At 43.8% G+C, this 57,671-nt stretch carries 53 protein-coding genes and 1 other annotated feature (1 of these 54 only partly in view); of the genes, 16 read left to right on the top strand and 37 right to left on the bottom strand.

Going from position 1 to position 57,671, the window contains the following annotated elements; translation table 11 throughout:
• From A6K76_RS02010 to A6K76_RS01975, 8 genes are all read right to left on the bottom strand, one after another.
• Nucleotides 1-771, bottom strand: the 5' portion of a protein-coding gene (locus A6K76_RS02010; RefSeq protein ID WP_066461574.1) for a transcriptional regulator CcpC. The gene continues 117 nt to the left of window position 1, outside the view; the window shows 771 of its 888 coding nt (coding positions 1-771); the start codon lies at nt 769-771; the stop codon falls past the left edge of the window.
• A 98-nt stretch (nt 772-869) separates the two neighbouring features.
• Entirely contained in the window at nt 870-1,322 is a 453-nt protein-coding gene (gene cbpB / locus A6K76_RS02005) for a cyclic-di-AMP-binding protein CbpB (RefSeq protein ID WP_066461571.1), read from the bottom strand.
• 435 nt (nt 1,323-1,757) lie between these two features.
• Nucleotides 1,758-3,851 (bottom strand): RNA degradosome polyphosphate kinase, encoded by a 2,094-nt coding sequence (locus tag A6K76_RS01995; protein WP_083995193.1) that lies wholly within the window; start codon nt 3,849-3,851, stop codon nt 1,758-1,760.
• A gap of 77 nt (nt 3,852-3,928) precedes the next feature.
• Nucleotides 3,929-5,473, bottom strand: a complete 1,545-nt coding sequence (locus A6K76_RS01990; RefSeq protein WP_066461565.1) for a Ppx/GppA phosphatase family protein — start codon at nt 5,471-5,473, stop codon at nt 3,929-3,931.
• Between the two features lie 209 nt (nt 5,474-5,682).
• Nucleotides 5,683-6,585: a chemotaxis protein gene (locus A6K76_RS01985; protein WP_066461563.1), complete on the bottom strand. Its 903-nt coding sequence runs from the start codon at nt 6,583-6,585 to the stop codon at nt 5,683-5,685.
• A gap of 234 nt (nt 6,586-6,819) precedes the next feature.
• Complete coding sequence (locus tag A6K76_RS01980) at nt 6,820-7,680, bottom strand: NAD(P)-dependent oxidoreductase (RefSeq protein WP_066461560.1); 861 nt, start codon at nt 7,678-7,680, stop codon at nt 6,820-6,822.
• Between the two features lie 145 nt (nt 7,681-7,825).
• A complete protein-coding gene (locus A6K76_RS16395) occupies nt 7,826-8,008 on the bottom strand; it encodes an aspartyl-phosphate phosphatase Spo0E family protein (protein WP_083995187.1) in 183 nt (60 codons plus the stop codon).
• Nucleotides 8,009-8,036: 28 nt separating this feature from the next.
• Nucleotides 8,037-8,228, bottom strand: coding sequence for a hypothetical protein (locus tag A6K76_RS01975; protein WP_066461558.1), 192 nt, complete (start codon nt 8,226-8,228; stop codon nt 8,037-8,039).
• A gap of 198 nt (nt 8,229-8,426) precedes the next feature.
• Here A6K76_RS01975 and A6K76_RS01970 point away from each other — a divergent pair, with 198 nt between their 5' ends.
• A complete protein-coding gene (locus tag A6K76_RS01970) occupies nt 8,427-9,164 on the top strand; it encodes a hypothetical protein (protein WP_066461557.1) in 738 nt (245 codons plus the stop codon).
• Between the two features lie 194 nt (nt 9,165-9,358).
• On the opposite strand, the gene A6K76_RS01965 is transcribed toward A6K76_RS01970, so the two are convergent.
• Complete coding sequence (locus A6K76_RS01965; protein WP_066461556.1) at nt 9,359-9,805, bottom strand: MarR family winged helix-turn-helix transcriptional regulator; 447 nt, start codon at nt 9,803-9,805, stop codon at nt 9,359-9,361.
• 285 nt (nt 9,806-10,090) lie between these two features.
• Here A6K76_RS01965 and A6K76_RS01960 point away from each other — a divergent pair, with 285 nt between their 5' ends.
• On the top strand, nt 10,091-11,830 hold the full coding sequence (locus A6K76_RS01960; RefSeq protein ID WP_066461555.1) for a B12-binding domain-containing radical SAM protein: 1,740 nt from the start codon (nt 10,091-10,093) through the stop codon (nt 11,828-11,830).
• Nucleotides 11,831-12,187: 357 nt separating this feature from the next.
• Here A6K76_RS01960 and A6K76_RS01955 read toward each other — a convergent pair whose 3' ends face one another.
• The 8 genes from A6K76_RS01955 to A6K76_RS01920 all read right to left on the bottom strand — a co-directional run bounded on the left by A6K76_RS01955 (nt 12,188) and on the right by A6K76_RS01920 (nt 25,391).
• Nucleotides 12,188-13,540, bottom strand: a complete 1,353-nt coding sequence (locus A6K76_RS01955) for a TrkH family potassium uptake protein (RefSeq protein WP_066461550.1) — start codon at nt 13,538-13,540, stop codon at nt 12,188-12,190.
• Between the two features lie 110 nt (nt 13,541-13,650).
• Nucleotides 13,651-14,430: a TerC family protein gene (locus A6K76_RS01950; RefSeq protein WP_066461548.1), complete on the bottom strand. Its 780-nt coding sequence runs from the start codon at nt 14,428-14,430 to the stop codon at nt 13,651-13,653.
• A gap of 734 nt (nt 14,431-15,164) precedes the next feature.
• Nucleotides 15,165-18,209 (bottom strand): efflux RND transporter permease subunit, encoded by a 3,045-nt coding sequence (locus tag A6K76_RS01945; protein ID WP_066461547.1) that lies wholly within the window; start codon nt 18,207-18,209, stop codon nt 15,165-15,167.
• A 458-nt stretch (nt 18,210-18,667) separates the two neighbouring features.
• Entirely contained in the window at nt 18,668-20,239 is a 1,572-nt protein-coding gene (locus A6K76_RS01940) for a peptide chain release factor 3 (RefSeq protein WP_066461546.1), read from the bottom strand.
• Nucleotides 20,240-20,362: 123 nt separating this feature from the next.
• Nucleotides 20,363-21,187: a methyl-accepting chemotaxis protein gene (locus A6K76_RS17165; protein ID WP_066461545.1), complete on the bottom strand. Its 825-nt coding sequence runs from the start codon at nt 21,185-21,187 to the stop codon at nt 20,363-20,365.
• Nucleotides 21,188-21,829: 642 nt separating this feature from the next.
• On the bottom strand, nt 21,830-22,654 hold the full coding sequence (locus A6K76_RS01930; protein ID WP_066461544.1) for a methyl-accepting chemotaxis protein: 825 nt from the start codon (nt 22,652-22,654) through the stop codon (nt 21,830-21,832).
• A gap of 196 nt (nt 22,655-22,850) precedes the next feature.
• A complete protein-coding gene (locus A6K76_RS01925; RefSeq protein ID WP_066461540.1) occupies nt 22,851-24,326 on the bottom strand; it encodes a UDP-N-acetylmuramoyl-L-alanyl-D-glutamate--2,6-diaminopimelate ligase in 1,476 nt (491 codons plus the stop codon).
• 18 nt (nt 24,327-24,344) lie between these two features.
• Nucleotides 24,345-25,391: a M42 family metallopeptidase gene (locus A6K76_RS01920; protein WP_066461539.1), complete on the bottom strand. Its 1,047-nt coding sequence runs from the start codon at nt 25,389-25,391 to the stop codon at nt 24,345-24,347.
• A gap of 101 nt (nt 25,392-25,492) precedes the next feature.
• Here A6K76_RS01920 and A6K76_RS01915 point away from each other — a divergent pair, with 101 nt between their 5' ends.
• Nucleotides 25,493-27,034, top strand: a complete 1,542-nt coding sequence (locus tag A6K76_RS01915; RefSeq protein WP_066461538.1) for a two-component system sensor histidine kinase NtrB — start codon at nt 25,493-25,495, stop codon at nt 27,032-27,034.
• Nucleotides 27,035-27,076: 42 nt separating this feature from the next.
• On the opposite strand, the gene A6K76_RS01910 is transcribed toward A6K76_RS01915, so the two are convergent.
• On the bottom strand, nt 27,077-28,456 hold the full coding sequence (locus tag A6K76_RS01910) for an aldehyde dehydrogenase (RefSeq protein WP_139108631.1): 1,380 nt from the start codon (nt 28,454-28,456) through the stop codon (nt 27,077-27,079).
• A gap of 174 nt (nt 28,457-28,630) precedes the next feature.
• On the opposite strand from A6K76_RS01910, the gene A6K76_RS01905 reads away from it, so the two are divergent.
• From A6K76_RS01905 to A6K76_RS01895, 3 genes are all read left to right on the top strand, one after another.
• A complete protein-coding gene (locus tag A6K76_RS01905) occupies nt 28,631-29,251 on the top strand; it encodes a GntR family transcriptional regulator (RefSeq protein ID WP_083995185.1) in 621 nt (206 codons plus the stop codon).
• Between the two features lie 44 nt (nt 29,252-29,295).
• On the top strand, nt 29,296-29,742 hold the full coding sequence (locus A6K76_RS01900) for a hypothetical protein (RefSeq protein WP_066461534.1): 447 nt from the start codon (nt 29,296-29,298) through the stop codon (nt 29,740-29,742).
• Nucleotides 29,743-29,876: 134 nt separating this feature from the next.
• Nucleotides 29,877-30,485 carry a peptidoglycan recognition protein family protein gene (locus A6K76_RS01895; protein ID WP_066461533.1) on the top strand — a complete coding sequence of 203 codons (609 nt, stop codon included), beginning with the start codon at nt 29,877-29,879 and terminating at the stop codon, nt 30,483-30,485.
• Between the two features lie 69 nt (nt 30,486-30,554).
• On the opposite strand, the gene A6K76_RS01890 is transcribed toward A6K76_RS01895, so the two are convergent.
• The 6 genes from A6K76_RS01890 to A6K76_RS01865 form a co-directional block, all read right to left on the bottom strand.
• Nucleotides 30,555-31,079, bottom strand: a complete 525-nt coding sequence (locus A6K76_RS01890; protein ID WP_066461532.1) for a YceI family protein — start codon at nt 31,077-31,079, stop codon at nt 30,555-30,557.
• Between the two features lie 82 nt (nt 31,080-31,161).
• Nucleotides 31,162-31,788, bottom strand: a complete 627-nt coding sequence (locus tag A6K76_RS01885; RefSeq protein ID WP_066461531.1) for a nitroreductase family protein — start codon at nt 31,786-31,788, stop codon at nt 31,162-31,164.
• 14 nt (nt 31,789-31,802) lie between these two features.
• Nucleotides 31,803-32,552, bottom strand: coding sequence for a class B sortase (gene srtB / locus A6K76_RS01880; protein ID WP_169817973.1), 750 nt, complete (start codon nt 32,550-32,552; stop codon nt 31,803-31,805).
• Between the two features lie 68 nt (nt 32,553-32,620).
• The gene (locus A6K76_RS01875) at nt 32,621-33,370 is read right to left on the bottom strand and encodes an NEAT domain-containing protein (RefSeq protein WP_066461626.1); all 750 of its coding nucleotides are present in this window, start codon (nt 33,368-33,370) and stop codon (nt 32,621-32,623) included.
• Between the two features lie 135 nt (nt 33,371-33,505).
• On the bottom strand, nt 33,506-34,081 hold the full coding sequence (locus A6K76_RS01870; RefSeq protein ID WP_066461528.1) for a thermonuclease family protein: 576 nt from the start codon (nt 34,079-34,081) through the stop codon (nt 33,506-33,508).
• Nucleotides 34,082-34,084: 3 nt separating this feature from the next.
• Entirely contained in the window at nt 34,085-34,639 is a 555-nt protein-coding gene (locus A6K76_RS01865) for a phosphatidylglycerophosphatase A family protein (protein WP_066461526.1), read from the bottom strand.
• 128 nt (nt 34,640-34,767) lie between these two features.
• On the opposite strand from A6K76_RS01865, the gene A6K76_RS01860 reads away from it, so the two are divergent.
• From A6K76_RS01860 to A6K76_RS01850, 3 genes are all read left to right on the top strand, one after another.
• Nucleotides 34,768-35,487, top strand: a complete 720-nt coding sequence (locus A6K76_RS01860; RefSeq protein ID WP_066461523.1) for an alpha/beta hydrolase — start codon at nt 34,768-34,770, stop codon at nt 35,485-35,487.
• An 87-nt stretch (nt 35,488-35,574) separates the two neighbouring features.
• A complete protein-coding gene (locus A6K76_RS01855) occupies nt 35,575-36,090 on the top strand; it encodes a YjcG family protein (protein WP_066461521.1) in 516 nt (171 codons plus the stop codon).
• A complete protein-coding gene (locus A6K76_RS01850) occupies nt 36,091-36,522 on the top strand; it encodes a GNAT family N-acetyltransferase (protein ID WP_066461519.1) in 432 nt (143 codons plus the stop codon).
• A gap of 45 nt (nt 36,523-36,567) precedes the next feature.
• On the opposite strand, the gene dut is transcribed toward A6K76_RS01850, so the two are convergent.
• From dut to A6K76_RS01820, 6 genes are all read right to left on the bottom strand, one after another.
• Nucleotides 36,568-36,999, bottom strand: a complete 432-nt coding sequence (gene dut, locus A6K76_RS01845; protein WP_066461517.1) for a dUTP diphosphatase — start codon at nt 36,997-36,999, stop codon at nt 36,568-36,570.
• A gap of 105 nt (nt 37,000-37,104) precedes the next feature.
• Complete coding sequence (mgtE, locus tag A6K76_RS01840) at nt 37,105-38,475, bottom strand: magnesium transporter (protein ID WP_066461515.1); 1,371 nt, start codon at nt 38,473-38,475, stop codon at nt 37,105-37,107.
• 222 nt (nt 38,476-38,697) lie between these two features.
• Nucleotides 38,698-39,594 (bottom strand): RluA family pseudouridine synthase, encoded by an 897-nt coding sequence (locus A6K76_RS01835; RefSeq protein WP_066461513.1) that lies wholly within the window; start codon nt 39,592-39,594, stop codon nt 38,698-38,700.
• The gene (locus tag A6K76_RS01830) at nt 39,587-40,387 is read right to left on the bottom strand and encodes an NAD kinase (protein WP_066461623.1); all 801 of its coding nucleotides are present in this window, start codon (nt 40,385-40,387) and stop codon (nt 39,587-39,589) included. Before A6K76_RS01830 ends, A6K76_RS01835 begins: the two co-directional genes overlap by 8 nt.
• Nucleotides 40,387-41,058: a GTP diphosphokinase gene (gene yjbM / locus A6K76_RS01825; RefSeq protein WP_066461512.1), complete on the bottom strand. Its 672-nt coding sequence runs from the start codon at nt 41,056-41,058 to the stop codon at nt 40,387-40,389. The genes A6K76_RS01830 and yjbM overlap by 1 nt, the downstream gene beginning before the upstream one ends.
• 60 nt (nt 41,059-41,118) lie before the next feature.
• Nucleotides 41,119-41,502 carry a UPF0738 family protein gene (locus tag A6K76_RS01820; RefSeq protein WP_066461621.1) on the bottom strand — a complete coding sequence of 128 codons (384 nt, stop codon included), beginning with the start codon at nt 41,500-41,502 and terminating at the stop codon, nt 41,119-41,121.
• 229 nt (nt 41,503-41,731) lie between these two features.
• Between A6K76_RS01820 and A6K76_RS01815 the strand changes: the two genes are divergently transcribed.
• From A6K76_RS01815 to A6K76_RS01795, 5 genes are all read left to right on the top strand, one after another.
• On the top strand, nt 41,732-42,316 hold the full coding sequence (locus A6K76_RS01815) for a CYTH domain-containing protein (protein WP_066461511.1): 585 nt from the start codon (nt 41,732-41,734) through the stop codon (nt 42,314-42,316).
• A gap of 4 nt (nt 42,317-42,320) precedes the next feature.
• The gene (locus A6K76_RS17160) at nt 42,321-43,085 is read left to right on the top strand and encodes a lytic transglycosylase domain-containing protein (protein ID WP_066461510.1); all 765 of its coding nucleotides are present in this window, start codon (nt 42,321-42,323) and stop codon (nt 43,083-43,085) included.
• 378 nt (nt 43,086-43,463) lie between these two features.
• On the top strand, nt 43,464-43,862 hold the full coding sequence (locus A6K76_RS01805; protein WP_066461507.1) for a globin domain-containing protein: 399 nt from the start codon (nt 43,464-43,466) through the stop codon (nt 43,860-43,862).
• Complete coding sequence (locus A6K76_RS01800; protein WP_066461505.1) at nt 43,862-44,677, top strand: DsbA family protein; 816 nt, start codon at nt 43,862-43,864, stop codon at nt 44,675-44,677. Before A6K76_RS01805 ends, A6K76_RS01800 begins: the two co-directional genes overlap by 1 nt.
• Before the next feature lie 76 nt (nt 44,678-44,753).
• On the top strand, nt 44,754-45,149 hold the full coding sequence (locus tag A6K76_RS01795; protein ID WP_066461503.1) for an acyl-CoA thioesterase: 396 nt from the start codon (nt 44,754-44,756) through the stop codon (nt 45,147-45,149).
• A 465-nt stretch (nt 45,150-45,614) separates the two neighbouring features.
• Here the strand turns inward: A6K76_RS01795 and pepF are convergent, their stop codons facing one another.
• The 4 genes from pepF to spxA form a co-directional block, all read right to left on the bottom strand.
• Nucleotides 45,615-47,423, bottom strand: a complete 1,809-nt coding sequence (gene pepF / locus A6K76_RS01790) for an oligoendopeptidase F (RefSeq protein ID WP_066461499.1) — start codon at nt 47,421-47,423, stop codon at nt 45,615-45,617.
• Nucleotides 47,424-47,479: 56 nt separating this feature from the next.
• Complete coding sequence (locus A6K76_RS01785; protein ID WP_066461498.1) at nt 47,480-48,559, bottom strand: competence protein CoiA; 1,080 nt, start codon at nt 48,557-48,559, stop codon at nt 47,480-47,482.
• A gap of 118 nt (nt 48,560-48,677) precedes the next feature.
• Nucleotides 48,678-49,316 carry an adaptor protein MecA gene (gene mecA / locus A6K76_RS01780; RefSeq protein WP_066461497.1) on the bottom strand — a complete coding sequence of 213 codons (639 nt, stop codon included), beginning with the start codon at nt 49,314-49,316 and terminating at the stop codon, nt 48,678-48,680.
• Between the two features lie 515 nt (nt 49,317-49,831).
• Nucleotides 49,832-50,227: a transcriptional regulator SpxA gene (spxA, locus tag A6K76_RS01775; RefSeq protein ID WP_211271724.1), complete on the bottom strand. Its 396-nt coding sequence runs from the start codon at nt 50,225-50,227 to the stop codon at nt 49,832-49,834.
• A 554-nt stretch (nt 50,228-50,781) separates the two neighbouring features.
• Nucleotides 50,782-50,996, top strand: a binding site (T-box leader).
• Nucleotides 50,997-51,233: 237 nt separating this feature from the next.
• On the opposite strand from spxA, the gene trpS reads away from it, so the two are divergent.
• The gene (gene trpS / locus A6K76_RS01770) at nt 51,234-52,223 is read left to right on the top strand and encodes a tryptophan--tRNA ligase (RefSeq protein WP_066461492.1); all 990 of its coding nucleotides are present in this window, start codon (nt 51,234-51,236) and stop codon (nt 52,221-52,223) included.
• Nucleotides 52,224-52,465: 242 nt separating this feature from the next.
• Here the strand turns inward: trpS and fabF are convergent, their stop codons facing one another.
• Complete coding sequence (gene fabF, locus A6K76_RS01765) at nt 52,466-53,698, bottom strand: beta-ketoacyl-ACP synthase II (protein ID WP_425393857.1); 1,233 nt, start codon at nt 53,696-53,698, stop codon at nt 52,466-52,468.
• An 18-nt stretch (nt 53,699-53,716) separates the two neighbouring features.
• Nucleotides 53,717-54,661 (bottom strand): beta-ketoacyl-ACP synthase III, encoded by a 945-nt coding sequence (locus tag A6K76_RS01760; RefSeq protein ID WP_066461487.1) that lies wholly within the window; start codon nt 54,659-54,661, stop codon nt 53,717-53,719.
• Between the two features lie 279 nt (nt 54,662-54,940).
• Here A6K76_RS01760 and A6K76_RS01755 point away from each other — a divergent pair, with 279 nt between their 5' ends.
• Nucleotides 54,941-55,126 (top strand): YjzD family protein, encoded by a 186-nt coding sequence (locus tag A6K76_RS01755; protein ID WP_066461483.1) that lies wholly within the window; start codon nt 54,941-54,943, stop codon nt 55,124-55,126.
• A 359-nt stretch (nt 55,127-55,485) separates the two neighbouring features.
• On the opposite strand, the gene A6K76_RS01750 is transcribed toward A6K76_RS01755, so the two are convergent.
• The gene (locus A6K76_RS01750) at nt 55,486-57,612 is read right to left on the bottom strand and encodes an ATP-dependent Clp protease ATP-binding subunit (protein ID WP_066461481.1); all 2,127 of its coding nucleotides are present in this window, start codon (nt 57,610-57,612) and stop codon (nt 55,486-55,488) included.
• Nucleotides 57,613-57,671: the final 59 nt, after the last annotated feature.

The following is a 57,671-nucleotide window of genomic DNA, read 5'->3' as shown; positions in this document are numbered from 1 at the left end:
CTCGCATTCGCTATCCCCTTTTGTAAGCGGAATTTTGTTTACTTTTTCCGTGTCACTTAACGTGATTGAGGGAAGAATGGCGTATCCGATACCATTTAGTGCCATTTGCTTACACGTTTCGATTTGATCAACAATTATTTGACGTTTCGGATTACCGTTAAATTGACGTTGCCACCATTGCTGAATTTCCTGATAATAGTTCGAATCGCTTTTAAACTGAATAAATGGGCGATCTGATTCAAGCACTTCCTCAATCGACGTAATTTCTGTATCCACTAAGTACATCATATCGCGAAATAGATGACGCTTATGCCCTTTCCAGTCCGATTGACCACGCACGATACCGATATGTGCATCACCTTCGTATAGCGCCTTAACGATTTCAGAGCTCCAGCCAGTCATAAGTGAAATTTTCGCTTCCGGATATTCCGTCACGAAATCCTTTAGTACTTTTGGCAGCCAATTTTGTCCGACAATCGATGCGCATGCAATTTTTAACGTGCCATGTACACGTGATGTTAACGCCTGCACCATTTCAAGCGTTTCTTCCTTGCGCATAATTGATTCGACCGCATATTGAATGACAATTTCGCCAGCAGGAGTTGCCGTTAATCCTTTTTGTGAACGTAAAAATAGCTGCGTCCCCCAGTCCTTCTCAATCGTTTGAAGACGCTGTGATAAAGCTGGCTGTGTTAAAAACAATCGCTCTGCTGCACGACGCATATTCCGTTCCTCTGATAACACTTTAATAATTTCCACTTCTGTTGCCATATGTCTCTTCCTTTCCATACATCGTGGTCGATTTCTCTATTTTACAATGGAAAACGAAAAAAAGATGCCCATTTCGGACATCTCCTCGTTTATTAGCATTACGCGTTTTGTTCTTGACGCGTATAAATATATTTTTTCAGTTGTTTTAAAATGACACGGCGCGTTAAAATCCCTTCGAATGTGCCTTCGCTATCGACGACACATAAAAAAGCATGATTGATGACTAAATCAAGCGCTCGCTGCAATGTATCACTCGTTCGTAATACACCATATTCCTTTGACATGACATCATCAACTTTAATGGATGCTAAACGCTCATATTCAATACGCTCCATGCCTAAAATTGCTTCTGTAATCATTTTTGTGCTTAACAACCCATGCAAACGGTATTTCGCATCTAACACTGGAATCGAAGAGTACCCCGTTTTCGTTAGTACAAGTAATGCATGCTCAGCACTATTGCCTGTCTGTACATGTGCTACTTTCTCAGATGATATGACGAAATCCATGACAGGTTGATCGAGAAACTGTCTTTTGTTAAGTGAAATCATATTGTCCCTACTCCTTTATGTTGCATCAAATGAATGCTGGTCGCTACTGTTATTCGTTTTCTCATGCCCCTAGTCGAATCGAGCTATACCGTTACTCATCTCATGCTAAATGGTATATAAAACGCATATTTAGTTGTTTACAATCGATTCTTTACTCGTACAACCTCATCATATCATAAATAAAAGCACTTTGAAAAAGACGGGCGCATGATTTTCCATTTTAAAGCCAAAAGTAGCACACCGAATGTATGCGCTTTCATTTTTGTGAAGTTGCTTAATAAATACATGATTTTTACGCTCCAAACACAAATTTTCAGCATCATTGCTACATTTTCACTACTGTCAACTAGCATGAAGCAAATGAGACACGCTAAAAAACGCATACAGCGCATCGCTTATATAAAAATAGCAATGCGCTGTAGCATAAAGTACTTATTAATCTAAATCGTCTTCACTAATCGCTACTGCGTTTAAAAATAGCTCCTGGCTGCTAATTAACTCTTTGCCGTTGCTGCGCTCTGGCTTATACGTGTACGTGCCGTCTGCGTGCTGAATGCGAGCTTTTGCCGTGTCACGTAGCTGTGCATTCACACTATCCATTACGCGCTCTTTAATATCTTGCTGATAAATTGGGAATAAAATTTCGACACGCTTGATCATGTTGCGCGTCATCATATCGGCACTTGATAAATAAATTTTTTCCTCGCCGTTATGGTGGAACCAATAAATGCGTGAGTGCTCTAAGAAGCGACCGACGATACTCGTTACTGTAATGTTATCGCTAATGCCTGGAATGCCTGGTCGTAAGCAGCAAATACCGCGAATAACTAAATCTACCTTAACCCCTGCAATCGATGCTTCAAATAGCTTCACCATAATTTCTTTATCCGTCAGTGAATTCATCTTCGCTTTAATGTGCCCGTTGCCATACTTTTTATGGCACTCGATTTCCTCGTCGATTAGACGAATGAATTCATTGCGAATGTCAAACGGTGCGACAACTAAATGATGGAACTTCGGTTTTTCTGTATAGCCGCTTAAATAGTTAAAGAAGTTCGTCGCATCGATCCCGATTTCTTTATTTGACGTAATGATGCCCATATCCGTATAAATTTTCGCTGTCGCATCGTTGTAATTGCCTGTTCCTAAATGTACGAAACGTTCAATTTCGCCTTGATGATGGCGCACGACAAGCGTAATTTTTGAGTGTGTTTTTAAATTGTTCATACCGTAAATGACAAGGCAGCCTGCTTGCTCTAGCTCGCGCGCCCAGTGCACGTTATTTTCCTCGTCAAAGCGTGCCTTTAACTCGACAAGTACCGTTACTTGCTTGCCATTTTCAGCCGCCATTTTTAACGCTTGAATAATCGGGGAATTGCCGCTTACTCGGTACAATGTTTGTTTAATCGCAAGCACGCTCGGATCCGTCGCCGCCTTCTCTACAAAGTCGATAATCGGTGCGAATGATTCGTACGGGTGGTGGAAAAATAAATCTTGTTGCAGCGCTTTTTCGAATAAATCTTCGTCTGACGATAAATCAGCAGGTGGTGGTGAAATGAAGCTTTCATATTCTAAATGCTCTAAGCCAACTGAAATATTTTTCACAAAGCCGAATAAAAACGTTAAATCAAGCGGCGCGTCAATTTTATATACGTCGTCGCGGTTAATTTCAAATTCATCTAGTAAATATTCAAGCACGTCATCGCTCATTTCACCTTTACGTACTTCTAAGCGGCTACCTGCGCCCCATTTACGTTTCTTTAACTCTTTTTCGATTTCAACGAGTAAATCTTGTGCGCCTTCTTCGTGAATCGTTAAATCAGCGTTACGTGTTAGGCGGAATGCTTGTGCTGATTTGACTGTGTAACCGAAGAACAATTTATCAATGTTCGCTGTAATAACGTCCTCTAGTAAAATATATTCCTTTTTTGAGCCGTCATTCGGTAGCTTAATGAAACGACCGAGTACAGATGGTGTTTGCACAATTGCGACACGCTCAATTTGCTCCACTGCATTTTTTTGCTCAAGCAGCACTAAAATGTTCAGCGTGCGACCAAGCAATGTCGGGAATGGTCGATAAGCGTCGACTGCAATCGGTGTTAATACTGGGAAAATTGTTTCTTCGAAGTAATGATTCACAAATGCTAGCTGCTCGTTCGTTAAATCTTTCATGCCACGCATAAATACGTCTGCTTTCGTTAATTCCTCGTTCATTAAGTATTCGTAAATATCCGCTTGGCGCTTCACTAAATCTTGTGTGCGTACAGCGATTTTCGCCAATTGCTCTTTTGCCGTTAAGCCTGATTTATTTTCTGGTTTATGGAAGCCCATACGTAATTGATCTTGAAGACCAGCTACGCGCACCATGAAAAACTCATCTAAGTTTGAGCTAAAAATCGCTAAAAACTTTAGACGTTCTAATAATGGATTACGCTCGTCTTCCGCTTCCTCTAGTACGCGCTCGTTAAACGCTAACCAGCTAAGCTCACGATTGTTGTAATACACCGGCTTTGAAATTTCCTCAAGCATTTCTTCATACGGTAAGCTCGCAAGTGGTGATACGTTGTGAGCTTGCGCTTGCACTTCTGTTAATTGTTGTTCTTGCGTCATTGTTGTCCCAACCCTTCTTCAATAAATTCAAGCTGCACTGGCATGCGTAACACACGTTCAATATGCTTTTTTTGGCGCTCTGCTGCATAGCTTTCTGCCGCTGCCTTTTGTGCTGTCGTAAAAATAATGTGCACATGCTCCTCATGCTTTTTCAGTTCAATATTTTTCACAATGCGTCGTTTCGATACGTTCAATGCAAAAATAAACTTTAAAATCGAGCCAAGCATGCGAATTTCTTTAATTTCCTCTTTTGTAAACCAATTGTTGTAGCGAACGAGCAACTGGTCCAGATGTCCTCTATTTTTGTACGATGCGATCAGCGCCATACGTACGCGCTCTACATGCGTAATGCCTGGAATCGCCTTGTTCGCAATTAAGTAAAACGTATGATGGCTCGCTGCATCTTGCTCGATAAACTCGCCGACGTTATACAATGGTGCTGCGCCACGAATAAATTCGAGTTCACGTTCCATGCGCAGTACACCGAACTCCTTGCACGTTTGCTTATATAATTCCGTCACTAAGTAGTCGATATATTGCTGCTCTGCTTCGCTGCGCCCGAAGCTAATCGCTAACTTTTTTGAGCTATCACCAAAAATATTGTATTTATTGTAGGCGTCTGGCGTTTCCTGCAAAATTTTATTAATGATGATTCCTTCTCGCAGCCCCTTTTTCGTAAACTGGTACGATGACGTATGTACGACATCCATCAACGTACGGAACACATCAAGTGCTGGCAAAATAATATCGGCACGGTCAATCGAAAGTCCTTCTAATCGGCTCAGTTCGTCAAACGATAAATCCCATAAAAATTGTGCGAGCTCATCCATCTCATCTTTTTTCATCTCGTATTGATGAACGTTTGATAACGGATATTTAATGCGCTGTTGATGAATTTGAGCGACGTTGCGCGCACTTCCACCGATACCGATGATCGGTAAATGGCGATCCACAATCCACGGCAACGATTCGAATTGTTCCTTTACGTAAGCAATGAGTGCTGCACGCTCATGTTCGGTCATTTTATCGCCTGCAATGAAGCGCTGTTTTAATGACACCGTGCCAAACGGGAAGCTATGTGTCTTTTGTAGCACTTTATTTTCGAACCACGTAATTTCAGTACTGCCGCCACCCATATCAATCGTAATCGCCGACGAAGTAGCCATCGAGTATGCTACGGCGACGAAGCCGAAATATGCCTCCTGCTCCTCCGATAAAATTTGTAGTTCAATGCCTGTTTCACGCAGCATCGTCTCGACAATTTCCTCACGATTTTGCGCCTGGCGTACTGCTGCTGTTGCCGCTGCATGCACTTGCTCAACGCCAAAATCTGCTAAAATTTGCTTGTAGTTTAGCAGCAGCTCCTTTAAAACCGCTACACCTTCTTCACTCATCATGCCAGCTTCGTCAACGTATGAACGTAAGCGTGCTACCTTTTTCATATTGGCAAGCTCATGTAACGTTCCTTGCTCGTCGTAATTATAAATAACAAGTCGTACCGTATTCGAACCAATGTCGATAATCGCTGTTCGTTTTTCCATTTTCCCAATCCACCTCATTTGATCCTTATTTATTATACGTGTTCTGTCACGACAAATTACAATTGACACGTAAATTTCACAAAACTTTACATTTTATCATTTATCATAACGAATTTCTTGTTCATAACCTACTTTAATGCAAGCTCTATACAAAAAGATGTAGAAAAAAAGCTGAATGACATTATATGCACATTCAGCTTTACCTATTATTATAAAATTAATTGATCGATTCGTAAAATAAGTTCTGCAATTTCTGGCTTACTAATTTGATCTTCAGCGCCTACTTCATCACCTTTATGACGTAAATCGTCTGTAATTAAGCTTGAGAAGATGATGACTGGAATAGCACTTAAGCGCGCGTTTGATTTCACTTGCTTCGTTAAATGGTGACCGTCCATTTGTGGCATTTCGATGTCCGTTACAATTAATTGTACTTCTTTCGTTACATCTTTACCTTCTGCAACTAATGACTCTAAATAATCAAGTGCATCGCGTCCATTTTCATAAAAGTCCACGTTCACATAACCAGCCTCATTTAACGTTTCAAATAAAAGCTTGCGCAGTAACGGTGAATCCTCTGCTACGACGATGCGCTTTTCTGAACGTTCACGCTCGCCTAGCTTGCGTACTTCCTCAATTTGAATGCCTGATTCTGGATTAATTTCGACCATAATGCGCTCGAAGTCTAACAATAAAATCATGCTGTTTTCTTGTTTAATAACACCGATTACTTGTGACGTACCGCCGTGATACATATCAGATGGCTTCTCGATTTGATTCCATGAAATACGGTGAATTTGCGTTACGTTATCGACGTGGAATACGACGCGCTGTTTATTAAATTCCGCTACAATATACTTTTGCTGTGGATTACGCTCTGTTGCTGGAATCCCTAACACTTGCAGCATATCAACCACAGGAAGTACTTCGCCGCGTAATTGAATAATTCCCTCAACATGTGGATGTGCGTGTGGAATAAATGTAACCGGCATTGGTTGAATAATTTCTTTTACTTTAATTACGTTAATGCCAAACTTATTATTCCCTACCTCAAACTCAACAATTTCTAACTCATTCGTGCCACTTTCTAGCAAAATACCTTTGTGATCCACGAGGCTCACTCCTTCCGAATTTAACCTTCATTCATACAAACATTGTATCATAAAGCATTCGCTCAAACTATGACTGTTTACGCTATCTTTTTAGCATTTATATAATCATTTTCGACTAGTCGATGCTTTGTTACACACATATGCTAATTAGGCTGTTCACGTCTTACGATTACGCTCGTACGTTGCTTCAAATTACACAAAAAATGTTTTGATTGAGCGAAGTAGTATACAACGCTATTTATAGTAATAATATAGCGCTTGTGTTCCGGAATCTCCATAGCCTTGCTCCACTAGCTCGTTATACATTTTATTTGCAAGCTGCAAACCTGGCAGCTGTAAATTCATATGTGTGCATTCCTTTAACGCGATGCCCATATCTTTAACGAAATGCTTAATATAAAATCCGGGTGCGTCATCCGCTGCAAGCATGCGCGGTGCTAAATTACTCAACGCCCATGAACCGGCTGCTCCTGCTGTAATCGATTGTAGCACCGTCTCTGGTGACAGTCCGGCATGCTTTGCGTACGCCATTGATTCGCACACACCAATCATCGAGCTTGCGACAACAATTTGGTTACACATTTTCGCATGCTGCCCTGCGCCGGCTGCTCCTTGATAAACGATATTTTTACCAAACGTTTGCAGCAGCGGCATAATCGCTTCTACTTTATTTTCGTCACCGCCGAGCATAATCGATAGCGTTCCTTGCTGCGCACCTAAATCTCCTCCAGAAACCGGCGCATCAAAGCTCTGAATGCCACGCGTCTTCGCTTCATCATAAATGCGTTTTGCAAGCATCGGCTCTGACGTTGTTAAATCGATTACATACATGCCTTGCTCTGCTGTCGTAAAGATGCCTTGTGCACCGAAATATACGTCCTCAACGTCTTGCGGATAGCCGACCATCGTTAAAATAGCCTCTTGATTTGCAGCTGCTTCTGCTGGTGTGTTTGCCCAAGCTGCGCCAAGTGCAAGAAGCGGCTCTGCTTTTTCTTTCGTGCGCGTATAAACGGTTACGTCATAGCCTCCATTTAATAAATGTTTAACGATGCTTGCGCCCATTACCCCTGTGCCAATCATTGCGATACGTTTCATCAATATCTCCCCCTTTTCATTAGTTGTATCATACTTTTGAACGCAAAAAAAGAGAGCAACGATATTCGCTGCTCTAAAGGGGGAAATGAGAATGTTGCTGTGTTCACATGTATTTTTCCCACATATTCATTTGTTAAACATCTTTTTACAAATTATTTACGTTATTTCGATTTGTTATCATTGTACGTCGCTCGCTGTCGTATGCGTTTAATAGCTCGTCTACTTGCCTGCTAAGCTGGATCGTTTTTTCGTGTCGAAAGCCGTATACAATCCCCGCTTCAATCATTTTTGCCCTCATTGCCTCAATCCTCGTTAAAAGATTTTCCATACGCCATACCCCTTTGCAGTTTACGCCATTAACTACGAGGAACTTCTAAATACGTATATGTTACTCTTCCACCTTGATGTGCAGTTCCTCGAATATGCTTAAATTTTGGATGCTTCACTAACACTTCTCGAAACGCATAAAAATCTTGTTTGCTAATTTCGATTTTTGTAATTTGCTGTGCAATTAATTGTTCTAGTTGTTGTTCGTATTGCGTCGTCATATAATGTCCCTCCTCGTCTGTAAATACCCATTTTTTTCTATTTATTATAGCGAATCACCGCAAAAATCATAGTATTTTTTACCATTTAACTAAAAAGATGTAATTTAACTTACAACATGTGAACGAAATGACGTGTATCGTTAGCAACAATTCATTATAATAGACGTCATATACAAGCATAAGGGGGCGTATAAAATAATGAAAAAAGTATGGCTATTTTCCGCAGCTGCAGCAATTATACTTGTAGCTTGTAACAATACACAAAATGTCACAGATGAAATTGTAGCACCCGCTGAAGAAGTCGACACACCAGCTGTTGTCGAGGAAAGCGTTGACGAAGTAGAGCCAGTTGAAGGGACAGTAACCGAAAGCGTGCCTGCACCGACAGAGCGTGAAACGGTGATCCAAGAAACTGAAGTCGTTGAAAAGGAAGTGCCGATCGAAACGGTTGAAGGGACATCAGAGGAGGACATCGAGCCATCTGGTGAGATGACGTACGTACAAAACAACGAAACATATAGCGCACCGACAAATTTTACGACGAGTAGCGAACAGCCATATGGACTTGAAGTGATGGACGGCTTTAAGCTTGTAGCAGAGGAAACAGGAAAAGACCAGCTACTCTATACGAGCAATGAGCGCATTGCAATGGCAATTGAAGCGTTTACGTTCGGTGAAAAAACGTACGACGATGTATTTACAGCTGCTATGGATCAAGCAAATGCGATAGGCGACATTACACCGATTGAAGATTTACCAATGGGTGATAACATTAGCAACATCGCCGCATTTGAAGTGAATGTAAATGGTGAATACGTCGTTATTATGGCGCTTGAAACACCGTCAATTTTAGCGCAGTTTACGTTAATGGACACAGCCGAGCGCAAGTTTTTAAATGCGATGATGCAAATGGCTGTTACAATTCAAGGACAATAAAAAATAAGTGTGTTCGGAAAAATCTGAACACACCTATTTTGACGTTTAATATCAAGCGTGTTGATTCGCCATTTAACTGGCATTTCGCGTATGGCTGCTCGCTTTCCTGCCACTATAATGCTGCATTCATTTCCGTTTTGCTGCTGAAAACAAGCAATTCAGCTGTATAAACGTGACGTATGAACAGAGCTCGTTTAATATGACAAATCTTTAATCGATAAACCGAGCTTTTTTATAAGCGTAATGGCTGCTGCCTTTTCGTCACAATCAAGCGCTGCCATTAACGAGTGTAGCTGCTGTTCGTGTCGTGGAAACAGCTCAGCCATAAACGTTGTACCCGCCTCTGTAATTTCAGCGTACGTCACGCGTCGGTCTGTTGGGCAATGTACACGGCGTAAATAACCACGTTGCTCTAGCTTATCAACAACGTACGTAATCGAGCCGCTTGCGAGCAAAATTTTCGAGCCGATTTGCTGAAGCGGCTGTGCGCCTTTATGGAACAATAGCTCAAGAACCGCAAATTCAGTTGGGTTCACGCCGTTTGCTTGGAAAAATTTTGTCGTTTGTTCATTGATTGCCTTCATTGCGCGCGACATCACAATGTAAAGCTTTAACGTTTCGTTTGTTTGTTCGCCGTTCATTAACTTACCTCTTCTTCACAATAATATGTTTATTATACGAAGCTACGCACTGATTGTATAAACGTTGCTCTCCACTGCCGAAGTGGGCGTGTCGTAGTACGTTCGTGTCAAGTTCACGCTTTTGCCACCGAAATCCGCCTCTCGTTACGAGCAACTATGCTTCTGCTTTGCCGATTATATACTTCCATTAAAGGATAAATAGTTGTATTCCGTATCATTACCGTTTAAAATAAGACGGTTAATGACTGTTCAATAACAATCTCAATCGAACGAAGGAGATTTTCCATGAAAATTATTTTATCTACATTAAACGCTAAATACATTCATACAAATTTAGCGCTGCGCTACTTAAAAGGTGCGCTACTTCCGCAATACGAATCCGAAATGGTTGAATATACAATTAAGGATCCTGCGTTTAATATTGTATCAGATTTATTTCAAAAAAGCCCTGATATTGTTGGTTTCAGTTGTTACATTTGGAACATCGAAGAGACGATTAAAGTCATTCGTATGCTGCGTACTGTACTGCCGAACGTCAAAATTATCATCGGTGGCCCTGAAGTGTCATACGACGTGCATGAATGGGTACGCAAAATTCCTGAAGTCGACTTTATCGTCATGGGTGAAGGTGAAGTGTCAATTGTTGAACTAGTCGAGCATATTGACGGCAAACGTACGTTAGAGGAAGTGCGAGGCATTGCATTTTTACAAGACGATAAGCTAAAAATTCACGCGCAGCCTCCAAAAGTTGATTTACGTGAGCTACCGAGCCCATTCCGCTTTGATGAAGATCAAGCAGAGCTAGGTAAACGTATCCAATATATCGAAACGTCACGCGGCTGCCCGTTTAGCTGTCAATTTTGCTTATCAAGTATCGAAGTTGGCGTGCGCTACTTTAGCCGCGAAAAAATTAAAGACGACATCCGCTACTTAATGAACAACGGTGCGAAAACGATTAAATTCGTCGACCGTACGTTTAACATTTCACGCAGCTACGCGATGGAAATGTTCCAGTTTTTAATTGATGAGCATTTGCCAGGTGTCGTATTCCAGTTTGAAATTACAGCAGACATTATGCGCCCAGAAGTGATTCAATTTTTAAATGATAACGCACCAAAAGGTTTGTTCCGCTTCGAAATTGGCGTACAATCGACGAATGACTTAACGAATGACCTTGTGAAGCGTCGCCAAAACTTCGAGAAGCTAACCCGCACTGTGACGATGGTCAAAGAAGGTGGCAAAATCGATCAGCATTTAGATTTAATCGCCGGCTTACCAGAGGAAGATTACAGCTCGTTCCGCAAAACGTTTAACGACGTGTTTGCGATGCGCCCAGAGGAATTACAGCTTGGTTTCTTAAAGCTACTGCGCGGCACAGGGTTACGCGTTGAAGCACAAAAGTATGGCTACACATATGTTGACGTATCACCGTATGAAATTTTTTCAAACAATGTATTAACGTTTGATGATATCGTGCGCATTAAACATGCCGAAGATGTACTTGAGAAATATTGGAATGACCACCGCATGGATTACACTGTCGAATATTTAGTAACGGAAGCGTTTGAAACGCCGTTTGATTTTTTCCAGCAGTTTGGGACGTATTGGGAAACGCGTGGCTGGTCACGTATTGGACATCAGCTAGACGACTTATTCCAACGTCTGCTTGAATTTTTACGCACTGTGCCAAACATCGACCTTGCATTAGTGGAGAGCTTAATGGTGCTTGATTACATCGCACCGCAGCAGTTTATTCCGCGTAAAGCATGGTGGTCAATGCACTTACCAGGCACGCAGCAAAAAGAGCTCATTCAAAAAATGAAGCAAGATGCATCGCTTGCTGGTGAAGCGTTTGCGGCACTCAATATTAACGAGCGCGACTTATTTAAACATACGTTAATCGTACCAGTGGCATTTAACTATGACGCATTGCTGCAAGGACGCGTTGAACGCAAGGAGCAATATATGATCGCATACTTCCGCCAAGGTGATCGTCCGTTTATTACGACGGTGGATCGATTTTAACGCTGTATAGCAAGTGGATTGATTAGCGATAAACTAATTAAAGAAAAAGATGTTGGGACAGAAGTATATTTTTGTCGCACAACAGATGATATTCATAGCCGGAATTTGATGACGAAGCGTGTGAAGCGGCGACTCCTAGGAGAAAAGAACGTGTTGAGAGACTTGCGACTGCAAGGCTCGAGTACGGCGGTTGCGCCACGTCCTTGTGGCACCGCTCGCATGACCAACATCGTGTTCGCCTCCGTTCCCACAGGAAAGCGTCCGCGAAACGAAGCGTAGTCGAACAACAAAAAAGCGTTATCGGGAAAATAAATTCTTCCGATAACGCTTCATTTTTTTCTTCAAACCTTTTTTTATTTAGCCAATAATAATACGTTCGGTCGGGTAGTCGTATTTTCGCTTTCGCGTATTGCCACCAATCGAATATAAAAACGAAATTAAGCCGACACGCCCGATAAACATAAGCAGCAAAATGACGACTTTGCCAATTGCAGACAAATCGTTCGTAATGCCGAGCGACAAGCCGCACGTTCCAAACGCAGACGTAATTTCAAATAAAATTTCCGTCAGCGTCGCATGTCGCTCGGTAATGAGTAAAATCATCGTCGACACCATAACGAGCAAGAGCGCCACGATGAATACGGCAAATGCGCGCGACACGTCCATTTGTGAAATCGTGCGCCCAAACACGTGAATTTTTTCGTGACCGAGTGCGAACGTTACTAAAAACAATACGACGAGCGCAAATGTCGTCGTGCGAATGCCGCCACCAACTGAGCTAGGCGATGCACCGATAAACATTAAAAAGCTCATGAACACTTGCGTCGCCTCGTTAAATTCCGTCACATCGACCGTCGATAGACCTGCTGAGCGCGTCGATGCCGAATGAAATAGCGCCGTAAAAACCGCTTCGTGCCACGTCATATGCTTCATTGAATGAAATATTTCTAAAATAAAAATGCCGATTGCACCGACGAGAAATAGCGCCGCATATGTCGCCGTCGTAATTTTCGTAAATAAGCTAAAGCGGAAATTGCTCGAATTTGATTGTAAAAATGCTTTTACTTCAATCAGTACTGGAAATCCAACCGCACCGAGCATGACGAGCACGATGCAAATAAATTGGATAAAGTAATCGTGATGATACGGCTGCATCGACATGCCAGTCATATCAAAGCCGCCGTTTGTCGTCGCCGAAACTGCGGTAAATACGCCGTGCAACATCGCGTCTTCAAACGTATCAAAATAGCGGCTATAATGCACCATTAAAATAAATGCGCCGATTACTTCAATCATAATTAAAATACGCACAATTTGCAGCACTAAATGAACGACACCAGAAACAGTTAGCTGATTGCTATCGATCATAATGAGCTGGCGTTCCTTCATGCCAATTTTACGCCCGAGCACGACCCAAATGAGCGTGCCGATTGCCATAATGCCAATTGCACCGAGCTGTAAAATTAAAATAATGACGATAATGCCATATACCGAATATGTATCGACGACGTCAATAACCGTCAAGCCCGTTACACTGACCGCACTAACTGCCATAAACAAGCTATCGAACCAATGCACTTCAACGCCGGGCAAATGCACGATCGGTAGCCGCAGCAAGCTAAATGATAGTGCAATCGCAATGCAATAGTACGCTACAATCATTTGAAACGGTGTCATTTTTCGATTGACGAGCTTCTGCCACAAACGCATCCCCTACTTTCTGTCGCAATATTTCTACAGTATACGAAAAAAGAAAAAGAATAGCTATTTCCAATAAAAACGCGCTACTCGAAAATGACTTTTCAAGTAGCGCGCTTCGATTATTGTTTGTTTTCTTTTTTCTCTTTTACAACACTTACTACGTAGCCACCGATTGCTAAACCGAGTAACACGATCCAGAAGATTACTTTCCACGTTGTTGAGTGTGGGAAATGCGTATCGATAATTGCTAAATTTTCATGGCCAAGTGCAAGTACAGCTAGCTTCACACCTACCCAACCAACAATTAAAAACGCTGTCGTTTCAAGTGCTGGATAACGGTTTAATAAACCAACGAACGCTTGTGCAGCAAAACGCATAATGACTAAACCGATGAAACCACCTAAGAACATAACAACGAACGGTCCGATGTTAATGCCACCAACGAATACGTCTTCATAACCAGGAATGGCTGGTAAAGTAATTGCAATCGCAACTGCCGCAAGCATTGAGTCAATCGCAAATGCAATATCCGCAAGCTCAACTTTTAATACTGTCATCCAGAAACCAGAGCCTTTTTTCGCACTGCCTTCTTCACCGTCTTCTTCGTCACCTTTACTAAAGTGATTGTCATATAAATGCTTAATCGAGATGAATAATAAGTAAAGTGCACCTAACGCTTGAATTTGCCAATATTTAGCTAGAACTGTAATTAAAAATAATGCGGCGAATCGGAACACAAACGCTCCTAATAAACCGTAAAATAGTGCTTTCTTTTGTTGCTCTTTCGGTAAATGTTTTACCATAACAGCCATTACGACTGCGTTATCAGCCGCTAGTAAGCCTTCTAAAAAGATCAGTACAACAACGACCCATGCGTATTCCAATAATACTGCTTCCATGAACACTGTTCCTCCTTTAATTTCTACATTTGTTTTTACCCATATTACTAGGTATTTAAAGCATACACGAAAAAAAACATCACATTTCAGACAACAAAAAAGACCCATGCCTAATAAAAGGCAAAGGTCTTGCTAAGCAAAGTAAGAAAAAACTTGCTATCACACCCGATGGCTCGTCACCATGTAATGACGAATGTGAAGTAGAGACGTGCTCTATAGCTACTCCCCTTTGACAACGTTGTCAAAAAGATATTTTTTTAAGTTACATTTAGTATAGCATAAAAAAATGCTCGCGCAAATAATCGGTATTAAATTTTACAATTGTGTATGCGCATTAGCTACTTTTGCTTTTTACGTCGAGGCAAACTTTTTCCTAGGTGCAGCTTGAGCCTCTACTGTTACTCGTCAAAAAAGGAGCTTTCGTTTTTTCTACTAAAGGTCGCCCCTTGTTTCGAGCAACGTCTGTATTACAAGTTTCACTCACCTTGTATATATACATTGAACTTAATATTGTACCGTTCTTTTGTTTCGGCGGACGCTTTTCGCGGAGGGCAACATGATGTTGGTCACAAAGGCGTTGTCGCATGGACGCGACGAATTGAGCCTTTGTTCCACGATTTTCGGTTCGAGTAATCGCAGGAGCAAAGCGAGCCACCATACGCGAAATGCCAGTTTAATGGCTAATCAACACGCTTGGTCATATTCAAAAGTTCAATCGATATAGCGTTAATTATTTACACCTTTTTCATATGATCTACATAACTATACATAATTGGTACAATGTAAAGCGTTAGCACCGTTGAGCATAGTAAACCACCAATTGTGACAATTCCCATCGGTTGATTTAGCTCTGTACCTTCCCCTATACCGAGTGCAAGTGGCAGCAGCCCTAAAATCGTCGTCAGCGCTGTCATACAAATCGGTCGCACACGGTCGCGCACGCCGAGCAGTATCGCTTCCTCAGTCGTCGCACCAGCTGCTTTTTTCTGATTCATATAATCGACGAGCACAATACCATTATTGACAACGATACCAACGAGGACGAGTATGCCGATGACTGCCGTTACCCCAAGTAGCGTATTCGTAATAAACAACGTTGCCGCAACACCGATGACCATAAGCGGAATCGAAAACAGCATAACGAACGGATATTTAAACGATTCAAACTGCGCAGCCATAATTAAATACACGAGGACGACCGCTAAAATAACTGCCATCATCATATCGTTAATGGCGCTATCGTATAGCTCGCGGTCACCTGTAAACGCCACCTCGGTTCCTTCATGCAGCGTCACGCCCGCAATCGCTTCATCAACAACTTCTGAAATACGACCGAGTGATGCGTCACTTTCATAATCAACAAAAACGGCAACTGCCGGCGTTTGATCTGAGCGACGAATCGATGTTGGCGCTTCCGCTACTTTAATTGACGCAACTGCTTCTAATGGCACAAACACCCCAGATGGTGCACGCAACTCCATTTCGCGTAAGTTATCGACGTTTGCTGAAAATGCCTCACCGAAGCTGACATACACTGACAGCACTTCGCCATCGTCGGTAATAATTTGCGTCGCTAACATACCGCGCGTCATATTGTAAACCGTTTGCGCTACTTGTGCTGGCACAAGCCCGTACTGCTTCACCGCCTCCTTGTCGACTTCAATTTGTAGCTCTTCTACTGTATTTACTAAGTCTGAGCGTACATCAACAACGACACTCTCTTGTTGCAACGCCTTTTGTACGTTCGCCACGTCTTCTGCAAGCGCTTTTTCGTTCGTGTTTAGTAAACGGAACGATGTCGTCGTCGGCGATGAGCCTGATGATGTCGAAACGCTCATTTCAACATTTACATCTTCTCCGACCGCTGCTTCAATGTCTTTTTGCACGTCCTCTGAAAACGCAAATACGCTGCGATCTCGCTCATTTAGCGGCACGAGCTTTACCGAAATTTCCGCTTCGTTCACACTCGCTGAACCTTGCGACTGTGCCTCCTGCGTACTGCCAATTAAGCTGACATACACATCAAGCTCCGACTGATCCTTTAAAATATGTTCAATTTTCGTCACCGTTTGCTCCGTTTTCTGAAGCGACGTCCCTTTTGGCAACTCGACGCTAACCGACACGAACCCTTCATCGGTCGCTGGAATAAATTCCGTCTCTGCTTGGAACAATGCAAAAATACTAACAGCTACAAGCACAATCGCTGTCAGTAGCACGATTAAACGATACTTTAATGCAGTGCGAACGGAGCTTAAAAAATGCGTATACACCTTCGAATTGTAACGTTTATTTTGCTGTTCACTCACTTGTTCCGATAAAAATTTGCTCGCAAGCATCGGCACGACCGTTAATGCCACAACGAGTGACGCACTTAAGCTAAACGAAATCGTCAGCGCAAATTCCGTAAAAATTTGCCCGATTAGCCCTTCAATAAATAACACCGGAATAAATACAGCTACAGTCGTGACAGTCGATGCTAATAATGCAAGCGTCACTTCTTTCGCCCCGTCCTTCGCTGCCTCGACACGCGACTTGCCCATGCCGATATGTCGCTCAATATTTTCGATCACGACAATCGCATTATCGACGAGCATACCGATGCCGAGCGCGAGTGCCCCGAGCGTTAAAATGTTGAGCGAAAAGTCCGCAAAATACATAAGTACGAACGTTACAATGACTGAATACGGAATGGCCACACCAATAATGAGCGGGCTTTTGACGTTTCGTAAAAAGACGAACAATACAAGCATCGCAAATAAGCCACCGAGTATGAGCGACTGTCCGATATTTGCAATTGATAGACGAATGTAATCGCCTTGGTCAAATAAAATATCGGCTGTAATTCCTTCGTACTCCGGCTGCGCTAACAAGTCATTAAGCGTCTCTTGGAATGCGGACGACACATCAGCTGTATTCGCCCCTGACTCCTGTAGCACTGATAACAACACCGCTTGCTCGTCGTTTGCACGCGTAATTGACGTTTGCGCCTGCTCCTGACGCGTTACCGTTGCGACGTCTTTTACGTACACTGGATCACCTGTTAACGGATTGACTGACAGCATGAGTTCCGCAATTTGCTCAGCGGATGAAAACGTACTAACGATACGCGTCGTTAACGTTTGCCCATCATCCGCTTGCACAGGCTCACCTGGTAAACTAATATTGTTTGCTTGAATGAGCTGTACGATGTCGGCTTGCGTATAGCCTTTTTCTTTTAATGCCGCCGCATCGAGCTCAATTTGCACTTCCTCAATGAGCTTGCCAGACGTCGTCACACTCGCGACACCTTCAATGCGCGTTAGCTGCTGCTCAAGCTCTTCTGCAATGATACGAATATCCTCGTCATCACTCGAACGAAGTGACAGCTGCAACACTGGCAACTGCGCCGGATCGAATTTTAAAAACTGCGGCTGACCTGCTCCTTCTGGTACCGGCACAACGCTAAGACGCTGCTGCACGTCTTGCTGCACATCGTCAATCGTTGTCGACCAATCAAACTCCATTAAAATAAAGTTTGCGCTTTCTTGCGACGTCGACTGCAGACGTTTAATGCCTGGCAGCGTCGCGAGCGAATCTTCAAGCGGCTTCGTAATTTTTTCATTTACTTCTTGTGGGCTTGCCCCTGGATACGACGTTACGACAACGCCGATTGGAGGATTAAGCTCAGGAATAAGCGTAATCGGTATTTTCAAAAGCGACACGACGCCTAAAATGATGACAAACAGCATCGTCACGACCGTAAATACCGGACGCTTAATCGAAAAGCGACTAATGTTCATACACAAAACCCCTCGTATTGTAATATGCTGATGTTGCGCTTCATGCATAATAGCGATCGCAATGCGCAATATACGAATCAACATGTTTGCCTATTCATCATACGCCATTTACCGTTTGTTTGAAAAAAGAAACGTCACGCATATGTGATTGTCATCAGCTGACGGTCGAATTATGCATACAATTCGGAATGATGCACGATAACACCATCTGATTTTTTGTATAAGTTATAGTAATGTCATGCTACATATTTAGTAGAACGAAGCGTTGATGGAAGCGATGCGGCGAGACTCCTTAGGGAAAAGCGCGAGACTTGAGATCTGACAGAAGCGTAGCGACGAGGAGGCTCAAGCCGCGCCCTAGGAAAGCGAGTCGCACGAAGCGAACAGCAAACGTCGTAAGCGTCATATATATACAAAAAAACGCTAGAGGAACTGTCTCCCCTAGCGCCCTGCCTACGTTACAGCAAGCTATATAATTGAATGTGCTCGTTTTTGTCGTTAAACCAACGCATCGCGAACTCATTTTCAAATAAAAATACTTTGTTATCGAAGCGGTCTTTTACGAGCATCGAACGCGCCGAGTGCATCGACTCTTTTACGTCCTCCTCGTTTTCAATCCAGCGTGCGATTTTTTGACCGACTGGCTGCATCGTTACTTCAACGTTGTACTCGCCCATCATACGGTGTTGGAACACTTCAAACTGTAATTGCCCAACCGCCCCTAAAATGATTTCTTCTGTGTGCAACGTTTTAAAGTACTGAATTGCCCCTTCTTGCACGAGCTGCAGTACGCCTTTTTGGAATTGCTTCCCTTTCATTACGTTTTTCGCCGATACTTTCATGAAAATTTCTGGCGTAAACTGTGGCAGCTTTTCAAAATTGAACGTCTTTTTGCCGCCTGTAAGCGTGTCACCAATTTGATACGTACCTGAATCGTATAAACCGATAATGTCACCGGCAACAGCTGTATTTACTGTTTCGCGGTCGTCCGCTAAAAACTGCGTCGATTGCGTTACTTTAAACGATTTCCCAGTACGAGCAAGCGTTAAGTTCATACCGCGGTCGAACTGTCCTGATACGATGCGCACGAATGCGATACGGTCTCGGTGCGCTGGATTCATGTTCGCTTGAATTTTGAAAATGAAGCCAGAGAAATCTTGATGATCTACTGGGTCGATAAATTGCTCGTCCTCCGTAATACGTGGCTGAGGTGTCGGCGCAAATTGTAAATACGTATCAAGGAACGTTTGTACACCGAAGTTCGTTAATGCCGAACCGAAGAACACAGGCGTTAATTCACCGCGGTCAATTTTGTCGCGTGAATACGAGTTACCTGCTTCATTTAATAGTTCAATATCTTCCATTGCTTGCGTGTAGTACGATGTTTTTTTCATATCGTTATCTACTGCTAAGTGACCATCTTCATCTAGTGGTAAAAAGCGGTCTTCCTCTTCTACACGGAATTGCTCAATACGTTTATTGTAGCGGTCATAAATACCGAGGAACTCTTTGCCCATACCGATCGGCCAGTTCATCGGATACGCGTTAATGCCAAGGCTTTCTTCTAGCTCCTCGATTAACTCAAGCGGCTCCTTCCCTTGACGGTCAAGCTTATTAATGAACGTGAAAATTGGAATACCGCGCATTTTACAAACTTTGAATAATTTCAGCGTTTGTGCCTCGATCCCTTTTGCTGCATCGACAACCATGACAGCTGAGTCAACCGCCATTAGCGTACGATACGTATCCTCTGAGAAGTCTTGGTGACCAGGTGTATCTAAAATGTTTACGCGGCAACCTGAGTAATCAAATTGCATTACAGATGAAGTAACCGAAATCCCACGTTGCTTTTCGATTTCCATCCAGTCAGATGTAGCGAACTTACCTGATTTCTTTCCTTTTACTGTACCTGCATCACGAATTGCGCCACCAAATAATAATAGTTTTTCTGTAATCGTCGTTTTACCAGCATCCGGATGGGAAATGATCGCAAACGTGCGACGTGCTAATATATCTTTTTCTAAAGTCATGTTTAATTATCTCCTTTTTTACATACTTCCTTATCATAAAAGAAAAAAGACATTCGGTACAACCATTTTTACTTAATGCGCCAAAAAAAGCGGTTCGAGCATTATGCATCGGACCGCTTTTCTTTATTTCGACATCGTTTTCATGAAATGCTCTAGCTTTGTCGAAACGTCGTGCAGCGTTTCGATAACGTCGCTTACTTCCTGTGTGATCCTTGCCTCTTCCGTCGATGCGGTCGTAATATGTGTCATATTGTGCAGCAAATTTTGCAAGTTCGTTTGCACGCTACTTAAGGCGCGCTCGATTTCCTCTGTCGATTCATCCGTTTGCATCGATAGTTTTCGTACTTCCTGCGCAACGATGTTAAAGCCTGCACCGTGTTCACCTGCGCGCGCCGCTTCAATTGATGCATTTAAACCGAGTAAGTTCGTTTGTCGTGAAATGCCGCGAATGAGCTTCGTGACGTCGTTCGTTTTCGCTGAGTTAGCTAATGCACGCTCGGACTGTTCACGAATTTGATCGCTCGTTGCGGCAAGCTGCTGTGAACGCGCCGCCATTTGATGCGTTTTATTTTGTAGCACACCTACCATATTACGCATCGTATTTATGTATTCCTCAAGCTGGCGTTCCTTGTTCATCGGTTTACCAAAGCCTAATGCGCCGACTACTTGGCCATTTTCAACAATCGGGTACGAATATGCATTCATTGGCATGCCGTACACGCTCGCGTCAATATAAACATCTGCTCGCCTTCCGCTTAATGCAATATGAATATTTTGGTCATCTGGATGCACACGGTCACCTTTTTTATAGCCAACGTTAATGTCTTTACCTGGTAAGTAATTTAACACGATTTGTGTTTCTTTATCGACAACGACCATCGTTGCTTCTTCCTTCAACGCTAAATGCATATAAATTAACATATCGCTCACTTGCTGTAATAGACTCATTGCTTTTCACCTACTCTTCCAAGTTTATTCTACTTAACAGTAACATAAAATATCATATTTTTCCTTATTTTCATTTCTAAATTATCAGCACTTCACTATAACTTTTTACGTTGAGGTAGGCGCGACTCAAGAAACTTGTAAAGCGCAGACGATTGAGGAAAGTGACGAGCGCCAATCATCTTCACGACCGACATCGTATTCGCCGCCGAGCCCCAGCAAATTGATGTGAGACGAGTAAGCGCAGGAACACATGTTTTTCTGCAAGCGTGTTGATTAGCCATTCAACTGGCAGTTCGCGTATTGCGGCTCGCTTTCCTGGGGCTCGGCTCAAGCCTCCGCACCGCTCCTACGTCGCGGCTTACGGGGTCTTGAGGCACGAGCTTTTCCCAAAGGAGTCTCGCCGCACGCTCCCATGCCAATTCAATGCTGCATTCATGTCAGTTTTGCTACTGAAAACAACCGATTCAGCTTTATAAAAATGGCTAATCAACAGACCTGGTTTTTCTGTTTTGACAAAGCAAGGCGCCATACGCTGTTGCCAATTGACCGAGAATGAACACGCTTGAACATTTATAACAAAAAGAAAGACGCTAGCGGAAATTTTCTCCGTTAGCGTCTTTCTTGTCACATATTGTCTTGCTATTATTTCAACATCGTCTTCATGAAATGCTCAAGCTTCGTCGATACGTCGCTTAACGTTTCAATAACGCCGCTTACTTCTTGTGTGAGCTTTGCTTCTTCCGTTGATGCTTCTGTAATGTGCGTCATATTTTGTAGTAATGCACTTAAATTCGATTTCACGCTCGTTAACGCACGTTCGATCTCTTCTGTTGATTCGTCCGTTTGTAGAGACAGCTTGCGTACTTCTTGTGCAACGATGTTAAAGCCTGCACCGTGCTGACCGGCGCGCGCTGCTTCAATTGAGGCATTTAAGCCAAGTAAGTTCGTTTGTCGTGAAATGCCGCGAATTAATTTCGTAATGTCATTCGTTTTTTCCGAGTCGGCTAATGCGCGCTCTGATTGCTCACGAATTTGCTCGCTCGTCGATGCTAGCTGCTCTGAATGCGATGCCATACGATGTGTTTTATCTTGTAATACGTTTACGATATCGCGTACCGTATCGATATATTCCTCTAGCTGGCGTTCTTTATCGATTGGGTTACCGAAGCCGAGTACACCGACTACTCGATTACCTTCCTTTATAGGAAACGCATATGCATTGATCGGCATGCCATAAATGCTTGCATCTAAATAAATATCTGAATTTCGACCGTTTAACGCGGTATGAACGTTCGTATCAGTCGCCTTAATACGATCGCCCTCACGATAACCGATTTCTAAGTTCTTCCCTGGTAAGTATTTTAAAACTTTTTCGCTCTCTTTTTCAACAACAACAACTACAGCTTCTTGCTTTAATGCTAAATGTAAATACGGGGCCATGTTGCTTAATTGCTCGAGGATATCCATACGTGTTCAGTTGCTCCTTTAGTTTATATTAAGTTTATATTTACTTATCAAGCGTAGCAGAAAAAATGAGCATCTGTTTTTATTTTTATGTTATTTTCTCTTTTTATTTTTACTCATTATTCTAAGTAATGGACATTTTTCGTCTAGCTAAAAAACGCACAAAGCAATCAGTACTTTGTGCGCATTCTTTTCTATACTATAAATTAAATTTTTTACGTCCCTCTTCTAAGGCAATATCTGTATCGCTATGTGGATATTTTGTATTTTCAATAATTTGATAATCCTCATGACCTTTACCAGCGAAAATGATAATGTCACCCTCTTCTGCTACTGATACAGCGTGACGTACTGCTTCTGCACGGTCGCCGATGCACGCAAAGTTTTCATGAGTCATCCCTTTTGCTAAATCGCCTGTAATGCTATCAAATTCTTCGTAGCGTGGGTCGTCTGTCGTTAACACAACGTACTCACAGCGCGACGCTTTTTCCGCCATTGCCGGACGCTTCGTTTTATCGCGACCGCCACCAGTGCCGACTAAGAAGATCATTTTCTTGCCTGGGCGCTTGTATGGCATTGCCGCATCAATCGCTTTTTCAATCGCATCTGGTGTGTGCGCATAATCGATAAAAATATCAAACGGCAAATCTGACTGCACCTTTTCCATGCGTCCTTTCACCGGTAACAGCTCGGCAATATGCTCAACGATTAACTCAAGCGCATAACCGCGACCGTAAAATGCCGCAATTGCTGCAAGCATGTTGTATACGTTAAACTCACCAAGTAAATGCATGCTTACATCATAATTACCTTCTGGGCTATGTAACGTAAAGTACGTCATGCCGTCCTCATATCGAATACCTGTTGCACGAAATGCCGCCGTTTCGTCTTTAATGCCGTACGTGTATATCGGAAATTGCGTTAACATTGCATATTTTTTCGACCATGCGTCGTCTGCATTTAGCACAACGACTTTATTTTTTGATAAATCTTGCCCAAGCTGAGAGAACAATAAGCCTTTTGCGTTGCCGTACTCCTCCATCGTGCCGTGGAAGTCTAAATGGTCATGCGTTAAATTAGTGAAGATCGCAACGTCGTATTCAACACCGGCTAAACGACCGAGCGCTAAGCCGTGAGACGATACTTCCATAATCATCGCGCGACAACCTTCCATTTTCGCACGGAAAATCATTTGTTGCGTGCTTAGTGCATCGCTCGTCGTGTTCGCTGTTTCATATAAAATACCATTTAAGTTGAAGCCGATTGTGCCCGTTAATGCAGAGCGCTCGCCCATTGATTGTAATAAATTATGAATGATGCCCGTTACGCTCGTTTTACCGTTCGTGCCTGTTACACCAACCATCGTTAATTCGTTTGATGGATAATCAAAAAATTTCGCCGCTAGTAATCCAATCGCACGGTTCGTATCTTGCACGATTACTTGCGTCACATCACCTTCTAATACTAGCTCACGTTCTGTGACGATGACGATTGCTCCATTGTTTACTGCCTGCTGCGCATATTCATGCCCATCAACTGTATCACCTTTAATACAAACGAATAAACTTTTCTCCTCGACGATGCGCGAATCAATCGCAATGTCCTTAATTAACGTTGGCATTGGCCCGATGACTCTTTTTAATGGCAATGCACTCAAAAGCTCTTCTGCATACATATACTTATTTCCTCCTTATTACTCGACCATTTTAGATGTGACGTAAGTATATAATAATTTCGCTGTATTTTGTAGTGCTTCTATATGCGTTCGCTCATATGCATGAGATGCCTCAATGCCTGGACCGAACAACGCATGCTTAATATCGTACCCTGCTCGAATCGCGGCAGAAGCATCCGAGCCGTAATATGGATAAATATCAAATTTGTAGTCGATGTCGTAATCCTTTGCAAGCTGTACAAGATGACGCGTTAGCTCGTAATGGTACGGGCCGCTTGAATCTTTCGCGCAAATCGATACGGTGTACTCATCTGATGTTTGTCCGTCCCCAATTGCCCCCATATCAACGGCGATATATTCGACAACTTGCGATGGAATGCTCGCATTGCCACCGAAGCCAATTTCCTCATTGTTTGAAATGTAAAAATGCGTCGTGTACGGCAGCTGCTCACCGCTTTCGTGTAAATGACGCACGAGCTCAGTGAGTAACGCTGTGCTCGCTTTATCATCTAAATGACGCGACTTAATAAAACCGGTTTCCGTCATTTCAAAGCGAGGGTCAAACGAAACGAAATCACCTACTTCAATGCCAAGTGCACGCGTCTCACTCGCTGACGTCGTTTTTGCATCGATGCGTACTTCTATGTGCTGCTCATCACGCTTTACGTCGCCTGCATTTGCATACACATGCACCGTCGTCTCATGAATTAAAATCGTACCGCGAATCGTCGTGCCATCCATTTTATGAATCGTACAATATTCTCCTTCTACTGCGTTCCATCTGAAACCACCGACCATTGATAGCTTTAATCGTCCACTCGGCTTAATGTCCTTAACCATCGCGCCGAGCGTGTCGACATGTGCCGTTAGTAAACGATGCTTTGTGTCGTCTTGCCCTTTTATCGTAACGATGAGTGCGCCTTTGTTTGTGCGCGTATACGCAACACCAATATTTTTAAATTTCTTTGCCATCACGTTCATAATGTTTGTCGTGTAACCAGAGGGGCTTGGGATATTCACTAGCTCCTCTAAAAGCTGACACGTTGCTTGTAAATTAAACTGCATAACGAATCCTCCCTTAATGTCTCTATCATAACAAAATGAGCCATTTCACGACAATGTTAAATGATGTATCATAATATTATTCTAGTTCCCTGAGGTGTTATATGGATCCTACTAAATTTCTTTACGAGCGCAACCGTTTCGTTTTAATTTTATTTACGTGCTCATTTGCCATCGTTACCGTTTTATTTTATTCTAACTACAAACATTTCGTTCAAGGCTTCCCTATTTTCCCTACGCTTGCGTTCATGTGGTGCTTATATAGCTGCGCAAAGTTTCCAAACCATAAGCTAGCGATGCGCAGCAACTTAGTCGCACTGCATATATCGGTGTTCATTCACGCATCAATGTACATTACCGTATTAAATGTCTCGTGGCTTGCATTCATTTGTTTTTTAGCGACGTTGTATTACTCATTTAAATCAACGCTTCTTGCGATCATTATAACGATTATCGAATGTATGTTGCTCTTTACAATCGATTCCGAAGTGCTTACAAGTCCCATTTTTCTTGGTAACATGGTGTTTTTAGCGCTATGCATTATCATTTCAAACGCGTGGCACGGTCACGTTTTCAACAGCAGCTACTTGCACTTATCAGAGCAGGCAAAGCAAAACTATTATTTGCACATGTTTTTTGAGCAAGCAAACGATGCAATTGCCGTTGTCGATTTAGAAGACCGCATTATCGACATGAATCCTGCGTTTGAAAAACTGTACGGTTGGAACCGCGACGATTGCATCGGTGAAGTCATTTCGATTGTGCCAGAAACAAATCGCATTGCCGCGAGTGAACGATTTGAGCGACTAAAGCGTGGTGAAAGTATACCGGCGTTCGAGACGGTCGACTTACGACAAGACGGTTCACTCGTCCACGTGCAACTGTCGATGTCACCGATTTATAATAAGGAAGGCGACATGCTTGCCATTTCAATTATTTCGCAGGATATTACGTATAAAAAAAATGCTGAAAAACGCATTTTACAGTCAGAAAAGCTTGCACTCGCTGGTGAAATTGCAGCCGGCGTCGCTCATGAAATTCGCAACCCTCTTACAGCGGTGTCTGGCTTCATTCAAATGATGAACGAAGATAAGGAATCGCCGTATTACACATACACACAAATTATCCATTCAGAGCTTGAACGCATTAACTTAATTATTGGTGAGTTTTTAGTGCTGTCCAAGCCGCATATTGACGATGTAAAAAAGCTATCGATTACGAACGTTTGCTTAACGATTGCGACATTTTTACAATTTGAGTTCCAAAGTAAAAATATTCAGTTCACGCAATGTATCCCACAGGACGATTACTTCATTTTGGCAGACGAAAATCAAATTAAGCAAGTGCTGCTAAACATTTTACGCAATGCGATTGAAGCTGTTCACGACAACGGTCGCATCGAGCTATCGCTGCACGCCAATGATGATCACAGCGTCACAATTCAGCTAAAGGATGACGGCATCGGCATGGACGCAGCAACACTCGCGCAAGTTTTCGATCCATTTTTCACGACAAAGGAGAACGGGACAGGGCTTGGCATGATGTTAACGAGCCAAATCATTCGCTCGTTCAACGGCAACATTTGCATCGACAGCAGTAAAGAAGCCGGCACGACGATTGAAATTACGTTTCCGATTATTGAATAACGAAAAATCCTAGCGGCGTGTATGCCACTAGGATTTTTTATGTTATAGCATCTTTTTCACAATCGCCACTTCCGCAGCTGAGTACGGCGGATACAAAAGACTTGGATTTATTTTTGTCGAGCGCTTCATCATCGATTTTGCATGCGTAAAACATTCAAAGCTCGCATAGCCGTGATACGTGCCTGCACCAGACGGACCGACACCGCCAAATGGCAGCTTCGTATTGCCGACATGCATAATCGTATCGTTAATGCAGCCACCACCGAACGCGAAGTTTTCCGTGAAGTAATCAATCGCTCCGTCATGCTCGCTAAAGAAATATGCCGCAAGTGGTTTCGGTAATCTGCTCACCTCATGTAGTGCAGTCGGTAAGTCATCGTATACGATAATTGGCAGCACCGGACCGAACAGCTCCTCCTGCATAACTGCAGCGTCCCATGACACGTTGTCCACGATCGTCGGTGCAACGTAATTCGTTTCAACGTCCACGTCGCCACCTGTAATAATATGTGCGCGGTCTTGTGCAAGCATATCCGCTAAGCGCTCCACTTGCGACTTCGTAATAATGCGACCGAAATGTGCGCTTTTTTTCGGCTCTTTGCCATAAAACGAACGAATCGCTTTTTGTAGCAGCTTCACAAACTTGTCGTGGACGCTACGCTGCACGAGCACGTAATCTGGCGCGACGCACGTTTGCCCGGCGTTCGTAAATCGCCCAAACGCAATGCGCTGTGCCGCAACGGCTAAATTTGCCGTATGGTCGACGATCGCTGGGCTTTTGCCACCGAGCTCAAGCACGTACGGCGTTAATCGCTCGGCACACGCCTTTGCGACAATTTTGCCGACTTTCACGCTACCTGTGAAGAAAATGAAATCAAACGGCGCGTGAATAAGTGCTTCGACCGTCTCCTTCGCCCCTTCGACGACGCGCACGTATTGTGGCTCGAACGCTTCTTCTAAAATCATTTTTACGACTGCTGCTGTTGCGACTGACGCTTCTGAAGGCTTCACAATGGCCGTATTGCCGCCGATGATTGCACCGAGAAGCGGCTCCATCACTAGCTGGAACGGATAGTTAAACGGCCCGATAATGCACGTCACCCCGTACGGCTCGCGCACGATGTAACTTTTCGCTGGCTGAAATGCAAGAGGTGTTTTCGCTGCAACCGGCTCATTCCACTGCACTAAATGCTTCGCAAACTCATCAATTGAGCTATACACCATACTAATTTCAGTCGAATATGCCTCAAAGTCATTTTTATGTAAATCGGCATATAGCGCCTCAACGACTTGACGCTCGTATTTTTGAATCGTTTTCTTTAACGTTTGTAGCTGCTGAACGCGAAACGCTACGTCACGTGTTGCCCCGCTCATATAATACGCACGCTGCTGCTCAATATACTGCTCTACTTGCTGTTTCATATGAAAAGCCCCCAATTCATTATGTGTTACGTTCATTATGACCGAATTTACGTACCATTTGCAAAAAGATCGCTCGCTCATGACGAATTGTAAAGTTTTTTAAATGTATGTAAAACGATTGTATTGTTCTGCACACGCTGTAAAAAACGCGATATGCTTATTTAAAAAGGGGGGTTGACACGATTGTATGACGACATTTACACATTGCTTGAGCAACGCTTTTTACGCGGCGACTACTTGCCAGATGACGTCATTTCAGATTACGCGCTAAGCAAGGAGCTACAAACGAGCCGCAACCCGATTCGGCGGGCGATGGAGCGTCTTCAACAGCAAGGCTTTTTATCAAACAATGCGCATCAAAGTAAGCTCGTCATCGGCTATAGTGAGGACGAATGCGCGCAAATGTATACATACATTTTACATTTAATTGAGCTTGCCATCGCAACTGAGCGTGTCGATGTCAACAGCCTTTTATGCGAAACGGCAAAGCTAAAGCAGCTAAGCGACCGCAGCACATATTTTGACTACGTGCAGCAGCTCGCAAACATTTATCGCTTAATCATTACGAGCAGCAACAACATCGTGTACACGCGCTCATTCGACCAGTGGCATAAACCGTTTATTCGCATGCTCATGCTGCGCTTTCGCCTCGGTCAAGTGTCGCAACCGTTTAAAGAGGTGCAACAGCTAACTCAGCTTTCTACTTTGCTTCACCAACAGCAGCTTCAGCAAGCGAAAATTTATGTGCAGTGCATCGCAAGCGAATGGTGTAAAGTACCGTCTCCGTTGTCATAGCATCATGCGTTCTTTATAATAATGGAGAAGAAAGGACGTTTGCGATGCGAAAACCATTGAAAATTTATTTATTTTTACTGCTGCTCATTACAGCGTTTGGCATACTCGGCAACATACTCATTCAAGACGAACCGAACTTACAGGCGACCGACATTAATGCGGACATTCCAGGCTCTGAAACGATGGTTGCGCTATACGAGCAGCTTGCGACTACGTTTGGTGAGAACGCAATTTTCGATATTGCGGTGCTGCCAGTAGATGATCGCTTCGACGCCGAGCTGCTGCTTATTGCGAACGTAACGGATGAGCAAACATTGCTTGCTGACACAGAAAAAGCGTTGCGAAGTATTGAGGAAATTACACTTCGTCACGTGACAATCTCGTGGCAAATGAACGATGCAACTGTTATGCACGCTACGTTTGCATCACCGTTTGACACGACCGCTGAAACGATTGCTGCACGCGCGATCGATTATACGTATACGCCATAGGTTAGCATTCATGCTAGCCTTTTTACATTGTCATGCGGCCTAAGTCTGATTTTGTCGTGCAATTGTTGACGGACGTTTTTTCGCATAAAAGCTGTTACACTATCGATAATGATAACTTCGAAAGGGTGATTGCGATGCAACGAATACGAGCAATTCGGCGCGGCTTAACGTTGCTGCTACTACTGACGGCGATCTTTTTTGTTGGCAAGCTCCTTTTTGGCAATGAACAAATTGAACAGTTAAAGGACGAGCAGCCTCCTCGCTGGGTCGAAAAGCAATACATTACAGCCGGCTATCCGAGTCGTCCAGGTCGCGAGCTACAAGCGGTGAACGATATCGTCATTCATTACGTCGGCAACGCAAGCTCTACTGCCCAGCAAAACCGCGATTACTTCGACACGCCAACGACGAAAGTGAGCGCGCATTTCATCATCGGCTTGCAAGGTGAAATTATTCAAGCATTGCCGCTGCATGAAATGTCCGTTGCGACGAATTGGCGCAACCGCGATACAATTTCGATTGAAGTGACGCACCCTGATGCGAGCGGACAGTTTACCGAAGCTTCGTATGACGCGCTCGTTCGCCTCACCGCTTGGCTGCTACACGTCACCGATTTACCTGCTGACAACGTTATTCGCCATTACGACGTGACCGGCAAGCTTTGTCCGCTTTATTATGTAGAAAATGAAGATGCGTGGCTTGCGCTAAAAGAGGATATTGCCGATGCACATGCGTCGATTTAAGAAACAGACTAATACAAAAAAGCGTTATTAGGAAAATGAACTTTCCTAATAACGCTTTTTGCTTTTTAACTACGCTGGGTTTAACTCGAGCTCGACTTTTACTTTAATATCTTTACCGACGAGCACGCCACCTGTTTCAAGCGCCTGGTTCCACGTTAAGCCGAAGCTTTCACGATTAATTTTTGTCTCTGCCTCTAAGCCGTGTACTTCCACGCCCCACGGATTTGTGCCGCTGCCGTTATATTCTACGTCAAATGTTACTTCGTTCGTAATGCCTTTAATCGTTAAATCGCCGGTTACTTTGTACTCGCTGCCGCTTCCTGTAACCGATGTCGAAACAAACTCGATTGTCGGGTGCTGCTCCACGTCGAAAAAGTCTGGCGAGCGCAAATGATCGTCACGGTCTGTATTTTTCGTATTAATTGTTGCAACGTCAAACGAAAACTCGAATGTCGCCGTCGTTAAATCCGCTAAATTGTCGGCTGTGACGTTCGCCTTGTAAGAATCAAACTGACCTTTTACTTTTGAAACCATCATATGCTTCACTTCAAATTGAATCGATGAATGCGCCGTATCTACTGTAAAATTTGTCATGCGTTTTCCTCCCACGAATACATAATCGCAAGTAATATACTCACTTTAACTATATTCGCCATCGACGCGCGTTTTCCTTTTATTAAAATGAATTAAATTGTACAAATTCATTTACAGGCTTACGGTACCCACGAGGACGCTCTTTGTCGACACTTTTCCCAATCGTAATGAGCATGATCGGCTCCAAATGCGCTGGAATGGAAAATAGCTCGCGCAGCTGCGGTACGTTATGCACATGCATCGGACACGTATCAAAGCCGTAATGCTTCGCCGCTAGCATAAACAGCATCGCATGTAAGCTCGCATTGCGCACAAGCTCATCACGAAGCCCCGCCTCGTCTAACCCATTCGCATATTGCGCAATCGACTCTATTGTCGCGTTATATTCACATTCATCCATCATCTGTAACATTTTCATCGGCATGTACATTTTTTCAGCTGATTCTACTGTAGCGCTTTGACGATTGCCTAACACAAGTACAGCTGCGCTCGCTGTATGAATTTTATACTGACCAAAATGTAAATCGCGTAACGCTTCTTTTTTCTCTTCATCTGTTATAACAAAATAATTCGTTAATTGTAAGTTATATACGCTCGGTGCAAGCTTCGTCAGCTCGAAAATTTGTTTAAAGTCCTGCTCGGTCATGCGAAAATCTTTTTCAAAATTAACAGCTGAATGACGTGCTGCCGCTAGTTGCGCAAAATCCATCTACTACTCCACCTTTATCGTTGTTTTTGAATGAGCTTCGCATGTACGACGAAGCGCTCATCATCGTCATCTGTCGTCGTGCATGTCGACAGCGTAACAATTTGATCGTGTACCGAAATGTCGACGCCTGTGTCGATGCGCGAGCGCGATTTAATCTCTTGAATAAACTCACCAAACGCCTTGCCTTCAAATTCTGTATCTAAATAGTAAAAGCGCGTCGTCGTCTCATACGCCGCAAATACGTGTAGCTCATATTCATCATACATTGTTTCAAAGCGAATAACGCGGTTTTCTTTTGCGAACTCTTCGTCAGCGTATTTCGATAACATGCCAAACATCGAGTTGTCACGCATCACATGTCCATACATAATCGTATGCTTTCCTAAATTTGCGGGATCGTTACGAAAATCCATGAAAATACTGCCAGCGCGACTGTAGCCACCTTTATAATTATGGTCTAAATAATAGTCATTGTCTTCTGCTTGCAGCACCGGGTTGTTAAGCTTCGTGCCGTCTAGCTCTAACCAGCCGACAATATCATCATTGACGTTTTGCAGCTTCGTAATGTTTTCGCGCAGCGGCTTTTCCGTTTCCGTTTGCGCCACTTGTTCGGCTTCCTCACTCGTCACTGGTGCTGCGTACACATCTTGAATGTCCGCTAAATCGCGCGCATTTTCAAAATAGCCGTATAAATATGAGCCGATGCTATATAAGCTCACCGCAAATACAACCATACTGCCGTATAGCAATACTTGTCGTTTCATGTCGTTCCCTCCTATCATTATAACGAAAAAAATTCACCATTTTGTCCGCGACAAAATGGTGAATTGTACTACGCTGTTTGTTTACGTAAACGTACAATAACGAACGCAGATGCTACGAGTAAAAGAAGTGCCACATACGGTAATTCATCGCTCGTTTGTGGGTTTTTCACTTGCGTCTTCGTTGTCGTCGTTGCCGCTGTTGTTTTTGCTGTCGTTGAAGTCGTTGCTGGCTTCGTCGTTGATGTTGATTCAATTGGCTTTGCTTCTGCCTTTTTTTGCGCCTCTTGTAGCTGCTTTGCCACTTCAGCTGTAGCTGAGCTTGTCGCTGCTGTCGTCGTTGAAACAGCTGGTGTTGTCGTTACTGGCTTCGTTGATGCTACGACGTCACCTGTTTTTTTCGCTTTCGCCTCATCAAACACGAAATCAACATTATATGAGTGATAATACTCTAAGTTCGGAATTTCAATGCGCATTGGCACGACGATCGCTTTATTTAAAGCGGCTACGTCCATTTGGAATGTACGTTGATCTGCTGCTTTGTTTTCGTTAATTAACTTGTAGCCTGGTGGTTCTAACTTCACAACCCACGCCGCATTTTTCACAGTCATTTCTGCCGTCATTTTGCCGTCTTTTACCGTTAGCTTTGCTGGCTTTAAGAAATAGTCATTCCCGACAGATGGACTGTCTTTACCGTACGCGTTTACTTGATATTCAATCGTGTAAACACCGTCTGCTAACTTGGCGTGCGATGTATTCGGTAAGTAAAATGCCACACATACGAGAAACGCGATGCATGAAACGATTACTTTTTTCAACATGTTCGTCACCTTCATTCTTCAATTTTCTTCCTCTCTTAATGATGCCATAGTTACAATTCATTCTCAACTGTCTTTTTGCGACAATGAAAAAACAGTATTTTTGACAAATTGCTTTGCCAAAAATACCGTATACAACTAGTTCATCACATCTTCTTGAAAGCCGTCTGTCTCGTCGACATAGCCATCGATTGACCAAATATTTAATTTTGCCTGCTTTGCCTGTTTTTCAATGCTCTCAAACTGCTTTTCAAACGTGTTGTTCGGCACTGTGACGTCGCGCACTGTCGCATAGCCTTCTTTTAATAAATGCTCCTGCAGCGACACCCCGTCAACGAATACGTATGCGAGCAAGCGACCGTCCTCATCTTGTTGCGCCCCGACGTCATGAAGGAGCTGAATTTTCTTCGCCTCGCTAAGCAGTTGCTCTACACGCTCTTTTGCCTCTTCCGCGTACGGTTGCGGTGCATTCGGCGTATCAATCATTAATAGGCGAACAGGTTGCGACTGCCCATCAACGATCACATTTACCGTGTCACCATTGATTACCTCGCCGTACGTCACTTCATATAGCTCGTTGCCCGTTTGCGTCACTGCGTACTCCATTTTCACATCTGCTGTGTCTGCTGCGTCTGGCTTAAATACTAAATACAAACCAACTGCTAGCACAATCGGTAAACTTTTAATAAGCGTTCGAATATCGTGTAGCTTCATACTTTATACTTCCTCTGGGTCAATCGCTTTAAACGTTTCGCCCTCTTCTTCTAAATCGCGGCTGCGGTGAGCGATGCGTGATGCTGCACATGCGGCGATGCTTCCGACTAAATCATCTAAAAACGTGTTGACGCGACCATCGCCAATTTTCGTATCAAGCTTTTCGATAATGCCGATTTTTTGTTTATCTAAATGACCGAACGTCGTTACCGCGATGCTGCCGTACGTAAATACCGAACCGAGCGCAATCGTTTCATCGACGCCGAATAATCCTTCGTCTGATGCGACAATTTGTTGAAGCGGCTCTGACAGCATGTTCTTTTCTGCTAATTCATCTAGCTCGACGCCGACAAGGACCGCATGCTGAATTTCACGCTTATGCAGCACGCGCTCGACCGATTCACAGCAATGCGCCATCGTTAAGCCGATGTTGTACGGCGTTTGCATTTTGTAGACGATTTCGCCAATATCCTCAATTGTGACACCGCGGCGCTCCAACGCATCACGCGTCGCCTTATACACTACTTCTGAATGAACTCTCGTTGGTTTTTGATACATGTAGATTCCTCATTTCTTTTAATTTAACAATTCGTTTTTGATGCAACAACAAACGAATAAGCATTCCGATAACGAATGTAAGCGTTTTATGGTAAAATCGAAAAGACTACTTTTAGGAGGACTTTTTAATGGAAAAAGGATCGGTAAAAGAAATCGATTTTTATAGTGAAGCATTACAAGAAGAGCTAAAACTGCTTATATATATTCCACCAAATTTCACACCGCTTGTAAAATATTCTGTACTCATCGCATCAGATGGGCGCGATTATTTCCAGCTCGGGCGCATCGCTCGTCTTGCGGATGAACTCCATAACGATTTTGAAGTGGAAAATTTAATTATCGTCGGTGTGCCATACAAAAACGCAAAAGACCGTCAACGAAAGTATATCCCAACTGGCGACCTTTTTGAAGCATACGTGCGTTTCTTAGCGCATGAGCTTGTGCCTTATTTAGACGAGGAGTTCCCGACGCTGCAAATGGGCATGGGCCGTGGACTTATCGGCGACTCGATGGCAGGTACCATTTCGTTATTAACGGCGATTACATACCCGCACATTTTCGGCAAAGTCATTATGCAATCACCGTACGTCGATCGCCATGTGATGGAAGCTGTGCAAAACTTTTCACAAGTCGATGCATTGTCTGTTTACCACATTACAGGCAAGCAGGAAGACCGCGTGCTAACGACCGACAAGCAAGTTCGTGACTTTTTAACGCCAAACCGAGAGCTGCACGCATTAATGCAAGAACGCCACTTCGATCTGTTTTATGAAGAGTTCGATGGCAATCATACGTGGAAATATTGGCAGCCTGATTTGCGTCGTGCCATTGTAGAAAATTTCAGTTAATTCAACGTTTTCAACATACTTTATGAGCGTTTTCTGTTATACTTAACGTGTAAAAAAGACTGTAATATTCTCAGGAGGTCGATTAGTTTGAACTATGGTATTGTTGCATTTCCATCAAAAAAGTTGCAAGATTTGGCGAATACATATCGTAAGCGCTACGATCCGCATTACGCCCTTGTAACACCTCATATGACGTTAAAAGATCCATTTGAGGCAGATGAAGCAGAAGTTAGCAAAATTTCCGAAGCATTGACGAACATTGCTCGTGACTTTGCGCCGCTTCACATTCATGCATCTCGCATTAGCTCGTTTTTTCCAGTGACGAATGCGATTTATTTCCGTATCGAACCAACCGACCAACTAGCGGCGATTCAAGCAGCATTGAACGAAGCGATTCCATTCGGTGAAAAGAAGCATACTTTCGTGCCACACATTACGATTGCCCAAAAAATGACCGACAGTGAACATGATGATATTTTAGGACAGCTGCGCATGACAGGTGTAGATGAAGAGGAAACAATCGACCGCATCCACTTAATGTATCAGCTAGAAGACGGCTCTTGGACAGCGCACGAAACATTCCGCTTAACAGGTACGCGTTAATTGTTTAAAGTAAAGCGAGTCGAAACAGAGGCTGAGCGTGAAGCAGCCTTTGCGATTCGTCGTGACGTCTTCATTAAAGAACAAGGCATTCCGCCGCATTTAGAGCGTGACGAATTTGATGAATCGTCGACGCATTTTGTCGTTTATGATGAAGATACAATCGTCGCGACAGCACGCGTCCAAGCATTGCCATCTAATATCGGAATTGTCGAACGGGTTTGTGTCATTAAAGAGTATCGTGGAACTGGTTTAGGTGTATTGATCATGAAGGAAATCGAGAAGTATGCAAGACAAGTTGAATTAAAGCGATTGCGGCTCACTGCCCAATCGTTTGCTGTACCGTTTTATGAGAAATTGTATTACGATTGCGTCTCTCCTGAATTTATGGACGCTGGCATTCCGATGCGCGTTATGGAGAAATCGTTGAAATGACAAAAAACAGGCTATGCTAACGCAACGTTGACATAGCCTGTTTTTTTATTTTACGCCGCTTGATCCGAAGCCTTGTTCGCCGCGCTCTGTTTCTGATAGCTCTACTACTTCGACTACGTTCACAGTCGGTACAAGCTGCACGACAAGCTGAGCGATGCGCATATGCTTTTCGACAACGAAATCAACGTCACTATGGTTCATAAGCACAACGCCTACTTCCCCGCGGTACCCTTCATCAATTGTGCCTGGGCTATTTAATACGGTAATGCCGTGCTTCAGTGCTAAGCCGCTTCGTGGGCGCACTTGACCTTCTGTGCCAACCGGTAGCTCTAGCTGAATGCCTGTTTTCACAAGCGCCCATTTACGTGCTGGAATAATCGTGTCCTCGCTTGAAAATAAGTCCATCCCTGCATCGCCTGCACGTGCTTGTAGCGGTAGTTTTGCATCTTCATGCATACGTTTAATTCGTAATTCCATTTGTATAGTCTCCTATTCTTGCTTAAAAGCTTTTTTGCTAATTGCTCATTTCAGTTCGGTGCTCCTGCGGTTACTCGTCTCCAAAAAATTGGCTTGTCCTGCTTGCTATAAAATAAACGCTGTCGCAAGCCCTAAATAAATTAAAATACTCGTAATGTCATTAAGCGTTGTGATGAACGGCCCTGATGCAACGGCTGGGTCAACGCCAATGCGGTCCATCATAAGCGGAATAAGTGACCCGGCAAGCGTAGCAACGATAATCGAGCAGCACATTGCCACGCCTACAAGCATACCAATAATGAGCTCGCCTTTCCAGAAGTAAACGATTCCTGTTACAACGAGCGCACAAAGGAGCCCCATAATCGCGCCAGTGCTTAGCTCGCGCAGCAATAGACGCATTTTGCTTTCGTCGTTGCTTGCATCTTTTGTCGCTAAGCCACGCACCGCTACCGCAAGCGCTTGTGTTCCACTGTTGCCGCTCGTACCGGAAATGAGTGGAATGAAAATCGCTAAAATGGCAACCGCATCGAGCGTATCTTCAAACTGCGCCATAAGCGACGCCGTAAGCATTCCTAAAAACAATAACATGACGAGCCACGGCAAACGCTTTTTCGCCGCTGCGAATGGCCCTTGCTCAAAGTTATCAAAGTTCGAAATACCGGCTAGCTTTGAGTAGTCATCCTCTGCTTCTTCATCAATAACGTCAATAATATCATCGACCGTAATGATGCCAAGCAGCGTTTTATGTTCATCAATAACCGGCAACGCTAAAAAGTTGTAGTCACGCATAATTTGCGCAACCTCTTCTTGGTCGTCGCTCGCTTGCACCGACACAACACGCTCGTTCATCACGTCACGAATAAGCACGTTCTCACCCGCTACAATTAAATCACGTAGCGAAATGACGCCGACAAGCTGCTTTTTCATATTCATAATGAAGATGTAATAAATCGTCTCAGCTGTCGGTGCCTCGTTGCGCAAAATGTTCATTGCCATGCGCGTCGTCGAGTTTTCATTAATTGACACGTATTCGGTCGTCATAATGGCCCCGGCTGTATAATCCGCATACTGCATGAGCTCGTGAATTTCTTCAGCCGTCTCATCGTCCATTAACGTTAAATATTGCGTGCGATCTTCATCATCTAGCTCGTGGAATACGTCGACTACATCATCTGTATTCATTTCAGAAAGCATCGCCGCCGCGTACGATACGTCCATTTCATTTAAAAATTCCACGTACGTATCGTCATCAATTTCAAGCGCTTGGAACACTTCAGCGAGCTCCTGAGGCGATAAATAATAATAAATTTTTTGACGTATCGGAGGTGTCACCTTTTCATAAAACTGTGCCTGCTCATACGGGTGCAACTCAAAAAATTGTTCTCGAAACTGCTCGATATCATCCTTTTTAATAAAGGAAATGAGCTGCTCCATCACAAGCTGTTCTTCGTCACGCCCCACTTTTTCATCCATCATGTACACCAACCTCCTTCTACGCTTTCATGATTTTTCGTGCTGAGCTCTATGCACTGTTCAACACGTATGACTTTCATAGTATAAACTTCTACAAATACGCATTCAATTTCTTTTTTGAATATTTACAAAACGTTCATTCGTTTCACGCAACAACGGTACGACATCTAGACGAAAAAGCCGCCTCTTTACGTCAACATGTACGTAAAAAAGACAGCTCCCCCTTTATAAAAAACGCTGCAAATCCGCGGCTAGCGGTATTTCATGTACATGGTGCTCGTTCGTTAACGGATGCGTAAATTCGATCTTTACGCAATGTAACGCATGGCGATCAATGAGTGCTTTACTGCCACCGTACAAACCGTCCCCTATTATTGGATACCCTAAATGCGATAAATGTACACGAATTTGATGCGTTCTTCCTGTATATAGCTTTAGACGTACGTGCGTCAGCGGCTCCCCGTCATACGTAAAGCGCTTTAACACCGTCACGTCTGTATGTGCGTGCTGCCCATCATCTCGAACGACGCGCTCAATAATGCTCGTGTCGCTCCGTCCAATCGGCGCCTTTATTTCGATAAAATCGTCCGCTACGTGCCCGTGCACAATCGCCTCGTACGTGCGGTCGACGTCATGTGTTTTTTGTGCTAAGCCCATTAAATGATGGATGTGACGATGCTTTGCGATGCACATGAGCCCCGACGTATCGCGGTCAAGTCGCGTCACAATATGCGCCGTCGACTGCAAGCCAATTTGTTCAAAATAATGCATGAGCACGTTCGCCACACTGCCAGTCGGATGCTCGCGCGACGGAATCGTACTTTGATACGGCGGCTTATTAAGCAGTAAAATCGAATCGTCCTCGTATACGACGTCGAGCGCACCTGCTTCTGCAAGCAACCCTTCGCTCGGCTGCTCAATTGGAAACATAACGGTCACAACGTCGCCTTTTGCTAGCTTGTAGCGCACCGTTTGCTCCGTACCGTTAACGAGAAGTTGTCCACCGTCATATTTAATCGCCGTCAATGCGCGCTTAGAAATACCAAACTGACCGAGCAATGCTTCACGCAGCAATACTCCGTCAGTTTCTGTATGGAACGTTAACTCAAATTGCTTATACATCGTTTGAAACGAATGATTCGTGAACGCGCTCCCAAAACGGGAATGGGCGGAATCTTGCAAAACGTACTTTTTCGCGTGCAACAGTACATTGAATTTTTGAAACGTCCGATTGCGACAAGCTAATGTGGTCAATCGTCATATTAAACTCTTGTGATTCAGAAACTGGCTTTAACTCACAATTGTGATGCGCTGGCAATACGAGCGATGAGCCAACTGTACGGAATACACGGTTGTTAATTGATGCCATTTCCGTTAGCTGAATAGCCTCGAGCGTCGGGTGAATGATCGCGCCACCGAGTGCTTTATTGTACGCAGTTGAGCCAGATGGTGTCGATACGCAAAGCCCGTCGCCACGGAAGCGCTCAAATGGCTTGCCGTTTAACTCGACGTCCATTACGAGTGTAACGCTCGGCGATTTCACCGTCGCCTCATTTAATGCCAAATATTTATTAACGGCTGAATTATGATGATGCACTTGAATTTCAAGTAACGGGTACTCAACGACATTAAAATCCTTTTTCGCAATCGATAGCACAAGCTTTTCTAACTCGGACGGCTTCCAGTCTGCGTAAAACCCTAAATGCCCTGTATGAATGCCGACGAATGACACTTTATCAAGTAAATGCGAGAAGCGGTGGAATGCGTGCAGCAGTGTGCCGTCTCCCCCAATCGATAGCACAATGTCTGGGCTTTCCTCATCGTGCTTTAGCCCAAAATCTAATAAATACGTTTTTGCTAGCTGTGCTAATTCGTTTGACTGCTCATCTAAACGTGCTTGAATTGCAAAGTTCATCATGCATCACGCTCCTGTTCTGGTCGGTTTGTTTTCGGATTGTCACCTTCTTTAAGCTCGGTGAAATAAGCTTGTGCCTCATGGATTTCACTGCGAATTTGCGACATTTCCTCATCTAGCTGAAACGCCGCTTCTGCCGCACTTTGTAGACGATTTTTAATTTCTTCAGGAAAATCTCCCTTATATTTATAGTTCAATGAATGCTCAATCGATGCCCAAAAGTTCATCGCGAGCGTTCGGATTTGAATTTCAGCAAACACTACTTTTGTTCCATGAATCGTTTCTACTGGGTACTCGATAATGACGTGGTGCGAGCGATAGCCACTGCTTTTACTGTTCGTCACGTAATCGCGCTCCTCGATAATGCGCATATCCTTTCGCTGATGCAATAAATCAACGACTGTAAAAATATCATCAATAAATTGGCACATAATGCGCACACCTGCAATATCTTGTATTTCATGGGCAAGCTTCTCAGACGGCTCAAATGGTAAACCTTTTTCGAGCGTTTTATCATAAATACTCGCGATTGGCTTCACACGACCTGTGACAAACTCAATCGGTGAATTCGTATTGTTCATGCTAAACTGTGAACGCATTCCTTTTAGCTTTACTTTCAGCTCGTCTACAGCTTGCTTATACGGGTTCAAAAAAAGATCCCATGCTCCCATACGTCAAATTCTCCTCTCAACAGCACAAACACTCCGCTGCCTCTCTTCTTCAAACGCCACTTATACAGCGTCCGTTAAAATTCGTTCAAATGCTTGCTCAACCGCGCTGACAAATGTATCACCGTAATTGCCATTCCCCTCGATATTATAAACAAGCATTTGCAATTCTTCAAAGAAATGTCGTAGCACGATTGAAGCGTCGTTTATTTGTACAGTCGGGTTTTGCTGCTGCACGAGCGCTTGTAGTAGCACGTGCCATACTGGTTGCTCAAATCGTATGTATGCATAATTGTCCCCTACATCGCATAAATACACGAACGCAAAATTGTCTGAATCCGCGATTACTTGTCCTGCTGGTGCGATTTTGTCATATTCGACGTTTTCGTTTACACTAAACGTAAGTAATTCCTCGTCTACAATTGTAACAGTATATTGATTACGCAACATGAAAACTCCCTTTCTTGCCATTGTTTCTGTTCATATTTTACCATACAGTAATGTGTACGGGCACAGACTTCTTTGAATGCGGCTGTTTTTTTCTGTTGCGGCATTATTATGTAAACGTGTATACGCTCATTCACATGTTGTAGGCTAGACGCGCATGACGGCTAGCATTATTAAACGATGCAAATAAATATGACGGCAAAAAATCCATCTGTAAAGGAAGAGCATAATGACAAACGAAACAGAAATTGAATTTAAAAATTTACTACAGCACGACGAATACGAACGTCTATGCCAATTTTTCGACGTGCAGCCAGCTGATGCAAAGACGCTCGCAAACCATTACTTCGACACAGCCGACCTGCATGTGAAAGCACTCGCTAGCGGCTTGCGCATTCGTGAAATAGACGGCGTATTTGAAGCGACGTTAAAGCGCGCAGTCGACGCACAAACGAGCATCGAAACGAACGTCGACATTACGCGTGCGGAAGCGGAGGCAATTTTTGACGGCGCACCGTTTCCAGAAGCGATTTCAAAGCAACTCAACGCGGCGTCAGTGCCACTTTCTGAAATAAAAATGTACGGTTCGCTAACAACAAGACGCATTGAAGTCGAATATAAAGGTGGAACGATCGTAATCGACCACTCACGCTATTTACAGCAAGAGGACTACGAGCTGGAATACGAGGTGACAGACGCTACTGCGGGCGCACAATCGTTTTATGCCTTGCTAGAGCAGCTGCACATTCCGACTCGCCTTACAAAAAAGAAAATTGCTCGCTTTGCGGACGCATTAGCGAAACAGAAAGGATGATTTTATGACAATCCCAAATATTCGCGCCTTTTTAGACACAGCAGCCATTCAAACGATGACAGGTGATGCAGAAAGCGCTTCTTCAACAAACTCTGCATTCTCATCGCTTATTTCAGAAGTTTTATCCAATAACGCATCGACATCGACGTTAACAAACTACTTAGGTGCGATTCCATCACTTGTAAACGCAAGCACATCTTCTACATCAAGCTCAGCGACGACGCTACTAAACGCGTTATCTTCTAGCAGTGCCTCTACATATATGCCACCGTCTCTTTACACGGTGCTATCCGAACAGGCATCAAAAACAGAGACGACAGCTGCAGCAAAAACAACAGAGGCCGCACCGTCTTACAAAGGCTCTGTCGTGTTCACAGGTCAGCTTGAAGGAGCGAACAAATATAGCGCCATTATCGAAAAAGCTGCAAAGGAATACGATTTAGATCCTAAGCTCATCGCGGCGATTATGAAGCAAGAATCAAACTTTAGTAGCAGCGTGAAAAGCTATGCAGGTGCGACAGGTTTAATGCAGCTTATGCCAGGCACAGCGAAATACGTCGGCGTCAAAAATTCGCTTGACCCAGAGCAAAACATTATGGGCGGTGCGAAATATTTACGCATGATGCTCGATCAGTTCGGCGGTGACGTTACGACAGCACTTGCTGCGTACAACGCCGGCCCAGGCAACGTGAAAAAATACGGCGGCGTTCCACCATTTAAAGAAACACAAAACTATGTTGTAAAAGTAAACAACTACTACAAGTCGTAACGAATTGCTCCATTTTCGGAACAAGTAAATTCGAGCGCTGTCGCAATGCAAATATGTTCGCTTCATTGGCGATGACGTGCAAAGCAACATAAGGCGTGTTTGACGTTTCAACATATACAAAAACTTGTAACAAACGCGCGTTAACAAATTCGTCGCGCTTTCCTCATTTCGTAAACGTGAAACGAAACATTTTCACTACGAAACGATGTACAAAAATAATTCTTTTGAATCACTGCCTTTTAGCGTCTTTGAATGCTAAAAGGCAGTTTGTTTGTATTCCGACAAGTTCGTTGATAGAATGAACGTACAACTTAGTTCAATCCATGTACGCGTCATGCGTATTTCATAAATAAAATGGTTTAAAGGAGCAACACACCTATGACTAGAATTTCTAAAATTCCTTACGAGGAAATTGGTGCTGAGAAGTTATCACAATTAATGCATGCGTTTTACAAGCGCGTCAGTAAGCACCCATTGCTAATTCCAATCTTTCCAGAAGATCTTTCGGAAACGATTCGTAAGCAAATTCAATTCCAGACGCAATACTTAGGTGGTCCTAACTTGTTTACTGAGGAGCACGGTCACCCGATGATGCGTGCACGACATATGCATTTCAACATTACACCAGACCGCGCACAAGCTTGGCTCGAATGCATGGCTAGTGCAATGGATGATATCGGTTTAGATGGGAAGTTCCGTGAAATTTATTATAAGCGCCTTGTTATGACAGCGCATCATATGATCAACGCGCCAAATGAGGAAGAGGAGGGGTTGTAGTGACGCATGTTCAATTACTAACGGAGCAAGCAACATCCTCACAATCGTTGCATAAACCTTTAGAGTTATACATTTTCATTGACCCATTATGTACAACTGCCGTCGACATGCAATGTATCGTTCGCAAGCTACAAGTACAATACGAACAATACTTCACATGTCGCTTCATTTTAAGTACGAAGCTTGCGTCATTAAACTGCATCGAAGAAAAAACGAAAGGCTGCATTTCCGGACAAGACGTCGACGTGAAGCACCCTGTATTACCTTCTGTCGCAGTAAAAGCAGCTGAGCTTCAAGGTAAACGAGCGGGCTTACGCTTTTTAACGAAGCTGCAAGAATGTTTAATGTTAAAGCAAAAAAACTTACAATCGTACAATACATTGCTTGAAATTGCACAACAATCACAGCTCGATATGCAGGAATTCCGCAACGACTTTGGCTCAAAGGAAGCAGCACATGCTTTCCAATGTGATCTACATATCACAAACGAAATGGACGTAAGCGAGCTGCCAACGATTGTCTTTTTCAACGAATGCATTGAAGATGAAGGCTTGAAGGTAAGCGGCTTATACACATACGAAGTGTACGAGCACATTTTATCAGAAATGCTCAACGCCCCGCTCATCCCAAATCAGCCACCGCCAGTCGAGGAGCTACTTGGACGCTTCCATAGCTTATCGACGCAAGAAATTGCCGCGATGTACAATTTAACAGAAGCTGCGGCTGAACGAGAAATGAAAAAGCGCATGCTTCAACAAAAGGTCGAGCGCACACAAGCAAATGACGTCACACTTTGGCGCTTAAAGCATGCATAAAAAAAAGCTAGAGAAGCCGTTCTCTAGCTTTTTTCGTCGTCTATGCGCTAAAATAATACGTAAAGGGGGAATTTTCATGCACGAAACACCAATTTATGTACGATTTTGCGAAACGGATTTACTTGGGCATACGAACAATACGAGCTACTTCTTTTATTTTGAGGAAAGTCGCGTGAAGTTTTTAAATAGCGTCGCACCGAGCAAAGATGTGGACGTTCAGTTCGTCGTAGCGCGTATTACGTGTGACTACATACAACAAAGCTATGCAGGCGACGAACTCATCGCACGCACGTCTGTATCAAATGTCGGCTCTAAAAGCTTCACACTGCGTCAGGAAGTTGTAACACAAGCACGTGACGTTATTGCAGCTGGCGATTGCGTCGTCGTTTGCTTTGATCCAAAAACGCAGCGCTCTGCCGCAATTCCAGAATCGCTGCGAAACGAGCTAGAGCAGCACTTAATTCATAGCTAAGTAACGCCGTAAATATAACAAAACCTTGACGAAAACAACTCGTTTCGTCAAGGTTTTTCTTTTTTATGTATGTTTTCTTAAATGAATTATTATTACAAAAAAATAAAAGAGGATCTTCAAGCCTCGACAGAATGAAGACCCTCTTTTCACAAAGGGGATGGGAGAAATGTTCACGATCAAACAAAGGGGTGTATGTTTGGTTTGTGATTTATTTCACAGTGACTACTCTAACATGTATTACGTATGGACGCAACCACTTACATTCGTTTTCACAAATCTGTCAAATAGAAAGCGATTTCACTCATTTAGCGGAGTTGTTTCTCTTGTGAAATTATTTATTATTCATTTTGTAAAACGGGTTACATAATCAAGCAAAAAGATATATCACAAAAACAATAACAATAACTTTACGCCTCAAAGCAGAAAAAAGCTACACGTTCGCACATGCAGCTTCTTTCAACGTACTTATTCACCTAATAATAACGCTTCTAGCTCATTTAGCTTTTCTTCAAACACTTTACATGCATCGATAATCGGCTGTGGTGAACTCATGTCGACACCTGCTGCTTTTAGCACGTCGATTGGGAAATTCGAGCAGCCTGCCTTTAAGAAATTGTTAATGTACTTCTCAACTGCTGGTGCACCTTCATCTAAAATTTTCTTCGATAGTGCTGTCGCCGCAGATTGCCCTGTTGCGTATTGGTACACGTAGTAGTTGTAGTAGAAATGCGGAATGCGCGCCCACTCAAAGCCGATTTCTTCGTCGACAACTATGTCGTCACCGTAATACTTTTTGTTTAGCGCGTAATATTCCTCCGTTAGCTTATCGGCTGTTAACGGTACGCCGTCTTGGTCAAGCGTATGCATTAAATGCTCAAACTCGGCAAACATCGTCTGACGGAATACAGTGCCGCGGAAGCCATCTAACCAGTGATTCAATAAATAAATTTTCTTTTCTTTATCATCAATCGTATTTAATAAATGCTCAAACAATAACTCCTCGTTACATGTCGACGCAACTTCTGCAACGAAAATTGAGTAGTCGCCGTATACGTATGGCTGTGATGCGCGCGTGTAATAACTATGCATACTATGCCCAAACTCATGGGCAAGTGTAAATAAGTTATTGACGTTATTTTGCCAGTTCATTAAAACGTACGGATTCGTGCCGTATACCCCTGACGAATACGCACCGCTGCGCTTCCCTTTATTTTCAAGCACGTCGACCCAGCGATTGTCTAAGCCGTGCTGCACGATGTTTTGATATTCTTTACCTAATGGCGCAAAGCTATCAACCATCACCTTTTTCGCCTCGTCGTACGTGTATTCCATTTCCGTTTCTGCAACGAGTGGCGCAAATAAATCGTACATGTGTAGTTCATCAACACGTAGCACCTTTTTGCGTAACGCGACGTAACGATGCAGTAAATGTAAATTGTCGTTAATCGCTTGCACGAGCTGGTCGTACACTTCTTCTGGAATGAAGTTGTTCGACAATGCGGCGTGACGTGCTGAGCTGTAGTTGCGAATACGTGCTGTCGCATTAGCTCCTTTTACTTTACCTGAAAGCGTTGCGGCAAACGTATTTTTTAAGCTGCCGTACGTTTCATATACTGCTTTAAAGGCACGCTCACGGAAAGTACGATCGGCGCTTTCTAACGCTGTAATGAAGTTGCCGTGCGTAATTTGGAAGTCTTCCCCTTTATCATCTTTTACGACTGGGAACGTTAAATCCGCATTGTTTAACACCGAATACGTATTGCTTGATGCACCGCGCACTTCGCTTAGCTGCGCCATTAACGCTTCCTGCTCTGCTGGTAAAATGTGCGGACGTGCCAGTAACGTCTCCTTTAACGATTGACGGTATACTGCTAGCGCCTCGTTATCGTTTACAAATTGTTCAATAACCGCTTCGTCCATATCCATAATTTCCGGTGTAATGAAAGAAAGCGCTGCCGATGCTTTTGATGCGAGTGCATTTGCGCGTGATTCAAGCGCTTGGTACGTGCTATTCGTCGTATCTTCATCGTTACGCATATGCGCATACACGTACAGCTTTTGCAGGCGGCTGCTCACTTCCTCGCTATATTGCAGCACTGCTAAAAATTCATCCGCGCTATTAGCTAAACGCTTTTCATATGTCGCTGCTTGCTCGACTAATGCAGTAATCGCTTCAAACTCCTCGTTCCACGCATCGTCTGTAGGGAAAATATCCTCTAAGCGCCACGTTAATTCCTCTGGCACATCTTGTCGTAATAATACGTCCTTTGCCATATACAAAACCCCTTTAATTATATTGTTTCGGAAACCGAATTACTTAGTTCATTTTCTCAATTATTGCGCTGCGGTGCAACTATTTTGTCATACATCGCCTGAAATAATACCGCTTCGTTTGCTGGTGTCGTCATTACAATGTCCTCATATACATACAACGCTTGGCGACTGCGGGTACATAGCTGCTCGATGCCGCTAAACGTACAAAAATGCGCCTCGTCCTGACGAATTGTTTTGTTATAGTGCGCGCGCCAAATGACGTAATATAGCTGCCAATCAACAGGTGGGATCGGCAACGCATGCGCATACGGTACGTAAATGCCAACGTAAAATGGAATGCGCATAATGCCTCCGTAATACGTATAAGCAAGCTGCAATACGTTATCCTGTACCCCTTCCTTACTAAAACGTAACCGTTGTAGCAGCATTCGCTCGCGCATATGTTGCTGCTTTTGGCATAGCTGTATAAATACGTCGTTCGAAATCGGTGTCGGGGCATAAAACGGAAATTGCTGCTCATGTATTGGCATATGCATAACATACGCATAAAACTTCGTCGTGCTCAGCTGCATCGCGTAGCTATAATAAATAAACGCTTCCTCTTTCGGTGAGAGCGTTATGCAATATGCTAGCCCGTCTTTCATTTGTAAGCATGCTTTCTCGAGCTGTGAGAGCGAAATGATTTGCCAGCCAAGCTTTTTATGCCGCGTTACCGGAATCCAAATCGGCACGTAGCCTTGTCGTGTGTAGCCATCTGTTCGCTCGACAAGCCGCTCATATGAAATGGCACTGCACTGAAATTCAATCGCATACTGTGCTGCTCGTACGTCGGGGCGCTGCTGCAAAATGCGTACGTACGGCTCAAGCTCCACGTCTTGCATAAAGCGTTGAAAAAAGGCATATAGCTGCGCCTTCCCTTGTAAATGCTGCGCCGATTCCCGCTCGCTAAACCCCGCCTCACAACTTGCTTGTCGATGCGCAAAATGAGCGAGCTTTTGATGCTCTACCTTTAAAATGACCGGCTCGTCACAGCACGGGCAGACGAACGTTTCACTTTGACGAAGCGTGCGCAAAATGTCCTTCGTGTAATCGAGCGTGCATAATAGCTGTCCATTGTTTTTTGCTACAAACATCATTCATCACCTCACCTGTTACTTTGCCGCATTTGTGAGGTAATCGCGATCGTTCGTATGAAATTTAAATTTTGGACATAAAAAAACCAGTTAAAGGCATGTTCCTTTAACTGGCTCGTTATTATGCAAAGTATTGTAAAACCGTTTCGATACAGTTGCCATCCATAATGCGATCGCCGTATTCTGCTAGACGATGCTTCGTTAATTGAGACAGCTGCGCGTATTCGTTAACGATTGATACGATGTCCATAATGTTTTGCTCTACTTGCTCGATCATTACGTAATACGTACCTTCAAATTTATATAAAGTCGTTGTCATCGGCACTGCTTGTAAACGCTTTGCAATCGCAATAATATCATCAAATTGCTGCAGGCGGAAAACCGCATATTGCTGCTTTACAACGGCTTCAGCCATCGTGTCTTTAAATTCTGCTATTGCACCCATGCTATTGCTTAACGCCTCTTCAACAAAGCGTTCAAAGCCTTGGTCATTTTCGCTTATCATTGGTGAATCTTCTCGATCAGATGTGCGCGTTACAACAACTTCAATACCTGTCTCTGCAGCATTCACATGAATCCAAATCGCGCCTTCTAATTCAAAATCAGCTTCTTCCCCAATTTCCTCGATCATATCCCAGAATAGCTGCTCTCCTTTGCCACGATTGTACCAAATTTCTTCGCGGCTATATCCACGCTCTTCAATATCATCATATGAAATGTAAAGCTTCAAAGTATACTCATTCACACGTTCGATGTCCATAACAAACACATCTCCCCTCTATTCCTAGCTTAGATGTTTTTTTCTCTAGGTTTATTCTTTTATTTTATGCTGTTTCGAATGAAAAAGGAAATAAATCATCTTACTTCTGTTGTGATACTTGCTAGTTTAGAGGACACCTATAAAATAAGCAAGTGAAAACGAACAATTAACTGAACATTTGAATAGTTTTAACCTATGTGCCGATACGCGATTGCACTGGCCATTCACATATTGCGGCTTATGTTTGCAATTACTCGAGTCAAAAAAATATATGCTCGTTCGGTTACTCATTGCACATGAACTTCTTTAGCTGTGCAGCGAACATGACATTCGTTACGAAAGTGATTGTTGTGTAGTGACGCTCATTTCCTTCTTCAAGCCGTCTCGCTACTTAATACGACAATAAGCATTGATTTACATTTTGCTCGATAAAAGTCGTGCATCAACATACATATCGTTTTAACGCACAAAAAAAGAACGATCCACAGCTTAGGAGCGCTCTTTACAATCATCGATTAATTGACCATACGCTGTGCTTCTTGTAATTGGTATGCGCGTACTTTGCGCGGTAAGAAGCGACGAATTTCATCTTCGTTATAGCCTACTTGCAGACGTTTTTCATCTAAAATAATCGGGCGGCGTAATAATCCTGGATATTCTTGGATTAATTCATATAAACGCTGTAACGATAAGCTCTCTACGTCGATGTTTAGCTTTTGGAAAACTTTTGAGCGCGTTGAAATAATTTCATCCGTGCCATCTTCTGTCATACGTAAAATTTCTTTAATTTCACTTAACGTTAATGACTCTGAAAAAATATTGCGCTCTGTATATGGAATGTCATGCTCTTCTAACCATGCTTTCGCTTTTCGACATGATGTGCAGCTAGGTGATGTAAATAAAGTAACGATCATGTAAAACACTTCCTTTCAAATATAATACAACAAGCGTGTTGATTTGCCATTCAACTGGCATTTCGCGTATTGCGGATCCATGCCACTCAAATGCAGCTTTCATCTAAGTTTCGCTACTGAAAACAAGCAATTCAGCTGTATAAAAATGGCGAATCAACAGACGTGATAATACAATTTATTTCGACCTACATTATAATTAATCTAAAATAATTATATTTCTATTATACAACATCATCGTTATTTTTAATAGACTATTTTACGAAATTATGATTCAATATTCAACTCATTTTAATCGTTTTTTAGCTCGTATAAACATTTTTCCGCTAATGATAAATGAACACTTAAAGTTGATCGATTTCAAGATGTATACGCCGCCGTAAGCTACTTTATAACTTCCCATTTATAGCACAATGTAAACATGTCGACATTATTATTTTTTCTCACTTAAAATATGCTAATTGAGAATTAACAATTACTATACGCCTATGTACTAGGTCATTTCGCAGTTGCAACGACGCGTTTTTTTTTATATAATTTTTGGCAAATACATTTTAGCAACGGTGAAGAAGAATAGTACATAAAGAGACGCGGATTAGAGAGTTTATGGGTGGTGTAAATAAACAACGCGCTTTATCGAATGGGCTTCGGAGTTCGTGCGGTGAAATTAACAGTAGCTGCATGCGTACATCTCACGTTACGAGACAAAGTGGTTAGGAAACTAACAAGCTGGGTGGTACCGCGGATTTAAACATCATTCGTCCCTTTTTCGAATAGGGAGCGTGATGTTTTTTTATTTGTTCAATTTTAAGTTGCTCTCGCTTACGAGGCAGGCTTTCCGCGGGCGTGGCTTGAGCCTCCTCGCTGCATACGCAACTGCGGGGTCTCAAGTCTCACGCTATTCCCGCTGGAGTCCGCCTCGTGCTCCGAGCAACTACTACGTCGCTACATATTCCAAAATGTAGGCGGCGAAATAAAGAACTTTATTTGAAGGAGGACATTTCACATGACAACAATCTTTTCAGGCGTACAGCCAACAGGAACAATTACGCTCGGCAACTACATCGGTGCGATTAAACAATTCCCTGCACTACAAGACGAGGGCGAGGCAATTTACTGCATCGTTGACCAACACGCCATTACAGTGCCACAAGACCGCTTAGAGCTACGTAAAAACATTCGCAGCTTAGCAGCAATGTACATCGCAGTCGGCATCGATCCACAAAAATCGACGCTGTTCATTCAATCAGAGGTGCCAGCACACGCACAAGCAGGTTGGATTTTACAGTGCGTTGCGTCAATCGGTGAGCTAGAGCGCATGACGCAGTTTAAAGACAAATCAAACGGCAAAGAATCGGTTTCAGCGGCACTATTAACGTACCCACCATTAATGGCCGCGGACATTCTTTTATACAACACAAACATCGTTCCAGTCGGCGATGACCAAAAGCAGCACATCGAATTAACGCGCGACTTAGCGGAACGTTTTAACAAGCGCTACAACGATGTTTTAACGATTCCAGACATTCAGCTACCAAAAGAAGGTGCACGCATTAAGTCATTGCAGGAGCCGACGAAAAAAATGTCTAAATCAGACCCGAACACGAAGGCGACAATTCGTCTGCTCGATACACCGAAAGAAATCGAGAAAAAAATTAAGTCTGCGGTGACGGATTCTGAAGGCATCGTGAAATACGACACTGAAAACAAGCCAGGCGTATCAAACTTATTAACGATCGAGTCAGCGTTAACAGGTGCGACAATTGCCGAGCTTGAGGCGAAATACGACGGCAAAGGATACGGTGACTTTAAAGCAGGTGTTGCACAGGCGGTTATCGAGCATTTAGCACCAATTCAAGAGCGCTACTATGCGTTAATCGATTCACCAGAGCTTGATGACATTTTAGACGCAGGCGCAGCGAAAGCAAATGCGATTGCGAACAAAACGCTAAAGAAAATGGAAAACGCGATGGGCTTAGGGCGTAAACGTAAGTAACAACGATCAATAACGAGCGGCTTGTGAAAGGAATAATGCGCGAGTTGATCGACGTAGGGCGCGACTTCTGCGGGAACAGCGCGAGCGGAATATCCATTTTTTCGCGCAGCGGAAAAATTAGATGGAGCCGCGCCCGCGAAAAGCGTCGCCCGATACGGAGTCAACTCGCGTATACATATACAGAAAACAAAGCATCGGCGAATGGTTCATTCACTGATGCTTTGTTTCATTTATCATATATTTTACACGCGCTTAAATAATAATGACGCGTTATGTCCACCGAAGCCGAGCGAATTGCTCATCGCATAGTCTACTTGCTGCTGTCGCATCGCATTTGGCACGTAGTCTAAATCACACGCTGGGTCTGGCTCTTGTAAATTCATCGTCGGTGGTAGCTTCCCTTCTTTTAACGCAAGTACGGTGAAGATCGCTTCAATCCCGCCTGCTGCACCGAGTAAGTGACCTGTCATCGATTTCGTTGAGCTTACTGCTAAATTGTACGCATGCTCACTGAATACAGATTTTATTGCTTGTGTTTCGTATAAATCGTTGTACGGTGTGCTCGTACCATGTGCGTTAATGTAGCCTACTTGCTCTGGTGCTACGCCGCCGTCTGCAAGCGCCTGCGCCATCGCACGTGCTGCCCCTTCGCCTTCTGGTGCTGGTGCTGTAATGTGATATGCGTCACCTGTTGCACCGTAGCCGAGCACTTCCGCATAAATCGTTGCACCGCGCGCAATCGCATGCTCGTATTCTTCTAAAATGACGATGCCCGCTCCTTCGCCGATTACGAAACCGTCGCGATTTTTGTCGAATGGACGTGATGCTGTTGCGATGTCTGTGTTAAATGATAACGCCGTACTCGCACAGAAGCCTGCAACTGCCATCGTCGTAATTGGCGCCTCTGCACCACCTGTAATCATGACGTCCGCATCGCCGCGCTCAATCACTTTAAACGCATCACCAATTGAGTTCGTCCCTGATGCACACGCCGTTACGCTACATGAGTTAATCCCTTTTGCGCCGAAGTGAATCGATACTTGACCTGATGCCATATCAGGAATCATCATCGGTACGAAAAACGGGCTAACGCGTCGCACACCGCGATCTAAAAACGTGCGGAATTGCTGCTCAAACGTTTCCATGCCGCCGATACCTGAGCCGATCCATACGCCGACACGGGCTGCATTGTGTTCGTTAATGTCTAGCTTTGCATCTGCTACTGCTTCGATCGCTGCGCCAAGTGCGAACTGCGTGAAGCGGTCCATTTTGCGCGCTTCTTTTTTGTCGATCCAATTTTCAATTGAAAAGTCTTTTACTTCTGCTGCTACTTTTGCAGGAAATTGCTCTGCATCTAAACGCGTTAACGGACCGACACCGCTTTTGCCTGCTAACACCGCTGACCATGTTTCCTTCGCTGTATTTCCTACTGGCGTCACTGCGCCTACCCCTGTTACTACTACACGTCGTTTCATTTCCATTGTCCCCCTATTTTATAATCCCCAGCGCATTGCGATTGCGCCCCAAGTTAAACCGCCACCAAAACCGACCATCACAAGCACATCATCGTCTTGAATCGTGCCTTTTTGTAGCTCCTCATACAGCGCTGTGCCGATTGATGCGGCTGATGTGTTGCCGTACTTTTGAATCGTCGTCGCCATTTTCTCAGCAGGTAGCTGCAAGCGTTCTCTAGCCGATTCCATAATGCGAATGTTCGCCTGATGCGGAATTAAAAACTGCACATCTTCTTTCGTTAAACCTGCTTTATGTAACACGTTTAACGATGATTCACCCATTTGACGAACGGCGAACTTGAATACTTCGCGTCCGTTCATCGCAATGTGCTGTGCATCGTCTAAATATAAATGTTTGCCACCGCTACCGTCTGACCCAAGCTCAAACGATAAAATGCCGCGCCCTTCACTTACTTTACCGATCACGACTGCACTTGCACCGTCGCCGAACAGAACGGCTGTGTTGCGCTCCTCCCAGTCAATAAACTTCGATAGTTTTTCAACACCTACTACTAATATATAGTCATACGTATTTGTTTCGATAAATTGCTTCGCTGTAATGATGCCGTACATGAAACCTGCACATGCAGCCGATACGTCCATCGCTGCTGCCCCTGTTGCACCGATTGCTTCTTGTACTTGGCATGCGACGCTCGGAAATGCACGGTCTGGTGAAACAGTCGCCACTAAAATTAAACCGATTTGATGCGCTTCAATATTCGACTTTCCAATCGCTTCCTTTGCCGCAGCGATCGCCATATGTGACGTATCTTCCCCTTCTGCTGCGAAGTGACGTGCTTCGATCCCTGTGCGCGAACGAATCCATTCATCCGATGTATCAAGCATTTGCTCTAAATCAGCATTCGTTACACGCTTTTGCGGCACGTAGCTTCCTACACCGATAATGCCTGCTAATTGCGTCATATATGTTAACCCCTTTGTAAGTAAATATTAGTACTTGGTCTTAATTATAACGAATCGTTTTCAAAATTCAATAAAAACTTTATAGCCGATCGCTCGACAACGGTCATTCCTCAACTTATACTAACTGTAAATATGTACGTCGTGTGGCATTTTCCACGTGAAAATTATGCATATTCGTGCAATACAAAAAAGTTGTTTTTCTTTCCTTATTTCCTATGGTATTATAGGAGAGGTGTAATATTATTACGGTACTAATCAATACTAACAGAGGTGAAATTGATGCAATATATCATGACATTTGTCTGGTCATTCATCCTAGTGACGATGTTAAACTATGTAGTTTCAGCAGTATTAAGCGTAGATTTTAACTTCCAAGCTGGCGCAATCGTTTCAGTTGTATTCTCGATTTTAATTTTCGCAATTGCAGCTGTTATTCCAAACGAGCCAACACCAGACCATCATTAATAAAAAAAGCGATGCAGATTAATCTGCATCGCTTTTTTTATATGCTGGAGTTATTGTCTATTGCACTTCGCTTTCTTCATTCATCTATACATGGAGATGGCTTCGCGCTTGCTTGCGGACGCTTTTCTGGGGGCATGGCTTGAGCCTGTAGTCTCAAGCTCATGCGTCTGCGATTACTCGACGCAAAAAAACATTTGCTATTCCCCTAGAAGTCGCCGCTTCACGCGCTACGCCATTTAAGTATGAAAACTCATTTGTGCGACATAGTTCAACTGCCGCTTCGAACAATGAGTAACCGCGAGCCGTATCGCCTTACACTAAAAAAACGCGCTCACCCGAAGATGAACGCGCTGTAAAACTTATTTCGTTGCGATAATTTGTCCGTCTCGTAAAGCTACCGTTAACGTCTCGCCTGGCACGACGTCTCCTTTTAATAGCTCGCGTGCGACAGCTGTTTCGATATAGCGTTGTACGAAGCGGCGCAGTGGTCGTGCACCAAATTGTGGGTCCATGCCTTCTTGTACGACGAAATCGAGTACTGCCGGCTCAATTTCAACCGTAATTTCTTGCTCTGCGACACGGTCCACAAGCTGCTGCACATATTTTGCTGCAATGGCGTGGAAGTGCGTTTGATCTAATGCGTGGAACAGCACGATGTCGTCCATGCGGTTGAGCAGCTCTGGCTTAAAGTGTAAACGCAGCGCCTGCATCACTTGCGCTTCTACTGCCGGGTCGTTAATGTCGCCGTCCATTAAAAATTGTGAGCCGATATTTGACGTTAAAATAACGACCGTGTTGCTGAAGTTCACTAAGCGACCTTGGCTATCGGTAATGCGTCCGTCATCTAAAATTTGCAGTAAAATGTTCGCTACGTCTGGGTGCGCTTTTTCAATTTCATCAAGCAGCACAACTGAATACGGGTTGCGACGTACTGCTTCCGTTAGCTGACCGCCTTCTTCGTAACCTACGTAGCCTGGAGGTGCTCCGACTAAGCGTGACACACTATGCTTTTCCATATACTCAGACATGTCGATGCGAATGAAATGTTCCTCTGAATCAAATAACTGTGCAGCGAGTGCTTTTGCGAGCTCCGTTTTACCAACACCTGTTGGACCGAGGAATAGGAACGAGCCAATCGGTTTTGTCGGGTCTTTAATGCCTGCTCGCGCTCGCCATACCGCCTCTGTTACGAGCTGCACCGCATTGTCTTGCCCTACGACGCGCTCTTGTAGCGTTTCTTTTAAGCGAAGCAGCTTCTCACGCTCTCCTTCGACAAGCTTCGTTACTGGAATGCCTGTCCAGCGAGAGACGATGTTTGCCACTTCCTCCGCCGTTACTTCCTCACGTAAAATGCGGTTGTCGCTCGTTTCCGCAATTTGCTTTTCAAGCTCCGCGATATCGGCTTCAAGCTTCGGAATTTTACTATATTGTAGCTCGGCTGCTTTATTGTAATCGCCGCGCATTTGAGCGTCGTCTGAGTCGCGGCGTAGTTTATCAAGCTGCTCGCGCTTTTTTTGTAACGTTTGAATGCCGTCTTTTTCAAGCTTCCATTGATTGCGCATGCCTTCAGATGATTCTTTTAGTTTCGCTAGCTCATCGCGTAGCTTCTCAAGACGTTTTTTCGACGCGTCGTCTTTTTCTTTCTTTAACGCTTGCTCCTCGATCTCAAGCTGCATGATGCGTCGTGTTACCGCATCGAGCTCCTGTGGCATCGAGTCAATTTCGGTACGAATCATCGCGCACGCCTCGTCGATTAAATCGATCGCTTTGTCTGGTAAAAAGCGCTCGGTAATGTAGCGGTCTGAAAGCTGTGCTGCTGCTACGATGGCACGGTCATGAATGCGCACACCGTGATGAAGCTCGAAACGTTCCTTTAAGCCACGTAAAATCGAAATTGCATCTTCTACAGACGGTTCGCGCACGAGCACTTGTTGGAAGCGTCGTTCAAGCGCTGGGTCCTTTTCGATATACATGCGATACTCATCAAGCGTCGTCGCACCGATACATTTTAGCTCGCCGCGTGCAAGCATCGGCTTTAACATGTTGCCCGCATCCATCGCGCCGTCTGTTTTCCCTGCTCCGACAATTGTATGAATTTCATCGATAAATAAAATGATGCGTCCGTCTGCATCCTTTACTTCCTTTAAAACGCCCTTTAAACGCTCCTCGAACTGCCCACGATAGCTCGCACCAGCAATGAGCGCTGACATATCAAGCTCGTACAATACGCAGTCCTTTAAGCCTTCTGGAACGTCACCTTTAACGATGCGCTGTGCTAACCCTTCAACGATTGCCGTTTTACCGACACCTGGCTCACCGATTAATACCGGATTGTTTTTCGTTTTGCGCGATAAAATGCGAATGACGTTGCGAATTTCCTCGTCGCGTCCGATGACTGGGTCCATCTTGCCGTTTTTTACTTCTTCTATTAAGTTGCGTGCAAATTGCTCTAAAGGTTTGCCGTTATCTGTTTGTGTGAATTGCATAATAAAGTCCTCCTCTAAAAAGTTTGACCATCTTTGACTAATTTGATTATATGACGATG

It is taken from the genome of Caryophanon latum (genome assembly GCF_001700325.1).
GTDB classification, from domain to species: domain Bacteria; phylum Bacillota; class Bacilli; order Bacillales_A; family Planococcaceae; genus Caryophanon; species Caryophanon latum.
This window is presented reverse-complemented; position numbering and strand designations above follow the sequence as displayed.

Excerpts from the sequence above, each read along its gene's own strand:
- cbpB (WP_066461571.1), bottom strand. The coding sequence starts at position 1,322 with ATGATTTCACTTAACAAAAGACAGTTTCTCGATCAACCTGTCATGGAT.
- A6K76_RS01995 (WP_083995193.1), bottom strand. The coding sequence starts at position 3,851 with ATGCTTGAGGAAATTTCAAAGCCGGTGTATTACAACAATCGTGAGCTT.
- A6K76_RS01990 (WP_066461565.1), bottom strand. The coding sequence starts at position 5,473 with ATGGAAAAACGAACAGCGATTATCGACATTGGTTCGAATACGGTACGA.
- A6K76_RS01980 (WP_066461560.1), bottom strand. The coding sequence starts at position 7,680 with ATGAAACGTATCGCAATGATTGGCACAGGGGTAATGGGCGCAAGCATC.
- A6K76_RS16395 (WP_083995187.1), bottom strand. The coding sequence starts at position 8,008 with ATGGAAAATCTTTTAACGAGGATTGAGGCAATGAGGGCAAAAATGATT.
- A6K76_RS01975 (WP_066461558.1), bottom strand. The coding sequence starts at position 8,228 with ATGACGACGCAATACGAACAACAACTAGAACAATTAATTGCACAGCAA.
- A6K76_RS01970 (WP_066461557.1), top strand. The coding sequence starts at position 8,427 with ATGAAAAAAGTATGGCTATTTTCCGCAGCTGCAGCAATTATACTTGTA.
- A6K76_RS01965 (WP_066461556.1), bottom strand. The coding sequence starts at position 9,805 with ATGAACGGCGAACAAACAAACGAAACGTTAAAGCTTTACATTGTGATG.
- A6K76_RS01960 (WP_066461555.1), top strand. The coding sequence starts at position 10,091 with ATGAAAATTATTTTATCTACATTAAACGCTAAATACATTCATACAAAT.
- A6K76_RS01955 (WP_066461550.1), bottom strand. The coding sequence starts at position 13,540 with ATGCGTTTGTGGCAGAAGCTCGTCAATCGAAAAATGACACCGTTTCAA.
- A6K76_RS01950 (WP_066461548.1), bottom strand. The coding sequence starts at position 14,430 with ATGGAAGCAGTATTATTGGAATACGCATGGGTCGTTGTTGTACTGATC.
- A6K76_RS01945 (WP_066461547.1), bottom strand. The coding sequence starts at position 18,209 with ATGAACATTAGTCGCTTTTCGATTAAGCGTCCGGTATTTACGGTCGTG.
- A6K76_RS01940 (WP_066461546.1), bottom strand. The coding sequence starts at position 20,239 with ATGACTTTAGAAAAAGATATATTAGCACGTCGCACGTTTGCGATCATT.
- A6K76_RS17165 (WP_066461545.1), bottom strand. The coding sequence starts at position 21,187 with ATGAGTCTATTACAGCAAGTGAGCGATATGTTAATTTATATGCATTTA.
- A6K76_RS01930 (WP_066461544.1), bottom strand. The coding sequence starts at position 22,654 with ATGGATATCCTCGAGCAATTAAGCAACATGGCCCCGTATTTACATTTA.
- A6K76_RS01925 (WP_066461540.1), bottom strand. The coding sequence starts at position 24,326 with ATGTATGCAGAAGAGCTTTTGAGTGCATTGCCATTAAAAAGAGTCATC.
- A6K76_RS01920 (WP_066461539.1), bottom strand. The coding sequence starts at position 25,391 with ATGCAGTTTAATTTACAAGCAACGTGTCAGCTTTTAGAGGAGCTAGTG.
- A6K76_RS01915 (WP_066461538.1), top strand. The coding sequence starts at position 25,493 with ATGGATCCTACTAAATTTCTTTACGAGCGCAACCGTTTCGTTTTAATT.
- A6K76_RS01910 (WP_139108631.1), bottom strand. The coding sequence starts at position 28,456 with ATGAAACAGCAAGTAGAGCAGTATATTGAGCAGCAGCGTGCGTATTAT.
- A6K76_RS01900 (WP_066461534.1), top strand. The coding sequence starts at position 29,296 with ATGCGAAAACCATTGAAAATTTATTTATTTTTACTGCTGCTCATTACA.
- A6K76_RS01895 (WP_066461533.1), top strand. The coding sequence starts at position 29,877 with ATGCAACGAATACGAGCAATTCGGCGCGGCTTAACGTTGCTGCTACTA.
- A6K76_RS01890 (WP_066461532.1), bottom strand. The coding sequence starts at position 31,079 with ATGACAAATTTTACAGTAGATACGGCGCATTCATCGATTCAATTTGAA.
- A6K76_RS01885 (WP_066461531.1), bottom strand. The coding sequence starts at position 31,788 with ATGGATTTTGCGCAACTAGCGGCAGCACGTCATTCAGCTGTTAATTTT.
- srtB (WP_169817973.1), bottom strand. The coding sequence starts at position 32,552 with ATGAAACGACAAGTATTGCTATACGGCAGTATGGTTGTATTTGCGGTG.
- A6K76_RS01875 (WP_066461626.1), bottom strand. The coding sequence starts at position 33,370 with ATGTTGAAAAAAGTAATCGTTTCATGCATCGCGTTTCTCGTATGTGTG.
- A6K76_RS01870 (WP_066461528.1), bottom strand. The coding sequence starts at position 34,081 with ATGAAGCTACACGATATTCGAACGCTTATTAAAAGTTTACCGATTGTG.
- A6K76_RS01865 (WP_066461526.1), bottom strand. The coding sequence starts at position 34,639 with ATGTATCAAAAACCAACGAGAGTTCATTCAGAAGTAGTGTATAAGGCG.
- A6K76_RS01860 (WP_066461523.1), top strand. The coding sequence starts at position 34,768 with ATGGAAAAAGGATCGGTAAAAGAAATCGATTTTTATAGTGAAGCATTA.
- dut (WP_066461517.1), bottom strand. The coding sequence starts at position 36,999 with ATGGAATTACGAATTAAACGTATGCATGAAGATGCAAAACTACCGCTA.
- mgtE (WP_066461515.1), bottom strand. The coding sequence starts at position 38,475 with ATGATGGATGAAAAAGTGGGGCGTGACGAAGAACAGCTTGTGATGGAG.
- A6K76_RS01835 (WP_066461513.1), bottom strand. The coding sequence starts at position 39,594 with ATGTATAAGCAATTTGAGTTAACGTTCCATACAGAAACTGACGGAGTA.
- A6K76_RS01830 (WP_066461623.1), bottom strand. The coding sequence starts at position 40,387 with ATGAACTTTGCAATTCAAGCACGTTTAGATGAGCAGTCAAACGAATTA.
- yjbM (WP_066461512.1), bottom strand. The coding sequence starts at position 41,058 with ATGGGAGCATGGGATCTTTTTTTGAACCCGTATAAGCAAGCTGTAGAC.
- A6K76_RS01815 (WP_066461511.1), top strand. The coding sequence starts at position 41,732 with ATGACAAACGAAACAGAAATTGAATTTAAAAATTTACTACAGCACGAC.
- A6K76_RS17160 (WP_066461510.1), top strand. The coding sequence starts at position 42,321 with ATGACAATCCCAAATATTCGCGCCTTTTTAGACACAGCAGCCATTCAA.
- A6K76_RS01805 (WP_066461507.1), top strand. The coding sequence starts at position 43,464 with ATGACTAGAATTTCTAAAATTCCTTACGAGGAAATTGGTGCTGAGAAG.
- A6K76_RS01795 (WP_066461503.1), top strand. The coding sequence starts at position 44,754 with ATGCACGAAACACCAATTTATGTACGATTTTGCGAAACGGATTTACTT.
- pepF (WP_066461499.1), bottom strand. The coding sequence starts at position 47,423 with ATGGCAAAGGACGTATTATTACGACAAGATGTGCCAGAGGAATTAACG.
- A6K76_RS01785 (WP_066461498.1), bottom strand. The coding sequence starts at position 48,559 with ATGATGTTTGTAGCAAAAAACAATGGACAGCTATTATGCACGCTCGAT.
- mecA (WP_066461497.1), bottom strand. The coding sequence starts at position 49,316 with ATGGACATCGAACGTGTGAATGAGTATACTTTGAAGCTTTACATTTCA.
- trpS (WP_066461492.1), top strand. The coding sequence starts at position 51,234 with ATGACAACAATCTTTTCAGGCGTACAGCCAACAGGAACAATTACGCTC.
- fabF (WP_425393857.1), bottom strand. The coding sequence starts at position 53,698 with ATGAAACGACGTGTAGTAGTAACAGGGGTAGGCGCAGTGACGCCAGTA.
- A6K76_RS01760 (WP_066461487.1), bottom strand. The coding sequence starts at position 54,661 with ATGACGCAATTAGCAGGCATTATCGGTGTAGGAAGCTACGTGCCGCAA.
- A6K76_RS01755 (WP_066461483.1), top strand. The coding sequence starts at position 54,941 with ATGCAATATATCATGACATTTGTCTGGTCATTCATCCTAGTGACGATG.
- A6K76_RS01750 (WP_066461481.1), bottom strand. The coding sequence starts at position 57,612 with ATGCAATTCACACAAACAGATAACGGCAAACCTTTAGAGCAATTTGCA.